The following is a 55,882-nucleotide window of genomic DNA, read 5'->3' as shown; positions in this document are numbered from 1 at the left end:
ATCTAAGAGGTCCGTCTTATTGGCAAAAATGACCGCTTTTTTCTCGGCCAGCGTCGGCGCATAGGCCTGCAATTCTGCCATGATGACGCCAATATCCTCCACCGGATCCCTGCCTTCCAAACCGGCGGCATCCACCACATGAACCAGGACCCGGCACCGTTCCACATGGCGCAGGAAGCGGTGGCCCAGGCCGGCGCCCTCCGCTGCACCGGAAACCAGCCCCGGCACATCGGCAACCACAAAGCTGTGGGCCGCATCTACCCGCACCACCCCCAGGTTGGGCTCCAGGGTGGTAAAGGGATAGTTGGCAATTTTCGGCTGAGCGGCCGACACTTGTGCAATCAGGGTGGATTTGCCCACGTTCGGGAAACCGACCAGGCCCACGTCTGCCAATAATTTTAATTCCAGGGTAATCCAGCGTTCTTCGCCCGGCTCACCGTTTTCCGCATAGGCCGGGGCCCGGTGGATGGAGTTCACAAAGCGGGCATTGCCCCGGCCACCGCGACCGCCCTTGGCCACCACCACTTCTTGCCCGTTGGCCCGCAAGTCGGCCAGGAGGCGGTTGTTGGCTGCGTCCCGGACCAAGGTCCCCACCGGCACCCGGAGGACCACATCCTTGCCGCTTTTGCCGTGCTGCTTAGACCCTTGGCCGTGCAGCCCCCGCTCCCCCTTATAGTGGGTTTGGTAGCGGAAGTCAATTAAGGTCCGCAAGCCCTCATCGGCCCGCAGAATAATTGACCCGCCGTCGCCGCCGTCACCGCCGGCGGGGCCGCCCTTGGGCACGTATTTTTCCCGGCGGAAGGCAACAATCCCGTTGCCGCCGTTGCCGCCTTGGACATTTACTTTTGCATAATCATAAAACATCGCTGTCACCTCGATTGACATCGGCCGGGTCCAATAGACCGGCCATGCGCATCAACTCTTTCGCATTGGTGGTTCGGCAGCGGCCGGGCCGGATGGTGTAGTCAAACTGAATCGTATCGCCTTCATAATGCTCTTCAAAATGCATATTCCTGCCGCTCACCGCCGGGTCTTCCGCCAAGTCACAGAGCTCAAAGTCATGCGTGGTGACCAGGGTCATGCTCCAGGGCTGGGACAGTTTTTTGATGGCCGCTTCTGCCCCAATGATCCGGTCCGCCGAGTTAGTGCCCTTGAAGATTTCATCAATGAGGACCAACATGGGCTTTTCCTTGACGGCGTAATCCGCCATGGCCTTAATCCGCAAAATTTCCCCGTAAAAGGTGGAAATGCCTTCGCCCACATCGTCCTGCACCCGCATGGAGGTGAAAATCCGCATGGGGCTGATGGCAAAGCGACGGGCACAGACATAGCCGCCGGCATAGGCCAGGACCGCATTTAAGCCGATGGTCCGCATAAAGGTACTTTTCCCGCTCATATTGCTGCCGGTGATAATGGTCGTTTCACCGCTCTGGCGATAATCGTTGGCCACCGCCGTTGCCGGCGGCAAGAGCGGATGGGTCGCCTTAACCATTTCCAGGCTCGGCGCTTCAGTAGACAAGATCTCCGCTTGAGCCGCACCGGGACGCAGTCGGCCCACGGTGCACAAGCTGGACAGGGCTTCCACTTCACCAACCCAGTCCAGCCAGCGGACAAAGGAGGCGCCGTAGGCAGCCCGCCAGCGGTCAATGCGGGCAATCATATTAAAATCCCAGGCAAAGCAGCCGCACAAAATGAAATACAGGAGGAAGTTCTCCCGTAAATTCCACAGGCCGACCAGCCGGTTTAAAGCGGCAATCCCCTCGGGGGCATTGGCCAAATCCTTTTTCATCTGGGTCAAATAGGCGCTCTCAAAGGGGCTGTCCAAAAGCATTTGAAAGCGTTCGTTCAAGCCTTCCAGCCGGGTCTGGAAAACCAAAATTGTTTCCTTGTACTTGTTAATTGGGGCCGCCAGGGTAATGGCCAGGGCCATCTGCATGAAAAACACCGCCACCGGCAGCATATAGGAAGCCAGTCCGGCCACAGCCAGGCCCAGGGTAACCGCCAGGGCTATCGGCAGGCCGGCTCCGATTAGGGCAGCCTGGTCCACCGTTTCCGGCCCTTCACCGCGGGCATAGGCCTTAAGCTTGAGCTCAGCCGCTTTTTCCCGGTCCCGCTTGGCCGCTTTCGGTTCGTAGGCCAAGGCTTCAAAGCGAATCGCCCAGTCATCATCGGCCAGCAGCTCCCGGACGGAGGCCTGCCGGTCGGCAATCCGGTCCAAGTCCGGTTGCGTCAACAGCCGGGCCAAGGCATCATTCCCTGTCGCCGAATGGGTCACGGACAAGTACTGGAAAAGGGACCCCTTGCCGAACAAGTCCAGGTCAGTGCTCAAGGTATTGTCCTTGCTGCGGTAGGCCTCACCGGTTTCCGGCAAATCCTGCCAGGCGTCTGTCAGCCGGTCCTCATAGCGCTTCAATACGCCGCTGATCCGGGCCAAGCCATCCATTTCCTTTTGGATAAGGCCAAAGCGGTAAACCAGGACGACAAAGACAACCAACATCACCACCGCCAAAGCGGCGCCGCTGATCATATCCCGGCGCCAATAGGCCACCAGACCGAGTACCGTTAAAATGGCCGTCAGCAACCGCAACTGGCTTAAGCGCGTCAGGGTCTTGTCCAGGCCTTGCCGATGTTTTTCAGTATCCGCCTGTCGTTTTTGAATGTCTTTTCCTGTCATGCGCACCTCTTCCCATATAGAAAAAAGGGATGACCTCTTGGCCACCCCTCTTAACGAAGCAATTAGCCGGCATATACGCTGACTTGAGTTCTGCTTCTGCCTTTCCGTTCAAAACGTACCACCCCATCGACTGTGGCGAACAGCGTGTCATCGCCGCCTCTGCCGACATTAACGCCCGGATGGATTTTCGTTCCGCGTTGACGGTAAAGAATGTTTCCCGCTTTGACGAATTGTCCGTCGGCGCGTTTTGCACCGAGACGTTTCGAATGAGAGTCACGACCGTTTTTGGTACTCCCGACCCCTTTTTTAGAAGCGAAAAACTGTAAGTTCATCTTAAGCATGAATCCACCTCCTCACCGGTTTATCCGATGTACCTGTATCAATGAAGCATCATAGTCCTCTGTTAACGCCGTTACCGCTAAGGCGAACGTTTGTAAAATAGCGTCTGCCCGCAGCGCCGCCTCAGGCGACAAGTCCTCCGCCAGGCGAAGGCTAATGCGATCGTCTTCCGCCCTGCATTCCGCTAAAGGCACCCCTTGCGCCGCAAGCCCGTTGGCCGCGGCAATGGTCAGCGCCGATACGGCGGCACAGAGAATATCCTTGCCGTACTCGTCATAGCCTGCATGGCCTTGCACCTGATAACCGCAAAGGCCCTCAGGGCCGTCGTACAATGTAATGCGGACCATTAGCCGACGATGGATTCAACCACCACACGGCTGAACGGCTGACGATGGCCTTTTTTGCGACGATAATTTTTCTTGGGCTTATACTTATAAACGGTGATTTTACGGGCTTTGCCGTTTTCAACCACTTTTAAGGTCACCTTAGCCCCTTCAACGAAAGGTTTGCCAACGGTGACAGCGCCGTCATTGTTCAGCATTAAAACGTTTTCAACGGTAACGGTTTCATCAGCTTCCGCAGCCAGTTTTTCAATCACCAATTCCTGACCTTCTTCAACTTTGTACTGTTTCCCGCCGGTTTCAATAATAGCGTACATATATACACCTCCCTGGGTTTGGACTCGCTGCCGCAGGTGCTATGCTTGAATACCTGAAGCATGCGGTTGGAGATGGGCGAGAGGCGCCCATACTCAAGTTATTATTATAAATGTCCTTGTCCATCGTGTCAAGACTTTTCGCCGAATCCCGGAGCTTGGTCCGGGGCCGGCCATTTAAGCCTGGTCTGCTTCTAGTTCCAAGGGCACAAAGCTAAAGCGGTTGCAATCCACCAAGCCCCTGTCGGTCAGGCGCAAATCCGGCAGGCAGGCCAAGGAAATCAGGGCCATGGTCATAAAGGGCGAGGCCATGTCGGCCCCCAGCCGTTGCCACTGGGCTTCCATGGCGGCCACATCTGCAGCGATGGCCTCTGCCGGGCGTTCGCACATCAGGCCGGCAATGGGCAGGGCCACGTGGCCCAGGACCTGTCCGTCTGCCACAATGCACATGCCGCCACCGGAAGCGATCAGGGTATTGGCGGCCAGCCGCATGTCGTCATCGTTGCTGCCCAAGACCAGGAGGTTATGGGCGTCGTGGGCAACCGTTGATGCCATGGCGCCATGGCGGATGCCGAAGCCTTGCACAAAGCCATGGCCAATCTGGCCGCTGCCGGTATGCCGGTCAAAGACCGCCGCTTTTAAGACGTCTTGGGCCGGATCGGCTTCAATGCAACCTGACCGCACCGGGAGGGTCAAGTGGATTTCTTCATTAAATACGCGCTCCGGAACAATCCGGATCACGCGCACATGGGCCTGGCCGTCGCTGCTTGCAGGAATGCGAAAGGCGGTGTTATCGGTCAGGGGGGCCAAATGCATGGACCGGTAGGCTTTTTCCGGGTAGGGATGGTCTGTCACCCGGTCTGTAAACTTACCCTTTTGCGCCACTGACCGGCCGTCAATCCAGACTTCCTCCGCCTGCAGGTCTTCCAAATTATCGAACAGCACCATGTCCGCCAACTTGCCCGGCGCTACAGACCCCAGCTCGTGGTCCATGCGGAAGCAGGTCGCCACGTTGATGGTCACCATTTGCAGCGCTTCTAAAATGGGAATGCCACAGGCCACGGCCTTGCGGACGATGTGGTCCAAATGGCCGTCGGCCACCAGGGTGTGGGGATGGGTATCGTCTGAAATCAAATTCACCAACCGCGTGTCGACGGTTCGATCGGTGATGGCGTGGCTCACTTCTGCCAGGTCATGCCAGGCGGACCCTTCCCGCAATTGGGCATACATGCCCAGCCGCATTTTGGCAATCGCATCTTCCCGCCGGTTGGATTCATGGCAGCAGCGAATGCCGGCGGCAATGTAGGCGTTTAAGCCGGCGCCGGTCTCCGGCACGGAATAATGGCCGGTCACCACTTTGTCAGCGGCCAGAGTGGCCGCCACTTCCGCATGCGCATTGTCTTCCCCGCTTAAAATGCCCGGGAAATTCATCATTTCACCTAAACCGACGGTCTGGGGCGCGGTCATCAACCGGGCCACATCCGCCGCATCAATAACGGCCCCGGTATCTTCAAAGCCGGGTACAGCCGGTACACAAGACGGCACCGTCAGCATGGTCCGCAGCGGCGTGCCGGCGGCGTCTTCGAGCATCATTTGAATGCCTTCAAGGCCCAGCACATTGGCGACTTCATGCGGGTCCATATAGATACCGGTGGTCCCGTGTGGCACCACGCTGCGGGCGTAATTGCCCACCGTCATCATAGAGCTTTCCACGTGAATGTGGCCATCCAAGAAGCCCGGCGTGAGATAGCGGCCTTCCGCCTCCACCACCACTGTGGTCTCACCAATGCAGCCCTCAGCATCGCCGACCAAGGCAATCCGGCCGCCATAGACGGCCACGTCCGTTCCGGGTAAAATTTCCCGGGTATTCACATTTACCAGACGGCTATTGCGAATGACCAAGTCTGCCGGCTTCTGCCCCAAGGCCACCGCCACCAAATCTTTTGTCATCTCCGCCAAAGGTTTTGTCTTGCGATTATTGTACATCCATGACCTCCCAATCCTGTCCCACTTCCCGATACGTCCCAGTAAATCAAACAAGGTCCCGGTTAAACCGAAAAGCACCGCCAAAGCGGTGCTGCAACTTTTATTTTAAATAAACTTGACCGGCCAAAAATTCCCGACGGCACAAGTGGTACCACATGATGCCGAAGAGCACCACCGGTACGGCCACCAGAATACTGTTCAAGACAAGGCAAAAAGCCCCTTGCCCCAGCATGGCCACCAAGCGGTAAACCGCAAAGCCTAACAGACAAAGGTTAATTCCGCCCCAAGCGTAATAAACCCAGCTGCGGGCAAAATCCAGCAAGAACAGCGAGAAAAAGCCGTAGACCCCTGCCATCAGCATAAAGGTGATAAAGTCCGTCATCTGGTAAAAGATGGCAATCCCCGTCATTTGCTGATAAAAATAGGCCACCGACCAGCAGGAAAACAGGGCTAAGAATACAATTTCCAACACCAGTTGGCGCCCTGTCCCCTGAGGTAATCGTTCATCCCTCATGATTCTTCCTCCTAAATTTTCCTTTCCACGCTTAAAAAATATCTTTGCGCCGGGCAAACCACAGGCCCGGTATGAAGAGCAACCCATTTACCAAAAGAGCGTACAGGCAGAGCAACCCTTGTCCGATGCCCTGGGAAACGGCAATCCACAAATAGGCCAGATACACCGTTTGCAAGGCTGTGGTAACCAGCCACAGCAGGGTCAATTGATGCCGCACCCCTGCCAGATAGAGGAGGGAGCCCATCACTTGAATAGCCGTGAGCAATACGACCAAAAGAAAGGAGGTCCCGCCGGAAAAATCCGTCAAAATGCCCTGTAAAAGCGTGCTGTAGGCCAAGAGCCAAATAATAAAAAGTCCGCTGCCGCCCCCTTCAAAAACCGTCCGCAAAAAGCTGCCTTTTATTCCGGTATCCATCTCAGCCCTCCTTGCGGTGGCGCAAAGAACGAATATGGTACATGAGGATGCCGCCGGCAACGGCTACATTAAGCGACTCAACGCCTCTTTCCAGGGGAATGGAAATCACTTGATCATATTCTTCAATTTGCTCCGGCCCGTTGCCTTCATTGCCTAAAATCAGGGCAATCTTATCCGGCAGTTCCGCTTCATCGTAGGGGGTGCCGTCTGCATCGGCGACGACAAAAGTAAAGCCGTATTTGCGCAGGACGTGAATGACCTCTTCCACATCCTCAATCATATAGACCGGCAGGGAAAAAATTGTCCCCATGGTGGCGCGCAGCACTTTACGGTTGGTAAAGTCAACCGTCCCCTTTAAGCAGAAGACGGCATCCGCTCCGCTGGCCATGGTGGTCCGGATAATCGTCCCCAAGTTGCCCGGGTCCTGGACGCCGTCAACCACAACCACGGTCTGCATTTCCGGCCAGGGGGTCTCGCTCCAATCCGGGAAGCTGACAATGGCCGCAATGTCCTGCGGATTCACCGTTGCCAGGGCCTCGTTCAAAATCGGCTCCGGCACCAGGAGCACCGGCCCGTCATACGTTTTTAACAAGTCGGCATACTTGTCTTCATTGCCATCAACAATTAAAATGGCATGCACCGCCGCCCCGCTGTTCAGCGCTTCTTCCACAAACCGCCGTCCCTCAGCGACAAATTGCTCAAAGGCCAGCCGGTACTTGCGTTTTTCCAAGGCGTGCATCCGCTTAATCCATTGATTTTTATCAGATTCTATCTTTCTCATGAGAAACCTCTTTCAGACGCTGTCCCATCCGCTCGCATACATCTTATGCCTATTATTTTAGCATAGATAAGGCCGCTGTGCCACCGTCTCAAATTGTTAAAAGTTGGCAAAGACGTGTAAGAAGCTTATAATAAACCATAGGTAGCTATCATTAGAAGAAAGGAAGGTGTCTATGGACGAATTACAACAACATTATCGGGTGGGCGGGATGTCCTGCGCCGCCTGTCAAGCGACCGTTGAACGGCGGGTGCGGCAAGTGCCCCAGGTAGAGGCGGTCCAGGTCAACCTCCTGACCGGGGATATGACGGTCACCGGTCCGGCCGATCCGGAAGCCGTCCGTGCGGCGGTTGAAAAAGCCGGCTACACCATTGAAGAAACGGCGGATAAGGCCGCACCGACCGATGGCCAGCGCTTTGACGTCACCGGCATGTCCTGTGCCGCCTGTCAAGCGGCTGTGGAACGCACCGTCAAAGAGGTGGCCGGCGTGAAAACCGCCTCGGTCAACCTCCTGGCCGGGACCTTGACGGTCAGCTACGACCGGCCCACGGACCCGGACCTCATCATCGCGGCCATTGAGAAGGCCGGCTACGGCGCTCAGCGCCACGATGCCCGTCAGGCCCTGCCGGACAACCCGTCCTTGCTCCAGCATCGGGAAGCGGCAACCATCAAAAAACGGATCATTACCTCGCTCTTCCTGCTCATACCGCTGATGTACGTCACCATGGGCAGTATGGCCGGGCTTCCCCTGCCCTCCTTTTTCACCGGTCCCGATGCGGCCCTGCGCTTTGCCGGCCTGCAACTGGTCCTGACCCTGCCGGTTTTAATCATCAACCGCAAATTTTTCATCAATGGCTTCAAGGGCCTCCGCTACCTGGCCCCTAACATGGACAGCCTGGTGGCCATCGGCGCCGCCGCTGCATTTTTGTACGGCCTTTTTGCCATGTGGCGGATCAGCCAAGGCTATGCAACAGACGATATGGCCCTGGTGGCCACCTATCGCCACCAGCTGTATTTTGAATCGGCGGCCATGATCGTCACCCTAATCAGCGTGGGCAAATACTTGGAGGCCCGGTCCAAGGGCCGCACCACCGATGCCGTTTCCGGCCTCTTGGAATTGGCCCCGGAAGAAGCCCTCCTGGTCGATCCGACGGACGGCCACGTCCGCACCGTGCCCACCGCCCAAGTCCGGGTCGGCGACCTCCTGGAAATCCGCCCCGGTGGCCGCATTCCGGTGGACGGCTTAGTGGCCAGCGGTCGCTCGGCCGTAGACGAAAGCGCCTTGACCGGTGAGCCCTTGCCGGTGGACAAGGGCCCCGGCGACCAAGTGACCGGCGCCACCATCAACACCACCGGCGCCCTCCGCATGACCGTCACCCGGGTTGGCGCCGATACCACCTTGGCCCACATTGTGGCCCTGGTAGCCGATGCCAATACAGGGAAGGCCCCCATCTCCCGACTGGCGGACAAGGTGGCCGCGGTCTTTGTCCCGGCGGTCATGGCCATCGCTTTGCTGACCGCTATCGTTTGGCTTTGCTTGGGCTATGGGGCGGAATTTGCCCTCTCTACCGCAGTATCGGTCTTGGTCATTTCCTGCCCCTGTGCCCTAGGACTGGCCACGCCGGTGGCCATTATGGTCGGCACCGGCCAGGGGGCCCGGATGGGCATCCTCTTTAAAAGCGCCGAAGCCCTGGAAAACCTCCACCACATCGATACCGTCGTCCTGGATAAAACCGGCACCCTCACCGAGGGCCGCCCGGAACTGACGGACGTGATCCCCTTTCAAGGGCAGGGGCAGGCGGCCCTGCTGCGGCAGGCCTACGCCCTGGAAGCCGCCAGCGAGCACCCGGTCGCCAAGGCCGTGGTGGAAGCCGCTGAGCGCTTGAATTTAGCCGATGCCCTGGCTGAGGACTTTACCAGCCATAGCGGTCAAGGCGTCAGCGCCCTGGTCGAAGGGGAGACCCTCTACGCCGGTAACCGCAGCCTGATGGACCGCCTGGCGGTGGACTGCCGCGGCGCCGACAAAAAGGCGGAGAACTTGGCCAAGGAAGGCAAAACGCCCCTTTATATGGCCAATGACCACCAGCTGCTGGGCATGCTGGCCGTCCAGGATGCGGTCAAGCCGACATCTGCCGAAGCGGTCACAGCCCTCCACGACCTGGGCGTCCGCGTCATGATGCTTACCGGCGACACCCGCCTAACCGCCGACGCCATCGCCCGCACCACTGGCATTGATGCGGTCATCGCCGAGGTCCTTCCCCAGGATAAAGACAGCGCCATTCGCCGTCTCCAAGACGAGGGACGACAGGTGGCCATGGTCGGCGACGGCATTAACGATGCGCCCGCCCTGGCCCGCGCCAATACAGGCATTGCCATCGGCGCCGGCACGGACATTGCCATTGAATCCGCCGATGTGGTCCTGATGCGCAATGACCTCTTGGACATCAGCCGTGCCTTTGAACTGTCTGCCGCCACCCTGAGGACCATCAAGCAAAACCTCTTCTGGGCCTTTTTCTACAATGTATTATGTATTCCCATCGCGGCCGGGCTCTTATACCTGCCCTTCGGCATTCATCTGAACCCGATGTTTGCCGCCGCCGCCATGAGTTTGTCGTCTATTTTTGTCGTAACCAACGGGCTCCGCCTGCGCAGCTTTACCGCCAGCCGACCCGTTGCCGCTGCGGCCCCGGCAGGCCCGTCCCTGCTTGACGCCCCTGCCGCCGCACCGACCGGTGAAGCCGTTGCTGAAACGGTTTCAGAAAGCGAGGATGCCATGAAAAAAGTTGTTCACATTGACGGTATGCATTGCGCGCATTGCCAAGCCGCTGCCGGCAAGGCCCTGGAAAGCCTACCCGGTGTCAGCAAAGCCAAGGTCAACTTGGAGAAAAAAGAAGCCGTGCTCAGCTTGAACGGTGAGGTCACCGATGACGCCATCCGCAAGGTGGTTAGCGAAGCCGGCTACACCGTCACCAGCATTGCCGATAAAAAAGGGCTCTTCAGCTAAACCGCCCGCCTGCCTGCCGCATTCCAGCGGCAGGTTTTTTTATGCCCGCCAACAGGCATAAAAAAACCGCCTTGCGGCGGCTAGGCACTGACGGTCCGTTTGGCAACAATCAAAATACGGGCATCCTTTTGCGCATTGTCACAGGTGGACAGGGTCACCAGCTGGTCTCTTTTGTCAACAGGCGTGGACAGGCGTACCCGCTCACTGGCAGACAAGTTGTCCAGATAAGCCCGGGCGTTCTTCTCATCATCCCAGTTCAGCCAACTGTTGTAGCTGAAAAACTGCGCCGGATCTTCCAAATTCATATCATACACGCCGATGATCTCACAATCCCAGACCCTGGTCGGGGTAGCCAAGCGGAACCGGCGATGGCTCTCTGCCGTGGCCTGGCCCAGCAGGCGGTCTAAATTGGAAAAGACCTGCCCATTGGCCATATTATGCCCGTAAATCACCCAATGGTCCGCCGTCTCCGGCGCCACTTCATAGTCTAAAAAAGCCGTCCCGTTTGGATTGGCATTGCCGGTGGCATCATGGGTCAAGTAGAATTCGTTATCTCCCCCCTTAACCACCGGGGCATTGACAAAGTCAGGAAAATCCAGCCAGCCGCAGACATCCCCATTGGCCGACTGGTAGCGGGCTATATCTGCCGCATAGGGATTTTCCGGCGCCGGCAAGGACGACGTTGCCAGCTCCTCTGCCGGGGGCACGTGCTGCCAGGTGTGCAGGTGCCCGCGCCAATCCACCTGATGATTGATGATCAGGGCCAGCCCCACAACCAGGCAGATGACCCCGATGACCACACGTATTTTTTTCATGAAGCACCTCCTGCAACCACCACTTTAACGGTTGCACCGACCCCTGTCAATTGCCAATGAATGTGCTACAATAAACAGGGTGATGCTATGATTACAATCAATCGACTGGAAGCCGAATGCAGCCGCGCCATTAAAAAATTAACCCCTGATGACATCCTCCGGGTCCGTACCTGGAAGGGGGACCGCGGCTTCAGCATCAGCCTGTCCGACGACGGCTATGAGCTTATTGAGGACGGCTTTCAAAATGAACGCTACACCTTCAGGACAGATACAGCGCTGCGCAAGGCCGTGCGGCGCATCGCCAAACGCGAATTTCCGCGCAGTCACAAGCTGCGCTTTTCCCTAACTGCAAAAAGGAGCTGACACCTTGGAAGAACTGATCTACTTAGGCACCGGTGCCGCCATGAACACCGATTGCTTCACCACCGCCCTGCTTTTGCGGGATGGCCTCAAGGGCCGGCATTTTCTGATGGACACCGGCGGCGGCAACGGCATTTTACACCGGCTGCGCCAAGCCGACATCCCCCCGGAGGCCATTACCGACGTTTTTATCTCCCACCACCATACCGACCATATCCTGGGGGCGCCCTGGCTTATGCGCTTGTCCGGCCACGGCAAGCAGCGCCATCCCGACTGGCCCCCCCTACATATTTACGGCAGCCCGGCCCTTTTGGACACCTTGATGGCCGTCTGCCGACCGATCTTGCCCAGCTCAGTCCTGGACATGATTGGCAGCCATATCCGGCTGGTGCCTGTGGAAAGCGGCACCACCTGCCCCATTGGTCCCTGGCAGGTCACCTTCTTTGACATCGGCGCCGCCAAAGTGGAGCAATACGGCTGTCAAATCCGCCTGCAAACCGGTGAACGCCTGGTCTACCTGGGCGATGAACCCTTGCGGGCGCCGGGCATGCCCTATGCCCGGGAGGCCGACTACCTCATCCATGAAGCCTACATTGCCCATCCCGGCGAAGGCCGGTTTTCCCCGAAATCCATCGGCCATTCCACCGTTGCCGAAGCCGCCGCCAACGCCCGTGACGCCGGCGCCCGCCACCTAATCCTCTTCCATTCCGGCTTGGACGCCACGCCGACCCGCCGGCAAGACTACATCAGCCTGGCCCGGGAAACCTTCACGGGAGAAATATCCGCACCGAACGACCTTGACAGCCTATTTTTCGAACACCGGCCAAAGGAGAACCATCAATGACATTTGCAGACTTGGGCTTGACCGATACGAGCAGACAGGCCCTAAAGGACCTATTCGGGGTTACCGACCCCACCAGCATCCAGGCCAAGGCCTATCCCCCCCTTGCCCAAGGCCGGTCTGTCGCCCTGGCGGACATTACCGGCAGCGGCAAAACCCTGGCCTACCTCCTCCCCCTTTTAACCGATGACCTCCTGGCCGCATCAGAAAACCGCCTGCTCATCATCGCCCCCACCGCCGAACTCTGCAAGCAGATTGCCGATGTGGCCGATGCCTACTGCACCGCCTTGGGCCATCCCCAGGCGGTCACCGCAGCCTTTGGCGGCGCCAATATCCGCTACCAGCTTGAGCAGCTGGGCAAGCGACCGCCGGTCGTCATCGGCACACCCGGCCGCATTTTAGAATTGTTCAACCGCCGCAAACTCAACGGCCAAACCATTCGCACCCTGATCCTGGACGAGGTGGACGCCCTCTTGGGCAAGCCGGCAGACATTGCCGATTTACAAAAGCGCCTCTTACGTGACGTCCAACTCGTCCTTGTTTCCGCCTCCTTGCAGGATGACCAGCTGGCTTTTTTCAACCGAGACCTCCTGCGCCTGGCCGGTGACGGCGCCTTAAACACCCGCATCCACCACCTCATCCTGCCCTGCCAATCCAGCCGCAAGTTTGACCAGCTCCGCCCCCTCTTGTTTGCCCTCCAGGGCAGTGGCACCAGCCTGGTTTTTCTCAACGCCCTGGACCAAATTGACCGCATCGTCGCCCGGCTAAGGCATCTGGGCCTGCCTGCCGCCGGCTTGTACAGCGCCATGCACAAAAACGACCGCCAAGCGGTCATGCAAGGCGTCCGCAAGGGCGACATCACCATCCTGGTCTCCAGCGACTTGGCCGCCCGCGGCTTGGACCTGCCCATCATTGACCAGGTCATCCACCTGGACTTCCCCAATGACCCAACCACCTACGTCCACCGCGCCGGCCGGACCGCCCGCGGTCCGGAAGCGGAAGGGGCCTCCGTCGTCCTCGTTGCCGGGCGGGATGAAGCCGCCTTGCGCATTTACGAACGGGAGTTGGGCATTCACTTTGACAAGATGTTCGTCCGGGACGGGCTCTGCTACCTTGGCGAAGCCCCTGAGAAAGCGGAAAAGCCAACCCCCTCATCCAAATCATTCAAGGCGAAAAAGAAAAAAACCGCCCCCAAGCCCCCGCCTAAAAAGAAAAGCAAAAAAGCACCGAAACACGCCGCGCGCAAAAAAGCGCAGCAGAAAAAAAAGAGGTAAACCATGGAACTCTGGGAATTACTCGACGCCGCCGGCAGCCCCACCGGTGAACTCCACCGCCGCGGCGATGCCCTTCCCCAAGGGCGCTACCACGCCATCATCGGCGTCTGGACCCTCCACCGCCAGCTGAAACGCGTCCTCATCACCCGCCGGGCGCCGGAAAAAATCATCTGCCCCAACCGCTGGGAAAACACAGGCGGGTCTGTTATCGCCGGCGAAACAGCCCCTCAAGCCGCCGCCCGGGAGCTGCGTGAAGAAACCGGTCTCCACTCCACTCCCGGCGACTTAATCCAGGTCGCCACCATTCAAAACGGCCAAGTCTTTGCCAATTGCTTTATCAACTACACCGCCCAGCCCCCGGACAGCATCGTCCTGCAAGCGGAGGAAACGGTGGATTACCGCTGGGTCTCCTTGGCCGAAATTGACGCCATCATCGCCGCCGGTCACTTCGCCGAACCGGAAATCATCCAGTACCGCACCTGCCGGCCCTTTCTCGCCCAAGCCCTCCAGGACCTATAACCCTCCACAAAAAGCCAGCCCCCATTGACACCCGTCAATGGAGGCTGGCTTTTTGACGCCTATCCCTGGCAAAATCTATTTGAGGGCCACAATCCCCCATTTGTCCTTCGGTTTTTCCTTAAACCAGGCCAAGGGGGCCTTGTTAAAGAGGCGCAATTCTGCATAGGTCGGCTTTAAGACCACCTTGCCCTTTTCATCCAGAAGGCCCCAAGCGCCGTCCTGCTGAAAAGCCGCATAGCCCAGCTCATTAAAGTTTTCAATGCCCTGGTTTTTTGGCACCTTGATGTCTTTACCGTTCACATCAACAATCCCGCCGTGGCCGCCATCCTTATAAACAGCATAACCATCCCGGGTAAATGCGCCAATCTCATCGGCAAAAGGCTTCCGCACCAGGTCACCCTTGGCGTTCAACAGGCCAATCCGCCCTTTTTCATCATACAGGCCATAAGACTGGCCTTTTTGCTCTGATGCCACCATGACAACCGCCTGGTCTGAAAACGGCTGCCTCAAGACCTTGAAGTCCTTGTCCAAAAGCCCCCAGCGGCCGTCTTTTTTATAGGAAACAGGCAGCCCGTTTAAAAGGCTGGCCGGTTGCAGGGCCCCGTCTATCTCAAGGGTCCGCACCACCTGACCGCTGGTATTTAAAATGCCCTGCTCACTGCCCCGTTTATAAAGCGCCTCATCGCTGTCGCCAAAAAGGCCGATCCAATCAAAGTCCGCTTCGGTCAGCAAGCTGCCGTCATTGGCGGCCAAGCCCATGTGGCCATTTTTGCTATAGACAAAGCCGGCACCTGCCGCCAGTGGCATTCCCTCGCTCATGGCATCTGTCAGGCTATCGGTTTGAAGATCGTACACACCCCAGTGCTCGTCTTTCTTGTAACTGAAAACCGCCTTGCCGTCTTTTTCCGACAAAAGGGCAATATCTTCTGCAAAAGGCGCCTTCAATTGCTTGCCTTCTGCGGTCATCAGCCCCCAGGGGCCATCTGTGACTTCTTGAAAAGCGTAATAATCGCTGCCGAAAATAGGCCGCAAGTCACGAAAATCCGTGCTTAAGACCGTCTTGCCCTTATCATCCACCAAATTCGCCTTGCTGTCCACCGTTAAGACCCCGGTCTTATCCACATTCGTATAGACCACCGTCCGCCCTTGGTCATCCGTCCCGCCGATGACCTCCGCAAAAGGCGCCGCAACAACACTGCCCGCCCCTGCACCGGCAGACCCTTCTGCCGAAGACGATTCTGCCCCCGGCCCGCCACAAGCCGTCAAAGTCACCATGACTACCAGCGCCAGTAAAATAAAGCCCTGCTTCTTCATAAAATCAACTCCTTTGGTCTCTACATCCCAGCACTATTTGGTGAAAATGCGTACCTGCATATTACAAGATACCCGGAGGTCATCATTTCCACCAGGAACGGGAAATCGCCCCATACCTTCTTTTATCTTAAAGTGAATTAAATATTTTGTGCGTAATGCCGGATAAGCAGATCGCTCAAATCGAAGCCTAGTTTAATAGCCTTTCGAGGAAACTCCTTGGCTATGGCACTCCGGATGAGCTGGACCAATTTTATGCCTGTGTCGCCTGATAGACTATTCGACTGTCAATGTTCAACTTGTTATTGCAATTTGCCGTCAACAAACAATAAAATTAGCAACAGATTCAACAGGGACTGCTCTCTATGACTTTTTATCTAGTGAGGGCGAACATCAATATTACCATTTTCGTGAATGACAATAACACCACCATCTGGGCGCTCTATTTTATTTAATTCTTTCTGGTTAAAGGCTATTTTTTTCGCATTTGGCACTTGTTTGGTCACCAATTGATCAATTTTTTTGCTATCTTCTTTAGAGATATTTTTCAAATCTGCGTTTTTTCCGACTACCTCATCCACTGCATAGTAATAACAACTTTCGTATACATCCCAAGCTGTTGGTTTTAATTCCGGCTGTAGCTTTTTTAAGGTATCACGAAGCAAGTCTGATAAAGGCTCACTGGGAGAAGCCTTGTCAATGTCAGCCTTAATGAGTTCGTAATTATACTGGGCATTATCCAGATACTCTTTTTCCGAAAGATCTTTTATATCTTCCTTGGCATATCTTTCCATAGCATATGAAAATCCTCTAGAAGATAGGGACTCGTTATCAGCGCTACTGTTAGTACTGCTATTTGATGCCCCCCCACAACCACTTAATACTGCTACAACCAAGAAAAAGCAACAAGCCAGCAAAAAAATTTTTTTTAGCATAATACATTCTCCTAAACTTTATTTCTAGTTTTTGAAAATTTCACCTTGCATATTGCAGGAAACTCTTAGATCATCCATGTCGTATAAAAGTGAATTAGATCGTTGGAGCATGTGGTGAATGACAAGGGTTCGACATAAATTCTGCTTTCCATAAGGATAGCTTGACGTCGGGCCAATTTTTTCTGCATATAAGATATCATTCGTTCTTACATTAGTCTTTGATGAAGTATTAATAACTTTGCTGCCATTATATCTGAAGCACGATTTCATATAGGTCCGCCACATAAAGGCGCCAAATCTATTATAACCCTCATGCTGATTTTGACCACATACAGAAGACCAAGCATCTCTCATCTGAACACCATCCCGAGAAATGGTAAAGGTATCTATACGAAAAGAACCATCTTTATAGAAAACAATATCTTTTTCTTCGTTAATGGACTCACCTTGTTCATTGGTATAGTTTTTTGTCGAAATTTGCTCAGTTCTCAAAATTGTTTTGTCCATATGCACATCATTTCTCACCGCTTGTTCATATTCTGGATGCATTTCAAAAAAATGAGCGTAATCCACTACACCCTCTTGTTCCATATCAGCGACTCTTAGATAGTCTACAAGCGCTTCATTTCTTTCTTCAAGCAAAGATAAGCAGTTATCCTCAGCCGAAGTATCTTGCGCAAAAGCTACCATTGGACATAATACTAAAGAAAAACTCACTAATAAACCAATTATCTTTTTCATAATTTATCTACCTTTCTAAAAATAAACGTTTCCCTTATCAATCAAACCAAATGAACCATGGGACTCACCTTCCTTTCTTTACCACTCTACTTACTCTAATTATAACAAAATAATTTCATTCCAGATTTTATATGGTCGATTTTTAACGATATATGGTCATTTTTTTACTTTTGCCCCGGTAAGCACCCCTTTCCCTTAGTCAAACGCTGCAAAAATGCCCTGACGGTCTCCGGGCAGCCGGACACCGTCAGGGCATCTATCAGTCATCTTCTATATTTAAATAGGCCAGCCACTCCACCCGGTAGCGTCCCGGGCTTCTTTCTATGCCCATGCGGCCATCGTGCCGGCGGAGAATCTCACGGACAATGCCCAGCCCGCGACCGGGCGGCGCCGGTGAGGCGGCCTCACTGTCTGCGCAGGTATTGACCAGGACCCCTTTCAGCATCCCATACTTGATGGTCAAGAGCAGGGAGATGTCCGGATTTTCCGCAGTACCGGCGGCGGCAATGGCGTTGTCCATTAGATTGGCAATCACCATGGCGATTTCTTCATGGTCCCCCGGCGGAAAATGGCCGTTGATCTGGATGTGCAGGGGAATGTCTCCTGCGTCTGCAGATTTCACATGCAAAACGGCATCCACCATTTTATCACCTGAGGACGCCAGCACCTGGTCTGTCAGATCAGGCTTGTGCCACATCCATTGCTCCAGCTTCTCCGCCGCCAGGCGGCTGTCATCATGCAGGATCAAATGGTGCAGCGTCTTCATGCGATTGTAGCGGTCATGCGCTTCATTATAAAAGTTTTCCAGCTGCTTCTGCTGTGCTTGTAAATCTCTTTTCAAAATGCTGCTGTAATCCTGCTCCGTTGTCGCCAGCATCTGCGCCAGACGCCGGTTTTGAAAAAACAGGCCGCTGACCAAAAAGAGCAAAAAAATCACAACGGTGGACACCATAATTAAGACACCGATGTTATTCAAAGGCAGGGCGATAACGCCGTATTGCCGGATAAAATAATCAAACAGCAGCAAGACGCCAACGGCGCCGCCGGCAAAGGCCGCCAGCGTTCGCCGGGTCATGGCCCGGAAGAGCCCCTTGCGCATAAAATAGCAAAAAACAGCCATCATCCCCAGCGCCAACACCGTGTCAAACACATGAAAAGCCAGATATTGCACCGGGCTGTAGCCCAGGTAACGCGGTCGCATGATAAACTGGGCATAGCTTTCAAAGGCCAGCACCTGGGCCGGCATCAAGAGGGCCGTCAAGAGCAAGGCCTTTAAAAGCCGCATCCGCCCATCATCAGCACTGAACAGCCCCCATAGCAAAATGCCCAAAAAAAGCGCGCCGTTCCGCCCCACATAGGGAAAAGCCGGCTCATAGGCACAGCCCAGCAGCAGGCTGCTGCCAAGCAAAACCGCCCCAGCCAGAAGCCACCGCCGTTCTTGAAACAAGAGGGGATAAATAAAGCCCGCCAGTCCCCCGGCAATGACCAGCAGCTTAATCACATAAACCGCTAAAATCCAAGGCCCCGGTGCCAAGCGTAATAGCCCTTCCATCATTCTTCGGCCTCCCCTGTCACGGAAAAAAGCGCCCTTTCCAACTCTTTTTGCAAATACTTGCTGATTTGCAGCCGACTCCCGGTGCTAAACCTTATCTCGCCCGCATGAATGTGCTTAATATGCCGGGTATTGATCAAATAACTGTTGCCCACCAAGACAAAAACACCATCGTCCAACCCGTCAAGAATGTCCTCTAAGGACCCGCGAAAGCCCTGTCCCTCACCGTCTGTCAGCACAGGGACAATCCGCCGCATTTCCTTTTTAAAGTAGAGAATATTGTTAAGCGCAACCACATGTGAAGTTTTATTAAAGGTATAGCGGAAAAAACGCGGTTGATGCCGGTCCAGCCATTTTTCCAACAAATCGATAAGCCCGGCAGAAAAATTTTCTGCCGCTTGCCGCTTGTCCACAAAGCCAAAGGGCTGCACATTGGCCACAGCAGCCGTGCTCACCGGATAAGCCGTTATAAAAATAACGTCCCCCCAAAAGCCTGCCGCCCGCAGCTCATCCAGCCGATCCACCGTACTCCCCTCCGGAAGCCGAATATCCAATATGGCCAGGACCGTATCCGAGGTCAAAAGCGCCCTCAAGTCAGATAAAGAATGGCCGGTATACACCTCAAACGGTAACTTATGCCACAAGACCCACCTGTCTACCGTCTGATAAATGGCTTCACATGTAAGCCTTTCATCATCAATAACAACAATCCGCACCGGCCCACCCCCTTACCATTGCTCAATCTTAAAATCAATGTCCAAGTCCTCGCCACCGTCTTTGGCCTCAACGCAAAATCTATAGTAAGACGGCACCGCCCCAATGGGCACCGTCATCTGCCCCCACTCACCCGGCTGTACCGTAGGCCCCCGCCTATGGTCAATATACAGGTAAACTTCACGAGCCATATTATTCCGGACAGAAAGAGCAGCACAATGCCGCCCGTACTGCGGCTCAATCAATTCAGTTCTATCAAGGGCAGGCGCTTCTGATAAATGTCCGCTAAAACAACAATGCGCATCCGCCGGCACTTTCGCATCTGCCAAGTAGCCAATTTTTGGATTTACCTGGAGCGCGGTTTCCCGACTTAAAGCAAGCATGGTCGGCTGGGTACTCATAAGCAAATGGTCATAGGAACAACTTGTACAGGAAAGCAAGAGGCACCCTGCAATAATAAAACAAGCCCATCTATTCTTCATATGAAACCTAACTTTTTTGTTTGATGATACACTGCATGTTAATGACGCCACCATGTGCCGGGTAAGCGTTAAAATCATAATATTTATCCACTAAGACAGACTTGCTGATGTGCCCTTGCGCTCCGGGGGCTAAGGTCCGGTAAACTTGATTATCAATGTTAATGGTAATGGCTGACCTCCCGGTATTTTTAATCCAGAAATTCACATACGCGCCGTTTTGAGGGGACAACCAAAACTGTTTTAAAAAATAACTTTGGTTGGTGACGGTTCCATCAAAAAGGCTATTATATCTTAGTATCATCTCCTCCTGATTCATTTGACTAAGCATGTCTCCTGCCTTGTCTGCAACCGGCGCCGCAGACCCCAGTCCCGGCCATAAGACCAGTAAACATAACATCACGATACAAGGCATCCATCTTTTTTTCATTGAAAATTCCTCCTTTTTCTAGGCCCATTGTAAACGCAAATAGCCCAGAGAGGCAATCGCCTCTCTGGGCATGGCGGTCTCGCCATGATAAAAGCATATTGAGCATCATTGCATGGTCAGCCAATGGGGCCCTTTCAAAACACCATTAGCCAATTGATAGGTTGCCTTCATATCATAAAATGAGGACTAGGATTTAGTTGCCCAAGCTTTTAACATCAATGGTGTGTTGTGTGCCATTTTTCTCTGTGGCAATAAGCGCACCGTCTTTCATGCTAAAGGTGCAGGCGTTAACGGCAAAGTCCAAGACATGGGTCTTCACTTGTCCGCTTTTGCTATCTGCAACATACAGGTTCTTGGGGTTGATGGGGTTACTCCAGCCAGCGGCGCCTGTCCCGTCTGTGTAATAAACGGTATCGCCGTCTACGTAGAAGGTGCTGGACCCGTACACATCTGTCACATACTCTAAGCCGGTTCCGTTGACTCGGAAGAGGGGAACAGGTTTCATAAAGTCGGAGCTATCAACGAGAAGCCCCAGATAGGTGGTGTCCCCTATGGTTTGCTGTAAAACAATGGGGTCTGTAGCTGTCTTGGTTAAGAGGGTATAGCCTTCCGGCAGGCTTAGTTCTTGGAGGCCTGCCTCAGTGCCGCGGAGCAGCTTTGTGCCGATGACTTGGTAGTCTGTGTTCTTCCCTTGGTGAATCCATACGGTACGGGAGTCTTTTTCCCAATAGACATGGCCGTACAGCTCAGAAAATTCTCTGGCCGGGATGTAGGTGCGGTCTTTTTTCAAGGTTGGCAGATTTTTAAAGGTGCGGGCAGTGCCGTTGGCGATAAATTCCTTTTTGCCAATGCTCATGCTGACGTCAACGGTGCCGTCTTCGCTGGTGATATGAATAGAGCCGTCTTTTTGCCAATCGGTTTTATAGCCGAAGGCATCGTTGACGACGCGGAGAGGAATCATGGTGCAGCCGGCGTCATTGATGTAAACTTGTCCGGCAGCTTCATCAGAATTGACCAGACTTTTGTTGACAACAAGGCTGACATTGTAACTGTCTGCAAAAGCGGCGCCGGGTGCGGCCAATAGGGCCAGGCAGGTTAGACCGGCTAAAATTTTTTTGAGTTTCATAATGTTTTTTCACCTTTCCCCTAATAAACGCGGAAAGAACGAATTTGGTTACTGTCCGGCCAAATAGGACCATTGATAACATTAGCTGTATGACCGCTGACTCTAACCGCGCTGTAAGAAGTCATGGGATCTTGTGTAATAATAACCGCATGGTACCACGCAGACCCATTTGTATAATGAACGACAGTTCCTGTTCTATCCATATTATTGGGATAAGTAGGCAAATACTGATAACATCCTTTTGCGCGACCAGTATTAACCAACATATCACGTTGTCCCTCAACGTTAATAAACTGATAGGAGTCCGGAGACCAAGAAGAAGTATAGGTCATTCCACCAGCATTGAGGCATTGAGATGTAAAATTTGCACAGTCCCCACCAGAGTAACTATAATCGCTAAATAGAGGATTTCTATTGCTACCTCCCCATCTTAACGCATAGGTGCAAGCTTTTGCTTTTGAATACATATACCCCATGAGCTGTTGCGTATTATGCAGGGATTTTGCTTCCTTTGTACTTTCAGTCATCGTATCAGGCAGGTTCAAATAATCAATGCCACCTAAATCTTGAACGACATCATACATGTTTGATACCTCAGAGTTACATTTAGCAAGCACACTTCTGTTATCAAAATCTTGTACAAAGGCATCCATTGTCAAATTTATACCATAGACTTCATCAACAACACGTGCAATTTTCCACATATTATCAACTTTTTGAAGAATAAATCCTTCTCGAGTCGAAGAATAAAAAGGAAATCTTTCCGAACCATTATACGATAATGTCTGTTCAACAGTTCTTGTTGCTAAAACTTTTAAAGTATCGTTATTGATTTTAATGACTTTGTCAATTCTAAAATCAGTATCATTGTCAACAATATCATAGCTGGATTGAGTCTTTTGAATATAATCATTGCGTGCTTTTAGTTGAGAAAAAAGCTTTGTATTCACAAAAGCATCTGAGTCCAAAGAAATATTTTTGTTTTCATATGCGGCGACAACAGAATTATTAAATTCATCAAGTACTTGAAAAGCATTATCCGGAATATTTACTTCTGCTCGGTCAGCAGTTATTTCCTCTGCACTAGCACATGTCGGCAGTAAAAGTGCTCCACACAAAAGTAAAGCAAATAACTTTTTCAAAATATTTTTCATGCCAACTTCTCCTTTCTAAAAAACTAATCATTCTCTTGCCACAACCTACTATTCGAGGATCAAAATAACAACTTTCCGAATACTGTTTTAATATTTTCCATATATCCTCCTTTTTATCGATATCAATAAGGCTTCCTATCAAGTCAAAGTATACCATAGAAAAATACGGAAAATTCTTATATGGTCGATTTTTGCGGATATGTGGTCGTTTTTTTACGAAAGGGGTTCTTTTACAACGGATTTATATTTTTATATAATATTCTATTCACAAAATAACCCGCCGGACAGGTCCGACGGGTTATTTAAATGAGTAAATTTTTCTTTGTCCATTTAGAATTTAATGAACGATTGTGTTAAGCTTTTTGGCTTGTCAAGCTTTTAACATCGATGGTGTGTTGTGTGCCATTTTCCTCTTTGGCAATAAGCGCACCGTCTTTCATACTAAAGGTGCAAGCGTTAACTGTTCCTGTTGAATCCCAAATGGTATCACTATATTCCATACCTGCAGCACGAAGCATTTCCGGAGTTATTGTCACTTCTGCATTTCTAGCATATCTGGCCTCAGCTAAATTTGATGATAGCGCTTGTAGATTAGCTACCATTTCTTCTTCACTCATAACAACAGGTACTTGTATAGCTAACCCTGTTCCTGTATTAACTAAAGTTGCATCTACGTTAGATTTTATGTGCTGATTTTTTACGATATATGGTCAATAAAGGATCAAGATAATCTATATATAGGTTACCTTGATCCTTATCGTTTTTAATATTATTTCTACCTAGGCAGACTAGTCCTTACATCCCCCAAAGATCTTCTCTAGGCATTATTTTACATTCGGTGACAACATATTGAAGTCAATGACATGCCGCGCTCCGTCTGGGGCAATAGCAATAAGCTTACCCTTCTCCATAGTGAGGTCACATTCGTTGACAGCAAAGTCGAGCGTATAGGTCTTCTCTGTATCAGCTGTTGAAACCAACAATCGATGAGGATCAATAGCATTTGTCCATGGACCAGCTTTGGTACCCATGGTATGGTAAACAACATCACCATCAACAGCAAAAGACGATGTGCCATTAACCCTAACTTCCAAACAGGTTAACTTATCCCCATCATCACGGAATAAAAGTCCACGTCCAGATGCATCATTATCATAATTAACAGCTACATACGCAGTGCCATCTTTCTCAACCTTGACCCGGTTTACATAGTCTCCACGTTGAGCAGAGACCCCATTTTCACCAGAAAGATCCATTACCTGCTGTCCGTCAATACCAGCACGGACAATTTTCCTTCCCATCACACGGTAAAGTGGGGTATTCGTATCTATCATCCACACCGTGCGACTTTCACCATCCCAGTAAATCCTACCATGGAGTTCACTGAAATCTCTCGCAGGAAGATAGGTGCGTCCATTTTGAACAAGAGGTGGGGTTCCAAATTTACCAGGCACTCCGTTTGAAACATAGTCAACACTGCCAACTTGCAAGGTAACATCCAGTGCGCCATTATCACCAGTTACATGAATACGTCCATCGCTTGTCCACTTGGTATTATATCCTAAGTAGTCATTTACCAACCGCAACGGCACCATTGTCCGCCCCGCATCATTAATATATGCTTCTCCCATGCTTTCATCTGTAACCGCAACATCATTATTCACCCAAAGATTAATAGGATCACTCGCCGCCATGATCGTTCCTGGTAAAAGACAAGCTATGGCCAGCACTGCTGAAATCGTTATTGCCCCTTTCTTCATAAATATTCTGCTCCTTTCGGTTCATTGATACTTTTAGTTTAACACAATATTTACCCATTCAGCGGAATAATTAGAATCCGGGTGAATAGTAACTTTAGATTTATCTGCTAATGTGTCCCCAATTAGATATTTTGGCATCGAACTATCGTAGGGATATCTTCCAAAAATATTCCCAACAACATACTGTGCTTTTGCAGGTGTATTGAACCCATCTGCTTTATAGTAGTAAACATTATTCCAATGTGCATTTTTTAGATAATCACCGTTATCCACTCTATTGAATTGAGCCAAAGCAACTTCTCGTGTAATATTCACATTAGAAGGCCTTGTCGTAAAACTACTTGGCGCTGGAATCGTCAGACTAGCCACTTCTTTCCAAGAATTTGGATCAATAACTTTAATTAAACTTTGACCACCATTTAATTCCATCCACAAATATGCTTCATCACCACTGAGCGAAATATTTTTTTCCGCCCATCCATTACCAAGGACATTCCGGAACAATCTCCAGCTTTGCGTTTCTTCATAATAAACTAATCCTGCATCAAACCCACCACCATTGCCATAAGCACCATACATAATATACGGTCGCGAATTGTATTCATTAGCCGCACCTGGGTTGTATTTTACTCGAACCGATGGTAAATCAACGTAACCCGTAGACTTAAAAAATTTATAAGAGGGGTCTGAATATGTCATCATATGAACTCCACTGGAAGCTGCTCTCGCAGCCTGTGTAGAAACATTATTTTGTGATGTTTTCCCTATATAATATTCTGGATGCGGCACAATCGTCTTGTGATCGCCCATATCTACAATACCGTTTTCATCTACAGGATAAAGTGTCTCTTCACCATCATCTACTTTATGAATATTAGCAAACGTATCTTTCAAATTCTCCAGTTGCTGTTTGTCTAAATCATTATTAGTAATGATCTCATACAATTCTGGGATTTCTCCAGACATTTTAGTGAGATCATTTTGAGTAAAACCATTGTCTCTAAGTTCTGCCTTCATTTCTAAAAGACTTACTTCTGCCAGTTCACGGGAATCAACATTCTCTCTTGCATCAGAAGCGCTCATCGGAATAGCCAGACTTTTGTTGACAACAAGGCTGACATTGTTACTGTCTGCAAAAGCGGCGCCGGGTGCGGCCAATAGGGCCAGGCAGGTTAGACCGGCTAAAATTTTTTTGAGTTTCATCATGTTTTCCACCTTTCTAAAATGATCCAACAAGATCCAACAGCAATAAAAACATCCAGCAGCAATAACTCTATGCTTAGCTTACCACAGAAAGACACAGAAAATTTTTATATGGTCGATTTTTGCGGATATGTGGTCGTTTTTTTACGGAAGGGGTTATTTTTCGGGAATATTATGTTTTCCCATAATATTTTGTCCGCGAAATAAACCGCCGGACAGGTCCGACGGTTTGGTTGAGGAAGGCTTAATAAAATGCAGATCACCCAAAGCAACGGATTTTTCGACAATAAAATCAAGCCGATGACCAGGCGCCCCTCTCTTTCCCTTCCTGGCAACACAAAAAGCACGCTTCGGCCTAGGGCTGAGGCGTGCTTGTGTTTGCTCTTTAGCGGTCTTCATGGACGCCTAATGCGTCTGCGGATAAAAAGTGGACGGTGATGGTGGTGCCGCGGCCGGGGGCGCTGTCGACGTCTATGCTGCCGTGGTGGCGCTGGACGATGTGCTTGACAATGGACAGGCCCAGGCCACTGCCGGCGGCGGTTTTGCTGCTGTGGCTGGTGTCCACGCGATAAAAGCGTTCAAAAAGGCGGGACTGCATGTCTTTGGGGATGCCGGCGCCGTTGTCGCTGACGGAAATGAGGACTTCCTCCTCTTCTTCCATGACGGAGATGTGCACGTATCCGCCGGGGATGTTGTACTTGATGGCGTTGTCCACCAGGTTGCCGAGCATGTCCGTTAAGAGGACGGCGTTGCCGTAAACGGCGGCCCCTGTGTCGATGGCGGACAGGCGGACGCCGGCTTTGTCGGCGACCGGTTGGAACCGGTCCATGACCTGGTCGATAACATCTTGCAGGGGAACGCGGGTATCGCCGTCCAGTTCGCCTTGTTCAATGGCAGACAGGCGCATGATGTGATCGATGAGCTCTAAAAGCCTGCCGGCTTCGGTGTAAATGTGCTGGGCAAAGTGACGGCGGTCTTCCTCGTTTTTCACCATGTCGTTGGCCAGCATTTCAGCAAAACCGGAGATGGAGGTTAAGGGGGTTTTCAGTTCATGGCTGACATTGGCGGAGAATTCTTCGCGGGCGCGCTGGGCCGATACTTGCTCGGTCACGTCCAAGACCAGGATGATGGCGCCGACGATTTCTTCGTCGCGATAAACGGGGTTGACGAAGAAGCGGCCAATGGATGGGCCGTGCTGCAGGAGGTTTGAGCTGGAATGGCCGGTTTCTGCCATTTCAACGGCTTCCAAAAGCTCCGGCTGGCGGGACAGGGCAATCATGTGCTCGCCTACGCGCGGCATGACATAGGGGGTGAAGAAGTTCATGGCGCTGCCGTTGACGGCAAGAACTTGGTGGTCCTTGTCCAAGAGCACCAGGCCTTCTTCCATGTTTTCAATGATGTCGTTGATGGTGCGGCGTTCATCGCGCAGGGTTTGCAGGTGGTCTTCAATGGTCTCCCGTTGGTTGATTATTTCTCTGAAGAAGGGTTCCAGCTCTTCGTAACTTTCAGGCAATTGGCCCTCAGTCAAGTCATCCGCGGCTTCCTCTATAGGGGCTAAAAACCAGGCGGTCAGACGCTTAGAGGCCAAAAGGCTGATGAGGAAAAGACCGAGGACGATGACCAGGACGCCGGGCAACATGCGCAAAAAGATGCCGAACATGGTGCTGGTATCCCGGGCCAAACGCAGGACCTGGTCTGTACCGGGTATACGGGCAGCAAAGTAGTGGGTGGAAACGCCGATGGTTTTGCTGACCCGTTGGTCTGAAGCCTTGCCCAGGGTTAGGGCGGCGGCAATTTCCGGTCTGTTTTTATGGTTGGCCATGCTGGCGGCATCGCTTTGGTTGTCGTAAAGGACGCGGCCGTCGCCGTCCACCAGGGTGATGCGCAAGCCTTCCTGGCGCACCGGTTCAAAACTGGCCAGGTAGGAAATTTTATCTTCTCGGCCGGCGACCCCTTGTGCCAGGGCCAGGGTTTCGTTCATAAGGGCATCTGAGTGCTGACGCTCGTAAAAAGTATAATACCCGACGAGGGATATGCCCGTGTTCACGATAAGGGTGATGAGGATCACAAGGCAGATGGTCTTAAACAGGCGTTTTTTCAATTTTGCTCACCAGCTTCCAATTTATAGCCCACGCCGCGAACGGTCTGGATGAGGTGGTCTTGGCTGCCGAGTTTTTGCCGCAAGAGGCGGATGTGCATGTCCACTGTCCGGCTCTCGCCTTCGGCGGCAAAGCCCCAAACCGCTGCCAAAAGCTGGTCCCGTGAAAGGGCCAGGCCCTTGTTCAGCATGAGATAGTGCAGCAGTTCAAACTCCTTGTAGGTAAAGTGGACCTCCCTGCCGTCCACTTCTACGGTTCGCCGTGCCGGATCCAGCCGGACCTTGTCAATCTCGATCGGGGCATCTTCCGTGGCCGGTTGCAGGCCGCGGCCGGCCCGCCGCAGGAGGGCCTTGACCCGGGCCAAAAGCTCCATGACGCCGAAGGGCTTGGTCATGTAGTCATCGGCGCCCAGGTCCAGGGCTTCGACCTTATCGTATTCATTGCCCTTGGCGGTGAGCATCATAACGGGCAGGTTGGCTCCATCGCCACGGGCACGAATCTTCTTTAAGATGCTGATTCCGTCTTCATCGGGCAGCATGATGTCTAAAATGAGCAGGTCCGCTTTAACGTCTGAGGCGTGGAAGGCTTCTGCTGAATCAAATCCGTGGGCGGTGTAGCCATCGTTGTCAAGGGCGTAACAAACCAGCTTCCGAATGGCGGCATCGTCTTCAATAATGACTATATCTGGCATGGTCTTGCTCGCTTTCTAGCGCTTCAACTCGCCGGTCATGGTGTAGTAAACCCAATGGGCCATATTAACCGTATGGTCCCCAATGCGCTCAAAATATTTGGCAATCAGGATTACTTGAATGGCCAATTCAACGTCATCGGCATCATTCTTGATCTTGGCGACCAGGCTTTGCTGCAAATCACGGTAGAGGCGGTCTATCACTTCATCTGTATCCACAACGGTCTTGGCCAAGTCCAGGTCCTTGCCCACAAAGGCATTGATGACATCGCTCAACATCCGTTCGCCGGCTTCGCCCATTTGCCGCAGGGGGATGCTGTCTGTAGACCCGCAAATATCCGGATGGCGGAGGGTTATTTCAGCAATATTGGCCGCCTGGTCACTGATGCGGTTAACGTCCGTGATCATTTTCAAGGTGCTGGAAACCAGGCGCAGGTCACCGGCAACGGGCTGCTCTTTAAGCAGGATGTTGAGGCAGCGCCGCTCAATGGTTTGGTTCAGGCGTTCTACTTCTGCATTGGCCTCAACAGCCCGCTCGACGACGTCAGGGGTGTGTTCGTTGAGGGCTTTTGTGGCCATGTTAACGGCGTCTTCAGCGTAGCTGACCATCCGGACCAGTTCGCTGTTTAACGCCATGATTTCATTATCTAACCGTTCTCTCATGGGGACCTCCTTAACCGAATCGCCCGGTAATATAGTCTTCTGTGCGTTCATCTTTCGGGTTGGAGAAAAGCTCGTCTGTGAGGTTTTCTTCCACAACTTCACCGAGGAGGAAAAATACCGTGCGATCCGATATGCGAACGGCTTGGTTCATATTATGGGTTACGATGATAATAGTGTAATCCTTTTTCAATTCGGTGACAAGTTGTTCGATGGAGGCGGTGGACAGCGGGTCTAAAGCGCTGGTCGGCTCGTCCATCAAGAGCACTTCCGGCTCAACGGCCAAGGCCCGGGCAATGCACAGCCGTTGGGCCTGTCCGCCGGAGATCCCCAGGGCAGACCTTTTCAGCCGGTCTTTGACCTCGTCCCAAAGGGCCGCGCCACGCAGGGACCGCTCGACAATTTCATCCAGTTCCCGTTTGTTGGTGGTGCCGTGCAGCCGGGGCCCGTAAGCAACGTTGTCGTAAAGGCTCATGGGAAAGGGGTTCGGCTGCTGGAAGACCATGCCGATTCGTTTGCGCAAAGAGGTCAGGTCTACTTTCGGGTCATACATGTCCAGACCGTCGATGGTCAGACTGCCGGTCACTTTAGCCCCGGGTACCAGGTCGTTCATCCGGTTTAAGCACTTGAGCAGGGATGATTTACCGCAGCCGGACGGGCCGATCAGGGCGGTTATCTGTTTTTCCGGGAAGGCCAGGTTGATCTGCTTGAGGGCTTCAAAGTCCCCGTAGTGCAGGCCAAGGTCGTGGGCTTCTATTTTACCCTTCAGGTCCGGGTCATAGCCGGTGTGAAAACCGTTGGTTGCTGCTCCACCCTTGCCCTGCATGGCTTTCAGCTGGGCCTCTTGAACAGAGGCCTTATCCGGTAAGCCGGCACCGGCTGTCTTTTTTTCTTCAGTCATAGCTGCGCTCCTTTATATGTCTTTCAAACGATCCAGCCGATGGGCAAGGTACCTTGCCAAAAAGCCGAAAATCAGCACCAGCAAGAGCAGGGCTGCTGAGGATACATCGGCCAGAGAGGCCGCATTGGTGGCCAAGGATTCGGTCCGGGAGGACCAAATTTTAAGCGCCAAGGTTTCTGACGGGCGGATTGGATTTAAGGGACAGGTCGGGCTGGACAGGTCCCAGTTGGACCAGTTTAAATCGGTGCTCATCCCGGCCGTGTACAAGAGCGCTGCCGCTTCACCGAAGCAGCGACCGGCCGCCAGAACCACGCCGGTAATCATCCGCGATGCGGCTGTGGGCAGGAGCACCCGGGTAATGGTTTGCCAGCGGGTTGCCCCCAGAGCCAGGCTCCCGGACCGGTAGTGGTCCGGCAGGGCCCGAAAGGCATCTTCCGTAACCGTCGTTAAAAGGGGCAGGTTGATGATGGCTAAGGCCAGGGCCCCGGAGATCATATTCCAGGAGGCGCCAACGTAGAGGATAAAGACCAGGTAGCCGAAGAGGCCGACCACGATGGACGGCAAGGACGACAGGGTCTCAATGGCAATGCGAATGGCCTTGGTCAGCTTGTTCACACCGGCGTATTCGGCCATGTAAATGCCGGCGCCGACGCCCAGCGGCACGCTAAAGAGGAGCGCCAGGAAGACCATGTATATCGTATTGAAAAATTGGTTGCCGATGCCCTCCGGCGTAAAGGACAGAAGCTTCCATTCAAAACCGTGAAAGGCCTTGTAAAAGACGTAGAGGAAGATGGCCGCCAGTAGCAGCAAGGTTGCGCCGGTCAATCCGTAAATAATACCGGTGGCCGCATTATTTGCCCGATGGGCTTTTTTACTGATGGGTGTACTCATGCGCCCTCCTTATTTTTCATGACGACGCTTTTCAAGCATCTGGAATAAATGTACGACAGCAATGCAAATGAGGGCCACGATAAAGAGCAGGAGCGCCATGCTCCACAGGGCCATATTGTATTCGCCGCCTTCTGTGGCGCCGCCCATATCGGTGGCAATGGCGGCGGTTAAGTTGATTGTGGGTGCCAAAATTGAGTCCGGGAAAACACGGCTTTTACCGATGACCATGGCCACCGCCAGGGCTTCACCGAAAGCACGTGCCAATCCCATAATAAGCGCTGTATACAAGCCTGACCGAGCAGCCGGGATGACCACCCGCCAAATGACCTGCCACCGGGTGGACCCCAGGGCATAGGCCGCTGAGCGATAGCTTTTCGGGACCGCCTTTAAGGCGTCGTTCATCAAGGTCGTGATGGTCGGGAAGATCATAAGTCCCAGCACCAACCCTGCCGCTAAAACCGACAATCCGTGGGGCCGATCAAAGAGCTTTGCAATGGCAGGTACCAGGACCGTTAAGCCAACCCACCCGTAAACGACCGAAGGAATGCCCACAAATAATTCAACTGCCGGTTTTATGTACCTGTTGCCGACTTCCGGCTGAAGTTCCGCCATAAAAATGGCCACCGCCAAAGACGGTGGCACAGCCAGCAACAGAGCTAAAGCACAGGTTAGCAGTGAGCCGACAATGTAAACCGCCGAGCCAATTTTCCCGCCGCCGGTGAAATTGTCTTCCGGGCGCCATTCTGATGAGAAGAGAAATTCACTCAGGCTGTGCCCGTACACCGTAAAGCTTTCACTGCCGCGAACAGTCAGGAACAGCGCAATGGCAATGGTCAAAGCGATGATTGAAAAGCCGCAAATCCGTACCGCATTACGGCCCAAGAGTTCTTTAAAATCGCGCATTGCGTCCCCCTATTTCCGGGTATAAACCCTACCGTTCTTCCTTCATTTTAGATGTGATGTTGTAACCTTTTTCTTCCAAGGTTTTACCAAAGGCTTCGCCCATGATAAAGTCGAGGTAGTCTTTGATGACGCCGCTGGGGGCACCCTTGGTGTACATGTGTTCATAGCCCCAGATCGGCCATTCGCCATTATAAGTCGCTTCCAGGCTCGGTTTGACACCGTCAATGCCCAGGGCGGCAACAGCGTCGTTGTTGACCAGGTAAGAGTAAGCCACATAACCGATGGCCCCTTTTTGGTCGGAAATATTTTGCAGCAGGGAACCGCTGTCGTCGGTTTCCAAGGCGCCGTCAATGCCGGATTCGCCGTCCAGGGCGTATTCTTCAAAGAGGGCCCGGGTCCCGGAGGTTTTCGGGCGAACGATCAAGACGATTTCTTCATCCGGGCCGCCGACTTCTTTCCAGTTTTTGATTTTACCGGTGAAAATGCCCTTTAACTGTTCCTTAGTAACATCAGGGACATCTTTTGCCAGGTCTTTGTTGATGACGGGCACCATGGTGATGACGCAAACCTTATGGTCGACCAGGTCTTTGGCCATGCTTTCGTCCAACTTGGCAGAGGCTTCAACGTCAGAGTTTCCGATGTCAACCGTTCCTTCAGCCACTTGTTTTAAGCCGCTGCCGGAGCCGCCGCCGTTGATCGTAATGGAGACATCCGCATTGTCTTTTTTAAATTCGTCAGCAGCTGCTTTGGCCAGGGGCAGGATGGCCGTGGACCCACTTGCGGTAATGCTTTGGGAACCGCCGGAAGCAGCGCCTTCAGCTGCCTCTGACCCGGAGCTTTCATTATTCCCGCCTCCGCCGCAACCGGCAAGCAGGCCAATTGAGAGTGCAGCAACAAGCGTCATGGCAATGAGTTTCATTTTTTTCATTGGTATTTTTCCCTCCTTGGAATTTGTACTTTTATCATAATCTTCAATTGTAAAGTCCATCAGCCGCCTTCTGTAAATATTTAGTAAAATCCGGTTTTTGCCTTTAAAAGGGGATTTCTTGCTATAAAAAAAGACTGATGATGTGCTCTTGACACATCATCAGTCTGCCATGTAAAGTCTTTCCTTTACAAAACTAGTCTTCAATCCAGGCCAAGCCTTCATTGTAAAGACGGTAAAAGTGATGGGTTGGACCGTTGCCCTTGCCGAGGGCCAAGCTGTGGGCAATGGCATCGGTGATATAGGCTTTGGCGCCTTGGACAGCCTCGGCCGGGCTGTGACCGTTGGCCAGGTTGGCGGCAATGGCGCTGGACAGGGTGCAGCCGGTGCCGTGGGTGTTTTTGGTTTGAATCCGGGCGCTTTCAAACCGGTGCACGCTTTGGCCGTCATCTAAAATGTCGATGGCCTCTCCCTCCAGGTGGCCGCCCTTGACCAAGACGGTTTGAGCGCCCATGTCCAATAAAATTTTAGCGGCCTTCCGCATGTCCTCTTCTGTCCGGATGGTCATCCCGGTGAGGACTTCCGCTTCAGGAATATTGGGGGTAAAGACGGTGGCATGGGGCAGGATACCGGTTTTAAACAGGGTCAGGGCTTCCGGGGCCATGAGTTCACTGCCGTCTTTGGCCAGCATGACCGGGTCAATGACGACGTTTTTCGGCCGATGGGCAGCCAGGCCGTCGGCTACGGCCTGCATGGAGGCCTGGGAGGACAGCATGCCGATTTTAACGGCATCCGGTGGAATATCGGTCATAACGCAATCGATCTGGTCCCGGATGACCTGCGGTGAAACATCCATGACCGAGCGGACTTCACAGGTGTTTTCCGCCACGACCGCAACAATAACGCTCATGCCGTAAATGCCATGAGCGGCAAAGGTCTTTAAATCGGCTTGAATGCCGGCGCCGCCGGAGGCATCTGAGCCGGCAATGGTTAGACAAGTTTTCATAATTGCTCCTTTACTGCATCTGTTTTCTTTAAAAGCCCGGAGGCTTCTCTGCCAATACTGTCATCATACCCGCTAGCCGGTGAAAGCGCAAGTTGTTCCGGGCGCAAAAAAAGCACGCTGCCGCAGCAACGTGCTGATAAGGGTCGGTCCTATGCCAGGTCTTCCGGGTGGGTGGCGCACCAGGCAATGGGCTTCAGCCCGTCGGCCTCCAGGTAGGCATTGGCCCGGGAAAAGGGCCGGGAGCCGAAGAAACCGCGATGGGCGGACAAGGGGCTCGGATGAGGGCTTTTGATGATGTGGTGCTGGTGGCCGATCAAGGGGATCTTGCTTTGGGCGTGAGACCCCCAGAGGATGAACACCATGGGGGTCTGGCGCTCAGCCAGGGCCCGGATGATGGCATCTGTCAGCTGCTCCCAACCGTGACCGGCGTGGCTTTTCGGCCGGCCGTCCGCCACGGTCAAGGTGGTGTTGAGCAGGAGCACCCCCTGCTGGGCCCAACCCAGGAGATAGCCATCGGTGGGCGCAGGGCAGCCCAAATCACTGTGCAGCTCTATGAAGATATTGCGCAAGGAGGGCGGCACCCGGACGCCGGGCTGGACGGAAAAGGCCAGGCCATGGGCTTGACCGGCGCCATGATAGGGGTCCTGGCCCAAGATAACCACGCGCACGGCTTCATAAGGGGTTTCATGCAAGGCGGTGTAAATGGCATCCATCGGCGGAAAAACCCGTTCCTGCCGGTAGGCCTTTTTTAAAAATTCCCGCAGGGCCTGGTAATAGGGCTGGTCAAACTCCCCTGCCAGTACGCCCTGCCAATCGTTGTGCAAAAATGCCTTCATAAGCCTTTCACCGACCCGCGGTTCCGCGCCAGGGGATCCAGGCGGCGTTCCAAAAGGCCCAAGCCCAAGTCGGCAAGAATGGCCATGACCGCACAGGGCACAGCCCCTGCTAAAATAATGGCGCCGCCATCGGCCACATTAATGCCTCGGCTGATGATATCCCCCAAGCCGCCGGCGCCGATAAAGGTACCGATGGCCGTAATGCCGATGGCCAGGACCAGGGCATTGCGCACACCGCCCATAATTACAGACAGGGACAGGGGCAATTCCACCTTCAACCGCACTTGCCAGGGGTTCATGCCCATGCCTTTGGCGGTGTCAATCAGGCCGGCATCAATATTGCGCACACCGGTGTAGGTGTTTTTCAAGATGGGCAAGATGGAGTAGAGAAAGACGGTCAGGACAACCGTCGTCGTCCCCAGGCCAAAGCCCAGCATCAGGATGGAGAGCATGGCCAGGGAAGGAATGGTCTGGATCACATTGGCAAGGCCGATCAGCCAATTGGCCATTTTGGTCCGTCTGGCAATGGCGAAGCCTGCCGGGATGGAGATCAGGGCGGCAAACAAGACCCCGTATAGGGAAATCAGGAAATGGCGCAGAAACTGCAGCCAAAGGTAGCCGCTGTTGTCGTTATAATAGGTCAGCAAATCTTGCAACATGCCCATTAAGCAGCCTCCTTCCCCTTATTCTCAAAGTAATTGTTTTCCTTTAAAAAATCTTTAGCAACGGTGTAGGGTTCCACATGGTCTTCGTCAGACCGCCGATTTAATTTTTGCATGGTTTCCGAAGTAATAATCCCGTTCATCCGTCGCAGGACGCCGTCCAATTCCGGGTATTTTTGCAAGACCGCATGGGTGGCCACCGGGCTGGCATCGTAGGGTGGGAACAGATGGCGGTCGTCTTCCAAGAGAACCAGGTCAAAGGCGTTAATCCGCCCGTCTGTGGAATAACCGAGGACACAGTCCACTTCACCGGCATTAACCGCCCCATACACGAGGCCCAGTTCCATGGAGTGCATGTTTTTAAAAGAAAAGCCGTAAATTTTTTGAAAGGCTTCATACCCGTCGCCTTCACGCCGCAGCCAGTGGGTGTCTACCCCTACCTTGAGGGTATCTTTCAGGCGTTCCAAATCGCTGACCTTGGTCAGGTGTTCCCGTTCCGCCAGGTCCCGGGCCACCATAAAGGCATAGGTATTGGCAAAGCCGAAAGAATCGTACCACTTGCAGTCAAACTTTTGGTCGTATCCGTCCACGACGGCTTTAAAGGCTTTTTTCGGGTCAGTAATGGGCGGCATGTTCAATTCGCCGGTCAAGGAAGTCCCGGTGTACATGCAACCGGCCACATTGGCGTCACCCCGTACCAGGGATTGGTTGACCAAGGTGGCAGAGCCCAGGTTGTTGATGACGGAAACGTTCACATCCGGCATATAATGACGGATCATTTCAGCGGTCATCTCACTCATAATCTGCCGCTCCGCATAACTGCCGCTGGCCACGACAATGCCGGACCGGGTTGAAGTCCCCAGACCGGGCAGGGCACAGCCGGCGGTTAGCAAAAAAGTCAGGGCCAAAAGGCCGGCAATCCATTTTTTTAAAGTCATCAAGACGCCGCCTCCTTTTCTACCCGACTCCTGGTCCGCGGGGTCACTGCTTTTTCCAGAAGGCCCAGCAGGACATCTGCCAAAAGCGCCAAAAGGGTCACCGGGATGGTGCCTAAAATAATCATATTTTTATTGTACACATTCAGCCCGGTAAAGATGAAATCCCCCAGGCCGCCGGCCCCGATATAAGAGGCCAGGGCCGCCCAGGCAATCACATAAATGCCCGACAAGCGAACGCCGGACATAATGACCGGTGCCGCCAAAGGCAAGCGGACGCGGACCATCCGCTGGTGACGGGTCAACCCCATGCCCCGCGCCGCATCAACAATATTCGGCGACACACTGTTGAGCCCTAGAAAGGTATTGCGCAAAATGGGCAATAAAGAGTAAATGAACAGGGCCACAATCGCCGGCACCCGCCCCACCCCGAAAAGGGGAATCATCAGCGCCAAGAGGGCCAGAGACGGGATGGTCTGCAAAATAGAGGCAAAGCCGATGATCGGTCCGGAAAAGCGGCGAAACTGGGTCAAAAACATGCCCAAGGGAATGGCCACCGCGGCCCCAAGGCCCAGGGCAATCGCCGAGATGAGAAAATGTTCCCCCGTTTTTTGCAGGAGCAGGCCGGCATTATCGACTAGAAAAGTCCACATGGGCTAGGCCTCCCTTGTATCGGTCGTCTCATCGGTGGACGTCATCTGCACGATATCTTTACCGATGCAGCAGTCGTCATCGTCTCCCCACATGCTGTCGTAAATTAAATCCACCACAATGGCACGGGTAATAATGCCCGTCAGCCGATTTTGGTCGTCAACCACAGCCAAGTTCTTAAAGCCCAGCGTGTTGATGACGTAAATGGCTTCGCGGACCACTTCATCTTCCGGCAGATAGTAGCAGTCTTTCATATGATCCCGGACTGTGCCCTTTAATTGACGGATGTGCTCGACTTCAAAAATATCCAAATAGCCAATCAAAACGCCATCCGAATCCGTCACAAAGAGGGAGTCCACTCGTTTTTCACGCATCAGCAAAACAGCCTCTCTAAGGCTCGCATCAGGGCCGATGGTGATGGGCTTGGTGTACATGATCTCTTTCACGGTAGAAATGTTAAACTGCGCCTGCCGCAACCGGTCTTCGCCGATGAGGTCAGTAACAAATTCATTGGCCGGATGGGCAAGAATATCGTTGGGGCTCCCCTTTTGCACCACCTTGCCGTGGTCCATGATGACAATTTGATCCGCCAGGGTCAAGGCTTCGTCCATATCGTGGGTAACAAAAACAACCGTCTTGCCCATTTCCTGCTGCAGGCGTTTGACCAGGTTTTGCAGCGAATCCCGCGTAATGGGATCCAGAGCGCCAAAGGGTTCGTCCATCAGGATGATCTCCTGGTCCGCAGCCAGGGCGCGAATCACACCGACACGCTGTTGCTGGCCGCCGGAAAGCTCATTGGGGTACAAATCCAAATAACTTTCCGGCAGATTCACCCGTTTCATTAATTTCAGCGCCACTTCACGCATTTTTTCTTCCGGCCATTTTAACAACTTCGGCACCATAACGATGTTTTCGTAAATCGTCATATGGGGCATGAGACCTATTTGCTGAATCACATAACCAATCTGCCGCCGCAGCGCCACTTCGTTGATATCTGTGGTCGCCTTGCCGTCAATCAAGACTTGACCGCCGGTAGGGTCAATCATCCGGTTAATCATGCGCAGGCAAGTGGTTTTACCACTGCCGCTCGTACCGATAAAAACGTTAAAAGATCCGTCTTCCAAAACAAGGTTAACATCTTTTACCGCAACGGTATTGCCGGGATAAATTTTTTCAACATTTTTGAATTCTATCATCAGCCGGCTCCTTTCTCCTGTGGAGTTTAATAGTTCTTATCTCTTTTATTTTTTTAAGGCATATTCATAATAACATAAAATGACCCGTCTGCCAATAAAAAATACGATTTTAACACTTTTTAGTTAATTATCCTCTGCTTTTAAATATAAAAAAGCCGATTCCAAAAGGAATCGGCTTTTATCCTGCGGCGGATACCGCCGTCTTTATTTTACATAAACAGTGAGCTGGCGTCTGTCATCGACAGATCAACGGCCGGCCCGAAGACAAGCCCTAAGACCAGGCTCATAACCACGCACACGACCAAAGCAACGAGAATGCCCTTGCTCATGGAAACGTGTTTCAAGTCGGCGTCTTCCGCCGGTTTGGTTACATACATGGCCTTTACCACCAGGAAGTAGTAGTAGACGCTGATCATACTCATCAGCAAGGCAATCAAGGCAACCAAGAGGTATTCTGCCTGAATGGTCGCAGTGAACAGCAGGAATTTCCCGATAAAACCACCCATGGGCGGGAGCCCGCCTAAGGAGACCAAGAAAACAAACATCGCTGCGGCCAAAAACGGGGCGCGACTGCTCATGCCAATGTAATCGTCCCGCCAGGTGCTGTCCAGTTTTTCTTCCCAGGCACTCACCACAATGAAGGCGCCGGTATTGGCAAACACATAGGCGGTGATGTAGTACATCATGGCCATGGCGCCGAAATGGCTGGCGGCTAAAATCCCCAAGAGCAAGTAACCGACTTGCGCAATGGAAGAATATGCCAGCATCCGCTTGACGTCCTTCTGAACAATGGCAACCAAGTTACCGAAGATAACCGACAAGAGGGCCAGGGCCACGAGAACCGGTGCCCACATTTCCTGGTAATCCGGGAAGAGGATGATCAGAACCCGGGCTAAAAGGGCCAAGGCCGCTGCCTTAGAACCGACGGCCAAAAAGCCGGCTACCGGCGTCGGTGCTGCCTGATAAATATCCGGTGCCCACATATGGAAGGGCACGGCGCTGATCTTAAAGGCAAAGCCGGAGACAATCATCAAAATCCCCATCATGAGGAAGGGCGATTGAGCGCTGATCCCTTGACCGGCGACCATATCGGCAAAAATAGTCGTTCCGAAATAGCCGTATACCACGCTCATACCAAAGAGCATGACGGCAGAAGACATGGCCGATAAGATCAAATACTTCATGCCGCCTTCTGTGGCCAAGTTATCGTAATGCACAAAGGCAATCAAGACGATAAAGCTCATGGTCATCACTTCTAAGCCCAGGTACATGGTGATGAGGTCGCCGGCGGCGGCAAAGACCATCATCCCCAGCAGGCAGAAGTTCAAAAGGGCAAAGAATTCAGCTTTACGATAGCCCAATTTGTCCACATAACTGATGGAGGCCAGCTGAACCAAAATGGCTGAAATCAAGATAATCACGCGAAAATACGTTGCGTAGGTATCAATGTAGAGCATTCTGCCCCATGTCAACACGCCTTCCGGCGGGTTAAGGAGCATGATGACAATAGTGGCCGCCAACCAAGCAATGGAGAGGTAACCGTAAACCTTGCCCTGCCGGCACCCGGTGACCAGCTTAAGGATGATCAGCAGGATGGCCAAAACGACGACGGAAAGTTCCGGGAAAATATTAGCAAAGAATCCCATTAGAAAATCCCTCCCATCGTGGATTGTGATAATTTAACCAACATCGGTGCGACACCGGATTGAACCATATCCGTAATGTGGTAAGGCCAAAGACCAAAGGCCAGGAGCCCGCCCAAGAGAACGATTGGTGCAACCAGGTAAATGCCGTGAATATCACGCAGATAATCCCATTGCGGATCGCGCGGGCCCATGAACATCCGGCGCACAGCGCGCAAGCAGTAGGTGGCCGTAATGACGATCCCGCTGATGGCAATGATGGACAAGACCTTGTAGCTGATGAAGCCGAAAATAACTTTTTCAGAGGTAAAGGAACCCATGAAAATCAGGAATTCAGCCACAAAGTTGAACATACCCGGTAAGCCTAAGCAGGCCAGAGAAACCATGCTGAAGGCAACGGCCATTCTTGGCATTTGCTTGGCCAGCCCCTGGAAACGGGTCAGGTCGCGGGTACCGGCCTGGTGGTAAATATAGCCAATGAGCGCAAAATAGCAGCTCGTCATCAAGCCATGGGCAACCATTTGGCTGACAGCCCCGGACAGGGACAGGGCGTTTAAGGTCGCTACCCCTAAGAGGATGTAGCCCATATGGCTCACGCAGGCATACCCGACGAGGAGCTTCAAGTCGTGTTGCACCAGGGCGATGCAGGCCCCGTAAACAATGTTCACCATACACAAAATGGCAATTACCGGCGCCCAGAAATGGGCCCCATCCGGGAAGCAGGAAACGGCCAGACGAATCAGCCCGTAACCCCCCAGCTTAACGATAACGCCGGCGTGGAGCATGGAAACAGCCGTCGGTGCGGCAGCATACCCCAAGGGGCTCCAGGTGTGGAAGGGGAACATTTTAACCAGGAAGCCAAGCCCAAGGGCCATTAAGCCGTAGACGAAAATTTGCAAGTCAACCGGATAGTCAATGTTAAAGAGCGTTTGCATGTCCAAGGTGTAAGCGCCGAGTACATCCGGTTGTGCCGCATACAGGTACATGCTGATGATGCCAATCAAGACAAAAACTGAACCGATCAGCAAGTAAAGGACCAATTTCATAGCGGCGTATTCTTTGCGCTTGGAGCCCCAAATCCCGATGAGCGGGTACATGGGCACCAGGGCAAATTCGAAGAAAATATAGAAGAAGAGGAGGTTTTGCGTTAAGAAAACGCCGTAAACCCCGGTCACCAGGATCATCAAGAAAATGTAGAATTCCTTGACCCGCATGTCCATGTCAAAGGAAATGCAGGTCCCGGCGAAGATGATTAAACTGGTCAACAGCACCAAGGGCATGGATATACCGTCAACTGCCATAATGTAGTTGATGCCCAAATCCTTTACCACCGGGATATTTTCCGAGAATTGGAACCCGCCGGCTGCCACATCATAGCTGATGAAGCAGTATAAGCTGAGCAGCAAATTGGCACCCATCATAACAATCGGCACCTTTTTCAACAAACTCAGATTGCTTTCCGGAATAAAGAACACAATGAGCGCCGTTAAAATCGGCATAAAACAAATGACTGATAAAATCGGGAAGCCCATTTATATCCCTCCCAACATCGGAATAGCTTTCCACAGGACCAAGATGATCACAGCAGCAAACATGACCAGAGCATAGGTCTGTAGATTCCCGGTCTCTGTGCGACGCAATTTCGACCCGCTCCACTTGGTTACCACTGTCAAGAAGTCGAGGAAACCGTCAATGATGACTTCATCAAAGAACTTGCAGAACTTGGAAAAGCCGAGTACGAGCTGATGGAAAACCCAGCCGTAAAATTCGTCCACATAGTACCGATTGTACAGGATGGTATAAATGCCGCTGAAACGCTGGGCAACAGCTGCAGCGGAAATGGTTTTCTTGTAATAAACCAGGTAGGCCAGGAAAATCCCGCCGAAAGCCATAAGGGTTGAAACGGTGATGACAAACCAATTCGCTTCCGGATGATGCGCCTGTCCGTAAAAAATATAGGACGCGAAACCATTTTGAATAAAGGGGGCGCCTACAAAGCCGCCGAAAATGGCGAATACCGCCAGGATGATCAGCGGAGTGGTCATCGTTGCCGGGCATTCATGCAAATGCCGGCTCTTATCCGTTTTGTTTTCGCCGAAGAAGGTCCGGAAGACCAGGCGGAACATGTAGAAGGAGGTCATAAAGGCCACCACTTCTGCCACCACAAAGGATATATAATGGCCGTTGGTAAAGGCCGTAGCGATGATTTCATCTTTTGACCAGAAGCCGGCAAAGGGGACAATCCCGCACAAGGCCAGGGTCCCAATCATAAAGGTCCAGGTCGTTTTGGGCATATGCTTACGCAAGCCGCCCATAAAGGCCATATCATTAGAGCCCACCACATGGATAATGCAGCCGGCGCCTAAGAAGAGCAGGGCTTTGAAGAAGGCGTGGGTGCCCAAGTGGAACATGGCCGCGGTCATTGACCCTAAGCCGACGGCCATGACCATATAGCCCAGCTGGCTCAGCGTTGAAAAGGCCAGAACCCGCTTAATGTCATTGTTAACCAAGGCCATGGAGGCCGCAAAGATGGCTGTAAAGCCACCGATGGCCATAACCACAGTCATCGCTGCGGTAGAGGCGGAAAAGAGTACAAACTGACGGCTCAGCAGGTAAACCCCGGCAGCAACCATCGTTGCCGCATGGATTAATGCAGAAACCGGCGTGGGCCCTTCCATGGCATCCGGCAGCCACACGTGGAAGGGGAATTGAGCACTTTTACCGATGGGCCCGACGAAGACCAGGATGGCCGCAACAGTAATGAAAAGCGTTCCCTGTTCAGCGGGAATTTTTTCAGCCAGCTCAGTAAAGTTAAAGGTGCCAAAGAAGGCATAGAGCATAAAGAAGCCGACCATAAAGCCGAAGTCGGCAATACGGTTAAACAAAAATGCTTTTTGACTGGCGGCAGCCGCGCTGAACGTTTGGTAGTAAAAACCGATGAGCAAGTAGGAGCACAGCCCCACCAGTTCCCAACCAATGAAAATCATGAAATAGTTGTTGGCCAAAACCAAGATCAGCATGGAGGCCACAAAAATCGACAGGTAGGTGAAAAAACGCGGTGTTCCCGGGTCCCCTTCCATGTAACCAATGGAATAAATGGCTACCAGCAAGGAAATCACCGTTACCACAAACAACATCATCGCTGTCAGCGGGTCCATTAAAACACCGAGATCAATGGTAATCCCCGGAATTTGAATCCATGTCAGCGCATATTCAATAGGCGATGTCATGGTAACCGCTTTTTGCACGTAAACTTCATAAGCGATGCCAATCGCAATCACAACGTCAACTGCAAAACCGGCAATGACCAACCCAATGGTGAGCGGTTTGCTCTTTTGGGTGAAAAGCCCGGTTACGGCAAAAACGGCAAGGGGAATAATTGGCAGCAGCCAAGCGAGATAAATCCAAAACCAAGATGCTTCAGTCATTATTCTTCTCCTCCTCCCTTACCACTTCAACCAGTTGATGTCGCTGAGATCTGAACGACCGCGTTCGCGATAGTTCTTCAGAATGATGGCCAAACCAACAGCCACTTCGGCAGCGGCAACCACCATAATCAACAGCACAAAAACATAGCCAACAGCCACTTCCGGATTTAGAAACCGGTTAAAAGCCACCAGGTTAATATTGACAGCATTGAGCATTAATTCAATGCCCATCAAAACACCGATGGGGTTCCGTCTGGATAAGGCGATAAAAAGCCCGATGCAGAAAAGCAGAAGCGCTAAGAAAAGGTAATGTGTTAATCCGATCATTTCGCATCATCCTCCTTTTCTGTAATCATCAAGGCGCCAATCATCGCTACCAGAAGCAAAATAGCAGCCAATTCCGTCGCCAAAATGTGTACCCCGAAAAGACTGATGCCAATGTGGTAAACCGAAGGCACCGCAATCGGCCCTGCCGGTACAGCCGGCAGAATGCGAATGCACATGCTCACCACAAAGCAAAGCCCGGCGGCAATCACCCCACCGCCAATGGCGGTTCTCGAAAAGGGGTTGGTCAGGGTGCGAACGCCGTAACTTTTGGTCAGCATGATCCCAAAAATCATCAGGATGGTAATGGCGCCAACGTAAACCAAAAGCTGGGCCACCGCTAAAAACCGTTCGTGCATGCTGGCGTATATGCCGGCCACTGAAGCGAAGGTCACCAGCATCAAGAGCGCCGTGCGGAACAAATTACGCGATACCGCCATGCCCAAAGCACTGGCAATCATAATCACCGCAAAAAAGTAAAATAATGCGGGAGAAATGGTTGATGTCATTATTCTCCCTCCTTCTCAGCTGTCGGTGCCGGTTTTTCAGCCGCTGCATCTGCATCGGCCGGTTTCGGCGCCGGTTTTGGTTTGGGCTTCGGCGCATTCGGGTCAGGTGCCGGTTTTTCAGCCTTAGGCCTAGCAACAGACACTTTTGGCGGATGCTTCTCAAGATAGGCGGCCTGCACCGCATCAAATTTTTCATTCATTTCATGCGGAACGGGCGACAGAAAATCATAGTGGGTATTTTTCCGATGATAAACGGTTGTTTCAAAATTTTGTGCGTTCATCAGGGCTTTGGTTGGGCATGCTTCAATACACAGCCCACAGAACAAGCAATAAGATATATCCATATCGTAACCGGTGACTTTATTTTTGTTGTTTTCGTCTTTTTCCGTCTCAATATGGATGACTTTATTCGGGCATGCGCGTTCGCAAAGCCGACACGCAATGCATTTGTCGTAATCGTACTCAAAGAAACCATGGCTGGCTGGTGACAGATTCGGTCGTTCTTCAGGATATTGCTCCGTGAACTTCGGCAAAAAGAAGTGCCGTATCGTTACCGCCAGTCCTTTTAAGAGTCCTGTACCGTACAAAAGAAGCACCTCCTTACGCTAATGTCTGTACAAGTCTAAGCGCGATGCCGGTAATGGTCATATTGGCAATGGCCAAGGGAATCAGCACTTTCCAGTTTAATTTCATTAAGTGGTCAATGCGAATACGCGGATAGGTCCATCTGATCCACATATTGATGAATACAAAGACGTAGGTCTTGATGATGATCCAGATCCAGCCCGGCAAAATCGGTCCGTGCCAGCCGCCCAGGAAGAGAACGGCAGAAAGCCAGCACATGGCCAAGAGGGCAACGTATTCCCCTAAATACATGAAGGCAAACCGCATACCGGAATACTCGGTTTGATAACCGGCAACCAGTTCCTGTTCCCCTTCCGGAAGGTCAAAGGGATTTCGGTTCATTTCAGCGGTTGAGGCCACCAGGAAAATGATGAAGGCCAGCGGTTGACGCCAAATGAACCAACCGTGGTCAATCTGATTTTGAACGATTTCATTTAAGTTCATGCTGCCGCAAATCATCACAATACCGATGACGGAAAAAATCAGCGGAATTTCATAAGAAATCATTTGCAGCGTGGCCCGCATCCCACCCATAAGGGTGTACTTATTATTGGCCGCCCAGCCGCTGGTCAACAAAATAAAGGTGGTCAACCCGCTGACGGCAAAATAAAAGAGTAGGCCTACATCACTGTCTACCATGCTCATGCCTGCCCCGAAGGGGAGGACCATAAAGCACAGCATGGTGGGGATAAAGACCACCAAGGGCACCAAGTTGTACAGGAGCTTATCTACATTTTTAGGGGTGTAGGTGTTTTTACTGACCAGCTTTAAAATATCCATAAAAAGCTGGAAAATACCGGCCGGGCCCACACGGTTCGGACCAAGGCGCTCTTGGTAAAAGCCGGAAAATTTACGTTCCAGATAAACCAATACGATAACATTGCACAGCAAAAATACCAGAATGACCACCGCTGCCAGGATGCGGACGATCCAGTCTCCCAACATTTGAGAACCGCCCAGTCCTACAATCCACTCGGAGATGGCGCCACCCATATTGATGAATAAATTATTGAGCATTTTGCCACCTCCTAACGGTCCACTTCGCCTAAAACGATGTCAATACTGGCCAAGGACGTAATATAGTCCTGCAAGAGCATGCCGTCCACAATGCCCGGAAGGGCAAACAAGCTCATAACACTTGGTGCGTGCAGACGGATGCGGTAAGGTTTCATGCCACCATCGGAAACAATATAGTAACCGAGCCAGCCTTTAGCCCCTTCAATCTGAGCGTAGACCTCGCCCTTGGGCACCTTAATCATTTTTGGCACCTTGGCCATGGTCGGCCCTTCTTTGGGCATTTGTTCCAAAGCTTGGCGAATGATCTTACAGCATTCTTCCATTTCATAATACCGCACCATGTAGCGGTCAAAAGCGTCCCCTTGCTTGCCGGTGATCACCTTGAAATCAAACCGATCGTAAATGCTGTAGGGGCGGTCCTTGCGCAAGTCTGCCGGTTTACCGGCGGCACGCAGGTTGGCCCCGCCGACAGAGTATTTCATGCAAGTCTCTACATCTATGATACCGACATTTTGTGTCCGTGCTTGGAAAATTTCATTCCCGTGGACCACATTGGCAAAATCTTTCATGGCCTGGGGATAGCCGTCCAGCCAATCGGTAATCATTTCCACCATGCCATCCGGCAAGGGCGTTGGTGCACCACCGATGCGCAAGGCGTGGTTGTTCATCCGGCTGCCCGAATAGGCTTCTAAAATATCTAAGATTTTTTCACGTTCGCGGAACATGTACATCCAGGCCGTATACCCGTTTAGGTCCAGGGCAAAAGAAGCCAAATAGACCAAGTGATTGGCCACGCGCTGCAGTTCACCCAAAATCACACGAACATATTCACCGCGTTCAGGCACCGTAATGTTCATGAGCTTCTCCACGCCCATCAGGTAGCCCCATTCATTCAGAATCGGCGCCAAATAGTCCATCCTGTCCGTATAAGGTGTGAATTGTGCCCAGGTTTTCTGCTCGGCAATCTTTTCAATCCCCCGGTGCAAATAACCAATGATGTTATCCACCTCAAGGACATGTTCCCCGTCCATTTTCATCCGGGCCCGAAAAACCCCGTGGGTTGAAGGGTGTTGAGGGCCTAAGTTGAAAACAAAAGGCTCCGACGGATGGTAGGTCTCGGCAACATCACGCAAGGCCTCTTGCTGCTCACGTAAGGCCGTTTCCATATCCGCTTCGCTCATCTGAGCCCTGTCGTGCATTGACAGATTTTCTTTCATCTCCTCATCCCTCCTTTAATCGCGCGTATTGGAGACGTAATCTTTGCGCAAAGGGTGCCCTTCAAAGTCATCGGCACAAAGGATTCGCTTCAAGTTCGGGTGATTATCGTAGACAATACCGAAAAGGTCATAAACTTCCCGTTCCATCTCATTGGCTGCCGGGTAAATGTCGCTTATGGTCGGCAAATGCAAGTCATCTTTTGCCATCGGGACAACCACGCGAAAAATAATATAATCATTTAAGTTCATAAAATGATAAATCCCGCACAAATCCTCTTCACGTTCCAGAGCCGTCACATCCACCAAAAACAAGGGCGTCAGCGCTGCCTTTAAGGCGGTCACCGTCTCCACCAAATCGTCGCGTGAGCAGAGATAAGTCGGATTGACACCAGGTGTCTCAACGGCAGTCAGTGCTCCAAACTGCTGATCTAAAGTCACTTACCTCTCCTCCTTTGCCGCTTTCTCATCCAGCACGCGCTCCCGTAACTTCAAGCAGGCATCCAAAAGGGCCTCCGGACGCGGCGGACAACCTGGCAAATACACATCCACCGGAATCATCCAGTCGCAACCGTCCGCCACCGCATAACTGCCGGCGAAAGGACCACCGGAAATGGCACAGTTGCCCATCGCAATGACATATTTCGGTTCCGGCATTTGTTCATAAACCCTTTTAACAACCGGCGCCAAACGCTTTGTCACCGTTCCCGCCACAATCATTAAGTCTGAATGCCGCGGAGACGGGCGGAAAACTTCATAGCCAAACCGCGCCAAGTCAAAGCGCGCCCCGCCGCAAGCCATCATTTCAATTGCACAGCAGGCCAGCCCCATCGTTACCGGCCAAAATGAGCGTGCCCGGCCCTGATCCATCAGCGCATCCAGGGTGGTTAAAATCACTGAGCGATCCAGCTCGGCACGCGTTGCTTCATCCAAATGATCAAGACCCGGCGTCGGTTCGACCCGTGTTGAGTCAGACCAGCCGTCAGAGGTTTTTAGCTCCATTCCAGTGCACCTTCTTTCCATTCATACCAAAGTCCCAAACAAATTACCAGCAAGAATACCACCGCTGCCACAAGTGGCAAGAGACCGATATCTTTAAATATCAGGGCGATGGGAAAGAAAAACAGGGCTTCAATATCGAACAGTAAGAAAATCAGCGCATACAGAAAATGGCTGACCTTAAACTGCACCCAGCCGGTGCCTTCGGTATCGACGCCGCATTCAAAAGCTTCATACTGTCCCTGTGGCTTATAGTAGTGGGGGCTTAAAAGCAAGCTGACCCCGATACCGGCAGCACACAAAAAAACAGCCAAGCCCAGAAATAAGAGGGCGGTCCATAATTCTACGTTCACCTTTTACTCCTCCATTCTTAAGCACACGCTTGTGCCTTTAATTACTATTTATTATGCAACTATTTTTTAAAAAACTCAATTAAAACAACAATGAATCAAGTATCTTTATTTTAAAAGTTCGATAATTTTCACAAAAGGATTGTTTTCGTTACTTTCTGTACACATTTGTTACATTCTGCTATGACCCAACCGGCAAACAACGCCCTGTGTACTAAAACAGGGCCCCCTTTATGACCTGTGCTTGTGAACACGAATTAATAACTCAGTCACGTACAAATCTGCTTGCTCCGTTGTCCAGTAATCCACGACATATCGTTCAAAAACATCTGCTTCAGCATCATAATCATGCGTTTCTACCCATTGATTTAGCTTACAATAAGTCTCCGACAAATGATTAAAATCACCAATATGATAAATACTCGCATAGACACCTGCCGGGAAGGTAAATGAATGTACTTTTGGCACTTCTTTATAGGCTTCCTGAACCACCAAACAATCCGTCGCCCGTCCTGCGGCTTTATCCTCAGCCGATGAAAAATACATGCACACCGGGCCTGTAATATGATTGTTCAAATTTTCAATGCCATTGTTAAATGGAATATTGATCAACGCTTTTCGGTAATCATAATGAAAGGCATAGGGCATGGCGTAATAGGTTCGTTGTGGGAGTACTTTTAGGGTCACATCGGTTAAATGTTCCTCAATCACCATTTGGGCTTCCACAATTAGTTCCAACCAGTCGCTGATAAAATGTTTCATCCGCGATAATTCCCATTCACGTGCCCGATGCTCATTAAGTTTACCGGTAAATTCATAAGATAAGGTACTGAAAGGGGCACCATTGACCAGTTCCTTAATCTCATCCAGCTTAAAACCCATTTGCTTATAATAGCGAATGACCGGCAAGGTTAAAAGCGTGCTTTCATCATAATAACGGTAACCGTTATCAGCAACTTTATCCGGTATCAATAAACCTATTTTTTCATAATAGCGCAAGGTCTTTCTTGAAATTTGGCAAAGCTCCGCCACTTGGCCTATGGAGTAGTAGTTGTCCTTATCCATCGGATCTTGCCCCTTTAAAATCTTTTACGGTATTGCGCACAATCTCAAGGACAGGGTTTCTTCCCGAAGCTGACATTTTTTGCATATCTTGTAAGGCCGAATAAAGCGTCCCCAAGGACCAGGTCTCCAATTCTCCTGTCAAATAATCTAAACTGGATACTTCGCCGTAGCCGCTTTGCTCAACACGACCTTCTACTTGCCTTGCCAACCGGTCTTGTGAAAATTCCTGTTGAGCCAGCGCAAAAAAATCAGCCAGTTCTTGAATAGCTGCCACTTTAACCGGAGACGGCATGACCAATTGAGGTGCCAAGTGCTGGGCAAAATAGGTCGGGTCTGTTTGGCGCATCATCCAAGCATATTTTTCAGCAATCGGATTGCGTCCCAGATCTTGATAATCCAAATAATCGTTTAAAAGTAGATTTAATGTCGCTTCTGAAAAAATTGCATGTTGTGCTCGACGCATACGACGAAATGTTTTCGGTCGATCTTGGCAAACAGCGCGTCCGTCAATCCCTTCTACCTGAGAAAAAAACCACCATTCCTGGTCTATAATTTTTTCAATCAATTTTTCTTTAGCCGTCATGATAGCCTCCTACGCCAGATCAAACATCAAGGGTAATTGACGTAATGAAGCGTCTGTCACCCCATCAGCCAAGCTTTCTGCCAAGGGAATTAGAAAATCGTCAGCCATCTGAACTTGATATCGCAAAGCGGCCGCACGGCCTATGTCACGACAAATCTCTTCAATCAGTAAACGTTTGGCTTCACCTTCCGGTCCCATATCTTTCCCGGCAGTTATTGCCAAAACTGCCTTCACGACCGGTTGCAAAAGCGGCAAGTCCACCGCCGCACGAAAACGCCATTTATAAAACGGCATATACCGCTCATTTAGTAAAAACAGGGCGCCTAAGGCATGGTTAATAAACTCAGCTGCCGCTAAATAAGCGCTGCCACTGTCCTCTCTGCGTAAAGCACGGGGATAATTATACTGACCGCTTTGTGCCATTTTTGCTAACCGTGTTGCTAATTTTTTACGGCGCACCTCTTCCGGATACCCTTCTCGCAATAGATTACGACGCGCGCTGAATTGACCTGCTGCATCTTCCCATACTTCCCCATTGGTCGCAACAGCCAATGCCTCTTGCGGAATTTTAAACCAATCCATCAGGCTTGACGGCTGGGCAATCCCATTTAAGGCATTGCGGTAAAATTGCTCAACAGACATGACACCGCGACGCCCAGCTGCTTGTCTGCTGGTATGCTCCCGATTAAAGCCCTTGTATGTTGATGGCAAGGCTGCGTAAGCCTGCCTTAAAGCTTCTCCATAACGAGCGGCCACTTCATCTGTCAACCAGAGGCAACAATCCGGCCCAAAATCATGATCCTGTGAGTACAGGTCATCATAGCCAAAGCACTCAGACCCTTCTCCCACAAGCCCTGCTGCAATACCCGGCAGGGCTGCTGCAAATTCCGTTTCCAACATAGGGCGCACAATATCTTCATAATAGCCTCGCGCCAATGCTAAGCCCTTCATTGGGCACCGCCAATGAGGTCTGACAGACGGCTGCGCAAAGCCTCCAATTCACGGTAGGCTTGGCCCTCAGTCCCAAAGTCCCTGGCAATCGCCGATTGGGCACGGTCACATTCGGCCAGAGCTGCAGGATAGTCCCCCATATGATAATAAACCTGGGCCAGGGCTTGATAGGCCTGGCCTTGATGAACATCTCGCTCTCCCGGCAAGGCGTTGTAGCGCTTCAAGGCATCTTCTAAATAATTTTTTGCACTGTCCAATTCACCGCGCATCAGCTCAAGCTGTCCCATATTGACCAGGGTGGTGGCCACTTCAGCAGCAGCCTCCGGTATATTTTGAATAATGGTCAAGGCTTGGTTTAAAAGTCCGCAGGCCGTCTTATAATCGCCACGTTCTCGGGCAACAACACTTCTATTGTTATAAACAGCTGCCATCGGATAGGCCTGCGACAAGCCCAACCGGGTATAGAGTCCAGCCGCTTCATCAAAATACCGTTCAGCCGCCTCATACTGCCCATTGGCCAAATAAACATCTCCTGTATTGAGCAGGGCCGTTGCATAGTGAACGGTATCCTGCAGGCCAACATCAATCATGGTAGATAAAATTTCCTGGTAGATCCGCAGGGCTTCATCAATCTTGCCCTGGGCGCGCAATATACCGCCCAACTCGTTATTGACGGCAATGCCTCCGGCCCGGTCACCGGATTCTTTAGCCAATTCCAGCTGTTCGTATAAATATTTTTCTATCGTCGCTGCGTTTCCGGTTTTAAACTGCAGGTCCAAGCCACGATAAAACGCCTCCTGATCAAATCCCGTCATACGAATCCCCTTTCCATAAGCAACTTTTCTCTATAAAGTATCTCCATTATAGCTTATCTCTTTTTAAAATGACAGATGTAGCAAATATCTTGGCGAATAGATCACTAGTAACATATCCACTATGCTCTCTCAAATTACGAAAAATACCCACCAAAAATATTGGTGGGTATTTTTATGGATTCAGACGTAGATTACTCTACATTAGCGCGTTGTGGCAAAATCGTTTCAACTTCTGCGTGCGGACGTGGGATAACATGTACAGATAACAATTCTCCAACGCGTTGTGCAGCAGCTGCGCCTGCATCAGTAGCAGCTTTAACTGCACCAACATCACCGCGAACCATTACGGTCACCAGACCGCCACCAACATGCTCTTTGCCGATTAAAGTTACATTTGCCGCTTTGACCATCGCATCGGCTGCTTCAATAGAGCCGACTAACCCTTTGGTTTCAATCATTCCAAGTGCATCATATTTTGCCATAATTTTTCCTCCTCAAATGCTTTAACTTATTCGCCACCATTTAGTGCTTTAACCAATTCATTAACCATATCTTGCAGTTGATTCAAATTAATGCCGTCATTTTCTAAAGTTGCGCCGCGTCGGATGGCATCCTCTACAGCCTTTGTATCCGACTTACAAGCAGCACTACAACTCGGGCTGTAAAAATGGTTGCCGGAAGTTGACGGATCTGCGCTAGCGCCAAGTGTTACCGTCGGAGTTGCTGTTTTTGGAGCCGCAAAAGCTGCACTTTGTGTACCGACAGGACCTTGATAGAAACCGGCAGCTGTACCATTATTCGCACCAGCGCCAGGTTGATCATAATTGTGATAGATTTTATCTTCTTGTAAGAGCGTGGTTACATCTTTGATACCATAAGCCACTTTTTTAACATTAATTAAATGCTCTGGCCCAACATTTTCCGATACAGAGCTGCCACCCCAAGTACCGCAACCTAAGGTTAATGCAGGTGCTAAACCGGTGCTGATGCCTGTACCGCCTTGAGTTCCGCCGGTATTGACAAGTATGCGAGATGCCGGTTTAACAGAGAATCTCTGCACTATTTCAGGATTTTCTGTGTGCAAGCTCATCGTATGACCAATGCCGTTTTGCAATAAAGCAATAGAGAGATCGCAGGCTTCTTTCCAATCATTGACCGTGTAAAAGGCTAGCACGGTGGTCAATTTTTCATAAGACAGCGGATAGTTATCCCCAACGCCACCTTGCTCACCGATAAGAACCCGCGTACTGGCAGGAATTTGAATGCCTGCCGCTTGAGCAATCACCTGCGGAGAGCGACCGACAAACTTGGCATTCATGGAATGACCATTTTTAAACAAAAGCTGGCAGACTTTTTTGGTCTCGTCTTCATTCATGAAATATGCACCTTGACGGGTGAACTCAGCAACAACTTGTTCACGATTACCCGTTTCGCAAATGATGCTTTGTTCACTGGCGCAAATGGTGCCGTTATCAAAGGTCTTGCTGGCCATAATTTGGCTAACCGCATGATGTACATCGGCAGTCCGTTCAATATAGGCTGGTGAGTTACCTGCACCAACCCCTAAGGCTGGTTTACCGGCACTGTAAGCCGCTTTAACCATACCTGGGCCACCGGTTGCAATGATCACTTTAACTTCCTTGGAATGCATCAACTCATTAGTGGCCTGCATGCTCGGCAAAGATATACAACCGACAATATGCTCCGGAGCTCCGGCAGCAACAGCCGCCTGGTTCATCAGCTCTACAGCTTTCAGGGTGCATTTCAAGGCGGAAGGATGTGGTGAAAACACAATGGCATTACGCGCCTTAATGGCAATAATTGACTTATAGATAACCGTAGACGTTGGATTGGTTGACGGAACAATGCCCATCACCAGCCCCATCGGTTCAGCAATTTTAATGACCCGATTAGCCCGGTCCTCTTCTAGAACACCAATGGTTTTCGTATTTTTGATACCTTCATACAACAATCCTGAAGCCAAGTGGTTTTTATAGCATTTATGCTCGACAATACCGAACCCTGTTTCTTCTACGGCCATTTTAGCCAGTTCGTCACGGTGCTCTTCGGCTACCTGAACCATATTGCGGATGATTTGGTCAATCTGCGTTTCTGAATAATTGGCAATTTGATCCGCTGCAATTTTTCCGTAACGCGCCAGGTTACGGACCTCTTGTACCGATCTTAAATCATAATCCATTTCCATCGACATGGGTGCCTCCTTAACATGCTAAATAATTATTCAGCCTTATAGTCCGGCAGTATCGTCTCGACTTCTGCATGAGGACGTGGAATAACATGGACAGAAAGCAATTCACCAACGCGTTGGGCTGCTGCAGCGCCAGCGTCTGTAGCAGCTTTAACGGCACCGACATCCCCACGAACCATAACTGTAACCAGACCACCGCCTACACGTTCTTTGCCAATCAAAGTAACGTTAGCAGCTTTTACCATAGCATCTGCCGCTTCAATAGACCCGATTAAACCTTTCGTTTCAATCATACCAAGTGCATCATATTGTGCCATAATGATTTCCCTCCTAAAATAATTTTACTGAAAGTATTCTTTAAAATAAGCTAACAATGTTTTTTTGTTGGCATTGGAAATATCTCTACCCTGTATCGGGAAGTCTTCATACTGCCGTGCTAAATTACGTAAGTCAATCACACGCATTTGATTCAACTGTTTGATATCTATGCCCTTTGTGGTGTTTTGAGGCTCTATAGACGTATCAGAAATATCCTTTTCTAAATCTGTATCTGATATTTCCGGTGTTTTCTCAGGCATCTTATCAACCGTCTCTGTTGAGGGCGGATCCGGCAAATCATCAAAGAGGATCTCCAGCTGATCATCCGGACGCGGAATCACATGCCGCCCAACCAGCGAGTCGCCCAGTCGCTTCACTGCAGCTTCCGCCGCCTCAACAGATGTGCTGACAGCAGCCACCTCACCACGTATGATGATACACGTCAATCCGCCACCAACACGAATTTTTTCAACAGTAGACACATTTGCTGTTTTAAGCATGACATCAAGGGCTTCCACTGTAGCTAAAACTCCGCGTGTTTCAATCATACCAATGGCTTCTTTCATGAGCATCCTCCTTTCATGAATTTATTTCCACAATCATAATTTTAGCGGATGTATCGACTACCCATTCAAAATTTACCGGCTGGATAATATCAAACACATCCCCCTCTTCAGCTTCCATTCGCCGTCCTTGAATAAAGGCGGATATCTTCCCGGACAAAACAATGACTTGAACGGGCTGATTGACACTTTCAGCATATTTACCTGCTGAAAAGGTAATTTCCTTAAACTGACTGGAAGCATTTATCGGCAATTGTCGTTCCATTTTGCCTTCAGAAACAGGCTTTGCTTTCAACGCGCCTGTTTTCACCAGGCGAATACCTGTTGCATCCGTATGGACCGCCTGATTGAAGAGCAGGGCTAATTGTGTCGTATCCAGCAAGCCATTGGCCGCCAAGATAGACAAAACTTGATAAATCTTATCGGGAGAAAACAGCTCTGTTTCTGCCCAAGAGGATCCTGTCGCGGATTGTTCTACCCAAGATAAACCCTCTTTAGCAGCTAAATCTTTAGCTGCAGGCGTAATGATTGCATCCTGATCAATAGGTAATTCTTTCTTTCCTTGGGATAAGGCTTCTTCCACATCAGAGACGCAAATAAGTTGTTTCATTCAATCACATCCTTACATTACAAAAGATGTCTGAGCAAGTCCGGCGCCGGCGAAGGAATGATTTCACAATCAACCAAAGGCCCGTTTTCCACGGCTATGCGTTCGCCGGCCTCTACGCCTGCCTCAACAGCAGCTACGTCTCCGGTGAAGACAAAAAACGCTTTTCCGCCTAACCCATTGCCTAAACGACATTCAATTGCTTCTAAGGCGGCAACTTTTAAAATGGCATCTGTACAAATCAACATCGTGGCCATACTAAAACTTTCTACAATGCCAATGGCATTAATTTTTTCCGGCATATGCGTTGCTGTTAAAGCAGGGTATACGCCATCATGCACATTAGCAATGGTAATTTGATCGACCAAAAAAGTACCGGCCGTGGTAATCCCTGCAGCCATTGACGCTTCTACCGCTGCCACTTCACCGTGAACGATGGCAATATATTTGCCCGGGCAGGTAGATGATGCGGTAATCATATCTACTTGACCTGCTTTGAGCATCGCATCGGCGGTAATAATCCCTCGTGCAATACTGGATAATTCAATCATACCGATTGCATTTGCCATCTAATTCCTCCTTATAACAATTTGTCCCTTATCTATAGATGCCACATACCCATCTATAGACGCATGTACCGGTGCACCAAGGGCATCCGGGGGGACATCTGCAATGCATTCACCTTGACGGACGGTTTGTCCCACCTGAACCGTTGCTTCTGCCGGGGCACC

General features: G+C 51.3%; 63 protein-coding genes (2 of these 63 cut by a window edge). 5 read left to right on the top strand and 58 right to left on the bottom strand.

The window, feature by feature from the left end; translation table 11 throughout:
• The 9 genes from obgE to BLQ16_RS03925 form a co-directional block, all read right to left on the bottom strand.
• Positions 1-864: the 5' portion of a GTPase ObgE gene (gene obgE / locus BLQ16_RS03965; RefSeq protein ID WP_091791445.1), read on the bottom strand. 417 nt of this gene lie to the left of the window's left edge; the window shows 864 of its 1,281 coding nt (coding positions 1-864); the start codon lies at positions 862-864; its stop codon lies off the left edge, out of view.
• On the bottom strand, positions 854-2,674 hold the full coding sequence (locus tag BLQ16_RS03960; protein WP_091791444.1) for a MutS-related protein: 1,821 nt from the start codon (positions 2,672-2,674) through the stop codon (positions 854-856). Before BLQ16_RS03960 ends, obgE begins: the two co-directional genes overlap by 11 nt.
• Positions 2,675-2,736: 62 nt before the next feature.
• On the bottom strand, positions 2,737-3,015 hold the full coding sequence (gene rpmA / locus BLQ16_RS03955) for a 50S ribosomal protein L27 (RefSeq protein WP_091791443.1): 279 nt from the start codon (positions 3,013-3,015) through the stop codon (positions 2,737-2,739).
• A gap of 12 nt (positions 3,016-3,027) precedes the next feature.
• Complete coding sequence (locus BLQ16_RS03950) at positions 3,028-3,360, bottom strand: ribosomal-processing cysteine protease Prp (RefSeq protein WP_091791442.1); 333 nt, start codon at positions 3,358-3,360, stop codon at positions 3,028-3,030.
• Positions 3,360-3,671 (bottom strand): 50S ribosomal protein L21, encoded by a 312-nt coding sequence (rplU, locus tag BLQ16_RS03945; RefSeq protein WP_091791441.1) that lies wholly within the window; start codon positions 3,669-3,671, stop codon positions 3,360-3,362. Before rplU ends, BLQ16_RS03950 begins: the two co-directional genes overlap by 1 nt.
• Before the next feature lie 174 nt (positions 3,672-3,845).
• Complete coding sequence (gene ade / locus BLQ16_RS03940; protein ID WP_091791440.1) at positions 3,846-5,654, bottom strand: adenine deaminase; 1,809 nt, start codon at positions 5,652-5,654, stop codon at positions 3,846-3,848.
• A 100-nt stretch (positions 5,655-5,754) separates the two neighbouring features.
• Positions 5,755-6,168 (bottom strand): hypothetical protein, encoded by a 414-nt coding sequence (locus tag BLQ16_RS03935; protein WP_091791439.1) that lies wholly within the window; start codon positions 6,166-6,168, stop codon positions 5,755-5,757.
• Positions 6,169-6,199: 31 nt separating this feature from the next.
• On the bottom strand, positions 6,200-6,583 hold the full coding sequence (locus BLQ16_RS03930; protein ID WP_091791438.1) for a hypothetical protein: 384 nt from the start codon (positions 6,581-6,583) through the stop codon (positions 6,200-6,202).
• A 1-nt stretch (position 6,584) separates the two neighbouring features.
• Complete coding sequence (locus BLQ16_RS03925; RefSeq protein ID WP_091791437.1) at positions 6,585-7,364, bottom strand: TrmH family RNA methyltransferase; 780 nt, start codon at positions 7,362-7,364, stop codon at positions 6,585-6,587.
• Positions 7,365-7,536: 172 nt separating this feature from the next.
• Here BLQ16_RS03925 and BLQ16_RS03920 point away from each other — a divergent pair, with 172 nt between their 5' ends.
• A complete protein-coding gene (locus tag BLQ16_RS03920) occupies positions 7,537-10,365 on the top strand; it encodes a heavy metal translocating P-type ATPase (protein WP_242868943.1) in 2,829 nt (942 codons plus the stop codon).
• Between the two features lie 80 nt (positions 10,366-10,445).
• On the opposite strand, the gene BLQ16_RS03915 is transcribed toward BLQ16_RS03920, so the two are convergent.
• Complete coding sequence (locus BLQ16_RS03915) at positions 10,446-11,180, bottom strand: class B sortase (protein ID WP_091791436.1); 735 nt, start codon at positions 11,178-11,180, stop codon at positions 10,446-10,448.
• An 87-nt stretch (positions 11,181-11,267) separates the two neighbouring features.
• Here BLQ16_RS03915 and BLQ16_RS03910 point away from each other — a divergent pair, with 87 nt between their 5' ends.
• The 4 genes from BLQ16_RS03910 to BLQ16_RS03895 are packed head-to-tail and all read left to right on the top strand — an operon-like array spanning position 11,268 to position 14,174.
• On the top strand, positions 11,268-11,543 hold the full coding sequence (locus BLQ16_RS03910) for a hypothetical protein (protein ID WP_091791435.1): 276 nt from the start codon (positions 11,268-11,270) through the stop codon (positions 11,541-11,543).
• A gap of 4 nt (positions 11,544-11,547) precedes the next feature.
• Positions 11,548-12,384, top strand: a complete 837-nt coding sequence (locus BLQ16_RS03905; RefSeq protein WP_091791434.1) for an MBL fold metallo-hydrolase — start codon at positions 11,548-11,550, stop codon at positions 12,382-12,384.
• Positions 12,381-13,655, top strand: coding sequence for a DEAD/DEAH box helicase (locus tag BLQ16_RS03900; protein WP_091791433.1), 1,275 nt, complete (start codon positions 12,381-12,383; stop codon positions 13,653-13,655). The genes BLQ16_RS03905 and BLQ16_RS03900 overlap by 4 nt, the downstream gene beginning before the upstream one ends.
• Before the next feature lie 3 nt (positions 13,656-13,658).
• Positions 13,659-14,174 carry an NUDIX hydrolase gene (locus BLQ16_RS03895; RefSeq protein WP_091791432.1) on the top strand — a complete coding sequence of 172 codons (516 nt, stop codon included), beginning with the start codon at positions 13,659-13,661 and terminating at the stop codon, positions 14,172-14,174.
• A gap of 75 nt (positions 14,175-14,249) precedes the next feature.
• Here BLQ16_RS03895 and BLQ16_RS03890 read toward each other — a convergent pair whose 3' ends face one another.
• The 48 genes from BLQ16_RS03890 to BLQ16_RS03655 all read right to left on the bottom strand — a co-directional run.
• Positions 14,250-15,488, bottom strand: a complete 1,239-nt coding sequence (locus BLQ16_RS03890; protein WP_091791431.1) for a WG repeat-containing protein — start codon at positions 15,486-15,488, stop codon at positions 14,250-14,252.
• Between the two features lie 374 nt (positions 15,489-15,862).
• A complete protein-coding gene (locus tag BLQ16_RS03885) occupies positions 15,863-16,420 on the bottom strand; it encodes a hypothetical protein (protein ID WP_144019654.1) in 558 nt (185 codons plus the stop codon).
• Positions 16,421-16,444: 24 nt separating this feature from the next.
• Complete coding sequence (locus BLQ16_RS03880; protein WP_091791429.1) at positions 16,445-17,161, bottom strand: DUF2059 domain-containing protein; 717 nt, start codon at positions 17,159-17,161, stop codon at positions 16,445-16,447.
• A gap of 259 nt (positions 17,162-17,420) precedes the next feature.
• A complete protein-coding gene (locus BLQ16_RS03875; protein ID WP_091791428.1) occupies positions 17,421-18,716 on the bottom strand; it encodes an ATP-binding protein in 1,296 nt (431 codons plus the stop codon).
• A complete protein-coding gene (locus BLQ16_RS03870) occupies positions 18,713-19,429 on the bottom strand; it encodes a LytR/AlgR family response regulator transcription factor (RefSeq protein WP_091791427.1) in 717 nt (238 codons plus the stop codon). Before BLQ16_RS03870 ends, BLQ16_RS03875 begins: the two co-directional genes overlap by 4 nt.
• 12 nt (positions 19,430-19,441) lie before the next feature.
• Positions 19,442-19,828 (bottom strand): hypothetical protein, encoded by a 387-nt coding sequence (locus tag BLQ16_RS03865; RefSeq protein WP_144019653.1) that lies wholly within the window; start codon positions 19,826-19,828, stop codon positions 19,442-19,444.
• 88 nt (positions 19,829-19,916) lie between these two features.
• On the bottom strand, positions 19,917-20,336 hold the full coding sequence (locus BLQ16_RS03860; protein WP_091791425.1) for a hypothetical protein: 420 nt from the start codon (positions 20,334-20,336) through the stop codon (positions 19,917-19,919).
• 193 nt (positions 20,337-20,529) lie between these two features.
• A complete protein-coding gene (locus BLQ16_RS03855) occupies positions 20,530-21,462 on the bottom strand; it encodes a copper amine oxidase N-terminal domain-containing protein (protein WP_091791424.1) in 933 nt (310 codons plus the stop codon).
• Between the two features lie 20 nt (positions 21,463-21,482).
• Positions 21,483-22,616, bottom strand: coding sequence for an amidase domain-containing protein (locus BLQ16_RS03850; RefSeq protein ID WP_091791423.1), 1,134 nt, complete (start codon positions 22,614-22,616; stop codon positions 21,483-21,485).
• A gap of 353 nt (positions 22,617-22,969) precedes the next feature.
• Positions 22,970-23,233: a hypothetical protein gene (locus tag BLQ16_RS03845; protein ID WP_091791422.1), complete on the bottom strand. Its 264-nt coding sequence runs from the start codon at positions 23,231-23,233 to the stop codon at positions 22,970-22,972.
• A 207-nt stretch (positions 23,234-23,440) separates the two neighbouring features.
• Positions 23,441-24,376 carry a copper amine oxidase N-terminal domain-containing protein gene (locus tag BLQ16_RS03840; protein WP_091791421.1) on the bottom strand — a complete coding sequence of 312 codons (936 nt, stop codon included), beginning with the start codon at positions 24,374-24,376 and terminating at the stop codon, positions 23,441-23,443.
• Between the two features lie 33 nt (positions 24,377-24,409).
• Entirely contained in the window at positions 24,410-25,582 is a 1,173-nt protein-coding gene (locus tag BLQ16_RS03835) for a hypothetical protein (RefSeq protein WP_091791420.1), read from the bottom strand.
• 153 nt (positions 25,583-25,735) lie between these two features.
• Entirely contained in the window at positions 25,736-25,978 is a 243-nt protein-coding gene (locus BLQ16_RS03830; RefSeq protein ID WP_091791419.1) for a hypothetical protein, read from the bottom strand.
• Entirely contained in the window at positions 25,965-27,680 is a 1,716-nt protein-coding gene (locus BLQ16_RS03825) for a sensor histidine kinase (RefSeq protein WP_091791418.1), read from the bottom strand. The genes BLQ16_RS03830 and BLQ16_RS03825 overlap by 14 nt, the downstream gene beginning before the upstream one ends.
• A complete protein-coding gene (locus BLQ16_RS03820; protein ID WP_091791417.1) occupies positions 27,677-28,369 on the bottom strand; it encodes a winged helix-turn-helix domain-containing protein in 693 nt (230 codons plus the stop codon). The genes BLQ16_RS03825 and BLQ16_RS03820 overlap by 4 nt, the downstream gene beginning before the upstream one ends.
• 15 nt (positions 28,370-28,384) lie before the next feature.
• Positions 28,385-29,029, bottom strand: a complete 645-nt coding sequence (phoU, locus tag BLQ16_RS03815) for a phosphate signaling complex protein PhoU (protein WP_159427975.1) — start codon at positions 29,027-29,029, stop codon at positions 28,385-28,387.
• Positions 29,030-29,039: 10 nt separating this feature from the next.
• On the bottom strand, positions 29,040-29,927 hold the full coding sequence (pstB, locus tag BLQ16_RS03810; RefSeq protein ID WP_423230816.1) for a phosphate ABC transporter ATP-binding protein PstB: 888 nt from the start codon (positions 29,925-29,927) through the stop codon (positions 29,040-29,042).
• A gap of 12 nt (positions 29,928-29,939) precedes the next feature.
• Entirely contained in the window at positions 29,940-30,818 is an 879-nt protein-coding gene (gene pstA / locus BLQ16_RS03805) for a phosphate ABC transporter permease PstA (RefSeq protein ID WP_091791415.1), read from the bottom strand.
• A gap of 9 nt (positions 30,819-30,827) precedes the next feature.
• A complete protein-coding gene (pstC, locus tag BLQ16_RS03800) occupies positions 30,828-31,721 on the bottom strand; it encodes a phosphate ABC transporter permease subunit PstC (RefSeq protein ID WP_091791414.1) in 894 nt (297 codons plus the stop codon).
• A 28-nt stretch (positions 31,722-31,749) separates the two neighbouring features.
• Positions 31,750-32,649 carry a phosphate ABC transporter substrate-binding protein gene (locus tag BLQ16_RS03795; protein WP_091791469.1) on the bottom strand — a complete coding sequence of 300 codons (900 nt, stop codon included), beginning with the start codon at positions 32,647-32,649 and terminating at the stop codon, positions 31,750-31,752.
• 193 nt (positions 32,650-32,842) lie between these two features.
• Positions 32,843-33,652 carry a bifunctional hydroxymethylpyrimidine kinase/phosphomethylpyrimidine kinase gene (thiD, locus tag BLQ16_RS03790; protein ID WP_091791413.1) on the bottom strand — a complete coding sequence of 270 codons (810 nt, stop codon included), beginning with the start codon at positions 33,650-33,652 and terminating at the stop codon, positions 32,843-32,845.
• Positions 33,653-33,801: 149 nt separating this feature from the next.
• Entirely contained in the window at positions 33,802-34,488 is a 687-nt protein-coding gene (locus BLQ16_RS03785) for a uracil-DNA glycosylase (protein ID WP_091791412.1), read from the bottom strand.
• A complete protein-coding gene (locus tag BLQ16_RS03780; RefSeq protein ID WP_091791411.1) occupies positions 34,485-35,153 on the bottom strand; it encodes an ABC transporter permease in 669 nt (222 codons plus the stop codon). The genes BLQ16_RS03785 and BLQ16_RS03780 overlap by 4 nt, the downstream gene beginning before the upstream one ends.
• Positions 35,153-36,088 carry an osmoprotectant ABC transporter substrate-binding protein gene (locus tag BLQ16_RS03775; RefSeq protein ID WP_091791410.1) on the bottom strand — a complete coding sequence of 312 codons (936 nt, stop codon included), beginning with the start codon at positions 36,086-36,088 and terminating at the stop codon, positions 35,153-35,155. The genes BLQ16_RS03780 and BLQ16_RS03775 overlap by 1 nt, the downstream gene beginning before the upstream one ends.
• A complete protein-coding gene (locus BLQ16_RS03770) occupies positions 36,088-36,738 on the bottom strand; it encodes an ABC transporter permease (protein ID WP_091791409.1) in 651 nt (216 codons plus the stop codon). Before BLQ16_RS03770 ends, BLQ16_RS03775 begins: the two co-directional genes overlap by 1 nt.
• A gap of 3 nt (positions 36,739-36,741) precedes the next feature.
• On the bottom strand, positions 36,742-37,932 hold the full coding sequence (locus tag BLQ16_RS03765; RefSeq protein ID WP_091791408.1) for an ABC transporter ATP-binding protein: 1,191 nt from the start codon (positions 37,930-37,932) through the stop codon (positions 36,742-36,744).
• Positions 37,933-38,141: 209 nt separating this feature from the next.
• The gene (locus BLQ16_RS03760) at positions 38,142-39,578 is read right to left on the bottom strand and encodes an NADH-quinone oxidoreductase subunit N (protein WP_091791407.1); all 1,437 of its coding nucleotides are present in this window, start codon (positions 39,576-39,578) and stop codon (positions 38,142-38,144) included.
• The gene (locus tag BLQ16_RS03755; RefSeq protein ID WP_091791406.1) at positions 39,578-41,107 is read right to left on the bottom strand and encodes a complex I subunit 4 family protein; all 1,530 of its coding nucleotides are present in this window, start codon (positions 41,105-41,107) and stop codon (positions 39,578-39,580) included. Before BLQ16_RS03755 ends, BLQ16_RS03760 begins: the two co-directional genes overlap by 1 nt.
• Positions 41,108-43,003, bottom strand: coding sequence for an NADH-quinone oxidoreductase subunit L (gene nuoL / locus BLQ16_RS03750; protein ID WP_091791405.1), 1,896 nt, complete (start codon positions 43,001-43,003; stop codon positions 41,108-41,110).
• An 18-nt stretch (positions 43,004-43,021) separates the two neighbouring features.
• Positions 43,022-43,330 (bottom strand): NADH-quinone oxidoreductase subunit NuoK, encoded by a 309-nt coding sequence (gene nuoK, locus BLQ16_RS03745; protein WP_091791404.1) that lies wholly within the window; start codon positions 43,328-43,330, stop codon positions 43,022-43,024.
• On the bottom strand, positions 43,327-43,836 hold the full coding sequence (locus tag BLQ16_RS03740; protein WP_091791403.1) for an NADH-quinone oxidoreductase subunit J family protein: 510 nt from the start codon (positions 43,834-43,836) through the stop codon (positions 43,327-43,329). The genes nuoK and BLQ16_RS03740 overlap by 4 nt, the downstream gene beginning before the upstream one ends.
• The gene (locus tag BLQ16_RS03735; RefSeq protein WP_091791402.1) at positions 43,836-44,423 is read right to left on the bottom strand and encodes a NuoI/complex I 23 kDa subunit family protein; all 588 of its coding nucleotides are present in this window, start codon (positions 44,421-44,423) and stop codon (positions 43,836-43,838) included. Before BLQ16_RS03735 ends, BLQ16_RS03740 begins: the two co-directional genes overlap by 1 nt.
• Positions 44,424-44,436: 13 nt before the next feature.
• Positions 44,437-45,477: an NADH-quinone oxidoreductase subunit NuoH gene (gene nuoH, locus BLQ16_RS03730; RefSeq protein ID WP_091791401.1), complete on the bottom strand. Its 1,041-nt coding sequence runs from the start codon at positions 45,475-45,477 to the stop codon at positions 44,437-44,439.
• Between the two features lie 11 nt (positions 45,478-45,488).
• On the bottom strand, positions 45,489-46,694 hold the full coding sequence (locus tag BLQ16_RS03725; protein ID WP_242868942.1) for an NADH-quinone oxidoreductase subunit D: 1,206 nt from the start codon (positions 46,692-46,694) through the stop codon (positions 45,489-45,491).
• Between the two features lie 15 nt (positions 46,695-46,709).
• Complete coding sequence (locus BLQ16_RS03720; RefSeq protein WP_091791400.1) at positions 46,710-47,132, bottom strand: NADH-quinone oxidoreductase subunit C; 423 nt, start codon at positions 47,130-47,132, stop codon at positions 46,710-46,712.
• Positions 47,133-47,693 (bottom strand): NADH-quinone oxidoreductase subunit B, encoded by a 561-nt coding sequence (locus BLQ16_RS03715; protein ID WP_091791399.1) that lies wholly within the window; start codon positions 47,691-47,693, stop codon positions 47,133-47,135. It lies immediately after the preceding gene.
• Positions 47,684-48,043 (bottom strand): NADH-quinone oxidoreductase subunit A, encoded by a 360-nt coding sequence (locus BLQ16_RS03710; protein ID WP_091791398.1) that lies wholly within the window; start codon positions 48,041-48,043, stop codon positions 47,684-47,686. Before BLQ16_RS03710 ends, BLQ16_RS03715 begins: the two co-directional genes overlap by 10 nt.
• Positions 48,044-48,271: 228 nt before the next feature.
• A complete protein-coding gene (locus BLQ16_RS03705; protein ID WP_091791397.1) occupies positions 48,272-49,105 on the bottom strand; it encodes a MerR family transcriptional regulator in 834 nt (277 codons plus the stop codon).
• On the bottom strand, positions 49,098-49,688 hold the full coding sequence (locus tag BLQ16_RS03700; RefSeq protein WP_091791396.1) for a DUF4125 family protein: 591 nt from the start codon (positions 49,686-49,688) through the stop codon (positions 49,098-49,100). The genes BLQ16_RS03705 and BLQ16_RS03700 overlap by 8 nt, the downstream gene beginning before the upstream one ends.
• 9 nt (positions 49,689-49,697) lie before the next feature.
• Complete coding sequence (locus BLQ16_RS03695; protein WP_091791395.1) at positions 49,698-50,639, bottom strand: DUF4037 domain-containing protein; 942 nt, start codon at positions 50,637-50,639, stop codon at positions 49,698-49,700.
• A complete protein-coding gene (locus BLQ16_RS03690) occupies positions 50,636-51,454 on the bottom strand; it encodes a tetratricopeptide repeat protein (protein WP_091791394.1) in 819 nt (272 codons plus the stop codon). Before BLQ16_RS03690 ends, BLQ16_RS03695 begins: the two co-directional genes overlap by 4 nt.
• A gap of 191 nt (positions 51,455-51,645) precedes the next feature.
• The gene (gene eutM / locus BLQ16_RS03685; RefSeq protein WP_091791393.1) at positions 51,646-51,936 is read right to left on the bottom strand and encodes an ethanolamine utilization microcompartment protein EutM; all 291 of its coding nucleotides are present in this window, start codon (positions 51,934-51,936) and stop codon (positions 51,646-51,648) included.
• A 26-nt stretch (positions 51,937-51,962) separates the two neighbouring features.
• Entirely contained in the window at positions 51,963-53,660 is a 1,698-nt protein-coding gene (locus BLQ16_RS03680) for an acetaldehyde dehydrogenase (acetylating) (RefSeq protein WP_091791467.1), read from the bottom strand.
• Positions 53,661-53,692: 32 nt separating this feature from the next.
• Positions 53,693-53,980, bottom strand: coding sequence for an ethanolamine utilization microcompartment protein EutM (gene eutM, locus BLQ16_RS03675; protein ID WP_091791392.1), 288 nt, complete (start codon positions 53,978-53,980; stop codon positions 53,693-53,695).
• Between the two features lie 24 nt (positions 53,981-54,004).
• The gene (locus BLQ16_RS03670; protein ID WP_159427974.1) at positions 54,005-54,547 is read right to left on the bottom strand and encodes a BMC domain-containing protein; all 543 of its coding nucleotides are present in this window, start codon (positions 54,545-54,547) and stop codon (positions 54,005-54,007) included.
• A gap of 13 nt (positions 54,548-54,560) precedes the next feature.
• Positions 54,561-55,154, bottom strand: a complete 594-nt coding sequence (locus tag BLQ16_RS03665; protein ID WP_091791390.1) for a hypothetical protein — start codon at positions 55,152-55,154, stop codon at positions 54,561-54,563.
• Positions 55,155-55,171: 17 nt separating this feature from the next.
• Positions 55,172-55,720 (bottom strand): BMC domain-containing protein, encoded by a 549-nt coding sequence (locus BLQ16_RS03660; protein WP_091791389.1) that lies wholly within the window; start codon positions 55,718-55,720, stop codon positions 55,172-55,174.
• Positions 55,721-55,882, bottom strand: the final stretch of a protein-coding gene (locus tag BLQ16_RS03655) for a 4Fe-4S dicluster domain-containing protein (RefSeq protein WP_091791388.1). The gene runs 1,167 nt beyond the window's last position; 162 of the gene's 1,329 nt are visible here — the last part of the coding sequence; its start codon lies off the right edge, out of view; the stop codon is at positions 55,721-55,723. It abuts the gene before it with no gap.

The organism is Peptococcus niger, assembly GCF_900101835.1.
Taxonomy (GTDB): domain Bacteria; phylum Bacillota; class Peptococcia; order Peptococcales; family Peptococcaceae; genus Peptococcus; species Peptococcus niger.
The sequence above is the reverse complement of the archived record's forward strand: the minus strand, read 5'-3'. Positions and strand labels throughout refer to the sequence as shown.

What these genes read in the sequence shown, in the direction of transcription:
- BLQ16_RS03960 (WP_091791444.1), bottom strand. Translation starts at nt 2,674, where the DNA reads ATGACAGGAAAAGACATTCAAAAACGACAGGCGGATACTGAAAAACAT.
- rpmA (WP_091791443.1), bottom strand. Translation starts at nt 3,015, where the DNA reads ATGCTTAAGATGAACTTACAGTTTTTCGCTTCTAAAAAAGGGGTCGGG.
- BLQ16_RS03950 (WP_091791442.1), bottom strand. Translation starts at nt 3,360, where the DNA reads ATGGTCCGCATTACATTGTACGACGGCCCTGAGGGCCTTTGCGGTTAT.
- rplU (WP_091791441.1), bottom strand. Translation starts at nt 3,671, where the DNA reads ATGTACGCTATTATTGAAACCGGCGGGAAACAGTACAAAGTTGAAGAA.
- ade (WP_091791440.1), bottom strand. Translation starts at nt 5,654, where the DNA reads ATGTACAATAATCGCAAGACAAAACCTTTGGCGGAGATGACAAAAGAT.
- BLQ16_RS03935 (WP_091791439.1), bottom strand. Translation starts at nt 6,168, where the DNA reads ATGAGGGATGAACGATTACCTCAGGGGACAGGGCGCCAACTGGTGTTG.
- BLQ16_RS03930 (WP_091791438.1), bottom strand. Translation starts at nt 6,583, where the DNA reads ATGGATACCGGAATAAAAGGCAGCTTTTTGCGGACGGTTTTTGAAGGG.
- BLQ16_RS03925 (WP_091791437.1), bottom strand. Translation starts at nt 7,364, where the DNA reads ATGAGAAAGATAGAATCTGATAAAAATCAATGGATTAAGCGGATGCAC.
- BLQ16_RS03920 (WP_242868943.1), top strand. Translation starts at nt 7,537, where the DNA reads ATGGACGAATTACAACAACATTATCGGGTGGGCGGGATGTCCTGCGCC.
- BLQ16_RS03915 (WP_091791436.1), bottom strand. Translation starts at nt 11,180, where the DNA reads ATGAAAAAAATACGTGTGGTCATCGGGGTCATCTGCCTGGTTGTGGGG.
- BLQ16_RS03910 (WP_091791435.1), top strand. Translation starts at nt 11,268, where the DNA reads ATGATTACAATCAATCGACTGGAAGCCGAATGCAGCCGCGCCATTAAA.
- BLQ16_RS03900 (WP_091791433.1), top strand. Translation starts at nt 12,381, where the DNA reads ATGACATTTGCAGACTTGGGCTTGACCGATACGAGCAGACAGGCCCTA.
- BLQ16_RS03895 (WP_091791432.1), top strand. Translation starts at nt 13,659, where the DNA reads ATGGAACTCTGGGAATTACTCGACGCCGCCGGCAGCCCCACCGGTGAA.
- BLQ16_RS03890 (WP_091791431.1), bottom strand. Translation starts at nt 15,488, where the DNA reads ATGAAGAAGCAGGGCTTTATTTTACTGGCGCTGGTAGTCATGGTGACT.
- BLQ16_RS03885 (WP_144019654.1), bottom strand. Translation starts at nt 16,420, where the DNA reads ATGCTAAAAAAAATTTTTTTGCTGGCTTGTTGCTTTTTCTTGGTTGTA.
- BLQ16_RS03880 (WP_091791429.1), bottom strand. Translation starts at nt 17,161, where the DNA reads ATGAAAAAGATAATTGGTTTATTAGTGAGTTTTTCTTTAGTATTATGT.
- BLQ16_RS03875 (WP_091791428.1), bottom strand. Translation starts at nt 18,716, where the DNA reads ATGATGGAAGGGCTATTACGCTTGGCACCGGGGCCTTGGATTTTAGCG.
- BLQ16_RS03865 (WP_144019653.1), bottom strand. Translation starts at nt 19,828, where the DNA reads ATGAGTACCCAGCCGACCATGCTTGCTTTAAGTCGGGAAACCGCGCTC.
- BLQ16_RS03860 (WP_091791425.1), bottom strand. Translation starts at nt 20,336, where the DNA reads ATGAAAAAAAGATGGATGCCTTGTATCGTGATGTTATGTTTACTGGTC.
- BLQ16_RS03855 (WP_091791424.1), bottom strand. Translation starts at nt 21,462, where the DNA reads ATGAAACTCAAAAAAATTTTAGCCGGTCTAACCTGCCTGGCCCTATTG.
- BLQ16_RS03850 (WP_091791423.1), bottom strand. Translation starts at nt 22,616, where the DNA reads ATGAAAAATATTTTGAAAAAGTTATTTGCTTTACTTTTGTGTGGAGCA.
- BLQ16_RS03845 (WP_091791422.1), bottom strand. Translation starts at nt 23,233, where the DNA reads ATGAGTGAAGAAGAAATGGTAGCTAATCTACAAGCGCTATCATCAAAT.
- BLQ16_RS03840 (WP_091791421.1), bottom strand. Translation starts at nt 24,376, where the DNA reads ATGAAGAAAGGGGCAATAACGATTTCAGCAGTGCTGGCCATAGCTTGT.
- BLQ16_RS03835 (WP_091791420.1), bottom strand. Translation starts at nt 25,582, where the DNA reads ATGATGAAACTCAAAAAAATTTTAGCCGGTCTAACCTGCCTGGCCCTA.
- BLQ16_RS03830 (WP_091791419.1), bottom strand. Translation starts at nt 25,978, where the DNA reads ATGAAGACCGCTAAAGAGCAAACACAAGCACGCCTCAGCCCTAGGCCG.
- BLQ16_RS03820 (WP_091791417.1), bottom strand. Translation starts at nt 28,369, where the DNA reads ATGCCAGATATAGTCATTATTGAAGACGATGCCGCCATTCGGAAGCTG.
- phoU (WP_159427975.1), bottom strand. Translation starts at nt 29,029, where the DNA reads ATGAGAGAACGGTTAGATAATGAAATCATGGCGTTAAACAGCGAACTG.
- pstB (WP_423230816.1), bottom strand. Translation starts at nt 29,927, where the DNA reads ATGACTGAAGAAAAAAAGACAGCCGGTGCCGGCTTACCGGATAAGGCC.
- pstA (WP_091791415.1), bottom strand. Translation starts at nt 30,818, where the DNA reads ATGAGTACACCCATCAGTAAAAAAGCCCATCGGGCAAATAATGCGGCC.
- pstC (WP_091791414.1), bottom strand. Translation starts at nt 31,721, where the DNA reads ATGCGCGATTTTAAAGAACTCTTGGGCCGTAATGCGGTACGGATTTGC.
- BLQ16_RS03795 (WP_091791469.1), bottom strand. Translation starts at nt 32,649, where the DNA reads ATGAAAAAAATGAAACTCATTGCCATGACGCTTGTTGCTGCACTCTCA.
- thiD (WP_091791413.1), bottom strand. Translation starts at nt 33,652, where the DNA reads ATGAAAACTTGTCTAACCATTGCCGGCTCAGATGCCTCCGGCGGCGCC.
- BLQ16_RS03785 (WP_091791412.1), bottom strand. Translation starts at nt 34,488, where the DNA reads ATGAAGGCATTTTTGCACAACGATTGGCAGGGCGTACTGGCAGGGGAG.
- BLQ16_RS03780 (WP_091791411.1), bottom strand. Translation starts at nt 35,153, where the DNA reads ATGGGCATGTTGCAAGATTTGCTGACCTATTATAACGACAACAGCGGC.
- BLQ16_RS03775 (WP_091791410.1), bottom strand. Translation starts at nt 36,088, where the DNA reads ATGACTTTAAAAAAATGGATTGCCGGCCTTTTGGCCCTGACTTTTTTG.
- BLQ16_RS03770 (WP_091791409.1), bottom strand. Translation starts at nt 36,738, where the DNA reads ATGTGGACTTTTCTAGTCGATAATGCCGGCCTGCTCCTGCAAAAAACG.
- BLQ16_RS03765 (WP_091791408.1), bottom strand. Translation starts at nt 37,932, where the DNA reads ATGATAGAATTCAAAAATGTTGAAAAAATTTATCCCGGCAATACCGTT.
- BLQ16_RS03760 (WP_091791407.1), bottom strand. Translation starts at nt 39,578, where the DNA reads ATGGGATTCTTTGCTAATATTTTCCCGGAACTTTCCGTCGTCGTTTTG.
- BLQ16_RS03755 (WP_091791406.1), bottom strand. Translation starts at nt 41,107, where the DNA reads ATGGGCTTCCCGATTTTATCAGTCATTTGTTTTATGCCGATTTTAACG.
- nuoL (WP_091791405.1), bottom strand. Translation starts at nt 43,003, where the DNA reads ATGACTGAAGCATCTTGGTTTTGGATTTATCTCGCTTGGCTGCTGCCA.
- nuoK (WP_091791404.1), bottom strand. Translation starts at nt 43,330, where the DNA reads ATGATCGGATTAACACATTACCTTTTCTTAGCGCTTCTGCTTTTCTGC.
- BLQ16_RS03740 (WP_091791403.1), bottom strand. Translation starts at nt 43,836, where the DNA reads ATGACATCAACCATTTCTCCCGCATTATTTTACTTTTTTGCGGTGATT.
- nuoH (WP_091791401.1), bottom strand. Translation starts at nt 45,477, where the DNA reads ATGCTCAATAATTTATTCATCAATATGGGTGGCGCCATCTCCGAGTGG.
- BLQ16_RS03725 (WP_242868942.1), bottom strand. Translation starts at nt 46,694, where the DNA reads ATGAAAGAAAATCTGTCAATGCACGACAGGGCTCAGATGAGCGAAGCG.
- BLQ16_RS03715 (WP_091791399.1), bottom strand. Translation starts at nt 47,693, where the DNA reads ATGGAGCTAAAAACCTCTGACGGCTGGTCTGACTCAACACGGGTCGAA.
- BLQ16_RS03705 (WP_091791397.1), bottom strand. Translation starts at nt 49,105, where the DNA reads ATGGATAAGGACAACTACTACTCCATAGGCCAAGTGGCGGAGCTTTGC.
- BLQ16_RS03700 (WP_091791396.1), bottom strand. Translation starts at nt 49,688, where the DNA reads ATGACGGCTAAAGAAAAATTGATTGAAAAAATTATAGACCAGGAATGG.
- BLQ16_RS03695 (WP_091791395.1), bottom strand. Translation starts at nt 50,639, where the DNA reads ATGAAGGGCTTAGCATTGGCGCGAGGCTATTATGAAGATATTGTGCGC.
- BLQ16_RS03690 (WP_091791394.1), bottom strand. Translation starts at nt 51,454, where the DNA reads ATGACGGGATTTGATCAGGAGGCGTTTTATCGTGGCTTGGACCTGCAG.
- eutM (WP_091791393.1), bottom strand. Translation starts at nt 51,936, where the DNA reads ATGGCAAAATATGATGCACTTGGAATGATTGAAACCAAAGGGTTAGTC.
- BLQ16_RS03680 (WP_091791467.1), bottom strand. Translation starts at nt 53,660, where the DNA reads ATGGAAATGGATTATGATTTAAGATCGGTACAAGAGGTCCGTAACCTG.
- eutM (WP_091791392.1), bottom strand. Translation starts at nt 53,980, where the DNA reads ATGGCACAATATGATGCACTTGGTATGATTGAAACGAAAGGTTTAATC.
- BLQ16_RS03670 (WP_159427974.1), bottom strand. Translation starts at nt 54,547, where the DNA reads ATGAAAGAAGCCATTGGTATGATTGAAACACGCGGAGTTTTAGCTACA.
- BLQ16_RS03665 (WP_091791390.1), bottom strand. Translation starts at nt 55,154, where the DNA reads ATGAAACAACTTATTTGCGTCTCTGATGTGGAAGAAGCCTTATCCCAA.
- BLQ16_RS03660 (WP_091791389.1), bottom strand. Translation starts at nt 55,720, where the DNA reads ATGGCAAATGCAATCGGTATGATTGAATTATCCAGTATTGCACGAGGG.